General features: G+C 44.1%; 39 protein-coding genes (2 of these 39 running past the window's edge). 14 read left to right on the forward strand and 25 right to left on the reverse strand.

All coding sequences use genetic code 11. The annotated features are described in order from the left end of the window. From ACNURT_RS21450 to ACNURT_RS21465, 4 genes are all read right to left on the reverse strand, one after another. On the reverse strand, nucleotides 1-3,596 hold the 5' portion of the coding sequence (locus ACNURT_RS21450; RefSeq protein WP_419699457.1) for a hypothetical protein. 505 nt of this gene lie to the left of the window's left edge; 3,596 of the gene's 4,101 nt are visible here — the first part of the coding sequence; the start codon lies at nucleotides 3,594-3,596; its stop codon lies beyond the left edge, outside the window. 223 nt (nucleotides 3,597-3,819) lie between these two features. Next, complete coding sequence (locus ACNURT_RS21455) at nucleotides 3,820-5,505, reverse strand: hypothetical protein (protein WP_419699458.1); 1,686 nt, start codon at nucleotides 5,503-5,505, stop codon at nucleotides 3,820-3,822. A gap of 36 nt (nucleotides 5,506-5,541) precedes the next feature. Continuing rightward, nucleotides 5,542-6,534 carry a hypothetical protein gene (locus tag ACNURT_RS21460; protein WP_419699459.1) on the reverse strand — a complete coding sequence of 331 codons (993 nt, stop codon included), beginning with the start codon at nucleotides 6,532-6,534 and terminating at the stop codon, nucleotides 5,542-5,544. 1 nt (nucleotide 6,535) lies between these two features. Beyond that, a complete protein-coding gene (locus ACNURT_RS21465; protein WP_419699460.1) occupies nucleotides 6,536-7,456 on the reverse strand; it encodes a hypothetical protein in 921 nt (306 codons plus the stop codon). A gap of 421 nt (nucleotides 7,457-7,877) precedes the next feature. Between ACNURT_RS21465 and ACNURT_RS21470 the strand changes: the two genes are divergently transcribed. The 3 genes from ACNURT_RS21470 to istB all read left to right on the forward strand — a co-directional run bounded on the left by ACNURT_RS21470 (nucleotide 7,878) and on the right by istB (nucleotide 13,669). Then, nucleotides 7,878-10,772 (forward strand): TrlF family AAA-like ATPase, encoded by a 2,895-nt coding sequence (locus tag ACNURT_RS21470; RefSeq protein ID WP_419699461.1) that lies wholly within the window; start codon nucleotides 7,878-7,880, stop codon nucleotides 10,770-10,772. Between the two features lie 601 nt (nucleotides 10,773-11,373). Continuing rightward, a complete protein-coding gene (gene istA / locus ACNURT_RS21475) occupies nucleotides 11,374-12,903 on the forward strand; it encodes an IS21 family transposase (RefSeq protein ID WP_419699087.1) in 1,530 nt (509 codons plus the stop codon). Between the two features lie 19 nt (nucleotides 12,904-12,922). Beyond that, nucleotides 12,923-13,669: an IS21-like element helper ATPase IstB gene (gene istB, locus ACNURT_RS21480; protein WP_128533444.1), complete on the forward strand. Its 747-nt coding sequence runs from the start codon at nucleotides 12,923-12,925 to the stop codon at nucleotides 13,667-13,669. A gap of 890 nt (nucleotides 13,670-14,559) precedes the next feature. On the opposite strand, the gene ACNURT_RS21485 is transcribed toward istB, so the two are convergent. Further along, on the reverse strand, nucleotides 14,560-14,781 hold the full coding sequence (locus tag ACNURT_RS21485; protein ID WP_419699462.1) for a helix-turn-helix domain-containing protein: 222 nt from the start codon (nucleotides 14,779-14,781) through the stop codon (nucleotides 14,560-14,562). 341 nt (nucleotides 14,782-15,122) lie between these two features. Between ACNURT_RS21485 and ACNURT_RS21490 the strand changes: the two genes are divergently transcribed. From ACNURT_RS21490 to ACNURT_RS21505, 4 genes are all read left to right on the forward strand, one after another. After that, nucleotides 15,123-15,383 carry a hypothetical protein gene (locus ACNURT_RS21490; RefSeq protein WP_419699463.1) on the forward strand — a complete coding sequence of 87 codons (261 nt, stop codon included), beginning with the start codon at nucleotides 15,123-15,125 and terminating at the stop codon, nucleotides 15,381-15,383. 171 nt (nucleotides 15,384-15,554) lie between these two features. Continuing rightward, nucleotides 15,555-18,506 (forward strand): SusC/RagA family TonB-linked outer membrane protein, encoded by a 2,952-nt coding sequence (locus ACNURT_RS21495; protein ID WP_419699464.1) that lies wholly within the window; start codon nucleotides 15,555-15,557, stop codon nucleotides 18,504-18,506. Further along, complete coding sequence (locus ACNURT_RS21500; protein ID WP_419699465.1) at nucleotides 18,503-19,852, forward strand: RagB/SusD family nutrient uptake outer membrane protein; 1,350 nt, start codon at nucleotides 18,503-18,505, stop codon at nucleotides 19,850-19,852. The genes ACNURT_RS21495 and ACNURT_RS21500 overlap by 4 nt, the downstream gene beginning before the upstream one ends. Continuing rightward, the gene (locus tag ACNURT_RS21505) at nucleotides 19,852-21,201 is read left to right on the forward strand and encodes a TlpA family protein disulfide reductase (RefSeq protein ID WP_090463556.1); all 1,350 of its coding nucleotides are present in this window, start codon (nucleotides 19,852-19,854) and stop codon (nucleotides 21,199-21,201) included. The genes ACNURT_RS21500 and ACNURT_RS21505 overlap by 1 nt, the downstream gene beginning before the upstream one ends. A gap of 42 nt (nucleotides 21,202-21,243) precedes the next feature. On the opposite strand, the gene ACNURT_RS21510 is transcribed toward ACNURT_RS21505, so the two are convergent. The 19 genes from ACNURT_RS21510 to ACNURT_RS21600 form a co-directional block, all read right to left on the reverse strand. Then, nucleotides 21,244-21,540 (reverse strand): hypothetical protein, encoded by a 297-nt coding sequence (locus ACNURT_RS21510; RefSeq protein WP_090463554.1) that lies wholly within the window; start codon nucleotides 21,538-21,540, stop codon nucleotides 21,244-21,246. Between the two features lie 75 nt (nucleotides 21,541-21,615). Beyond that, complete coding sequence (locus ACNURT_RS21515; RefSeq protein WP_143013802.1) at nucleotides 21,616-22,065, reverse strand: MauE/DoxX family redox-associated membrane protein; 450 nt, start codon at nucleotides 22,063-22,065, stop codon at nucleotides 21,616-21,618. A 220-nt stretch (nucleotides 22,066-22,285) separates the two neighbouring features. Next, nucleotides 22,286-24,214: a conjugal transfer protein MobC gene (gene mobC / locus ACNURT_RS21520; protein WP_419699466.1), complete on the reverse strand. Its 1,929-nt coding sequence runs from the start codon at nucleotides 24,212-24,214 to the stop codon at nucleotides 22,286-22,288. Between the two features lie 10 nt (nucleotides 24,215-24,224). Then, on the reverse strand, nucleotides 24,225-25,475 hold the full coding sequence (locus ACNURT_RS21525; RefSeq protein WP_090463545.1) for a relaxase/mobilization nuclease domain-containing protein: 1,251 nt from the start codon (nucleotides 25,473-25,475) through the stop codon (nucleotides 24,225-24,227). Beyond that, the gene (locus ACNURT_RS21530) at nucleotides 25,442-25,852 is read right to left on the reverse strand and encodes a plasmid mobilization protein (protein WP_090463542.1); all 411 of its coding nucleotides are present in this window, start codon (nucleotides 25,850-25,852) and stop codon (nucleotides 25,442-25,444) included. Before ACNURT_RS21530 ends, ACNURT_RS21525 begins: the two co-directional genes overlap by 34 nt. A 169-nt stretch (nucleotides 25,853-26,021) precedes the next feature. Then, nucleotides 26,022-26,282: a hypothetical protein gene (locus tag ACNURT_RS21535; RefSeq protein WP_143013801.1), complete on the reverse strand. Its 261-nt coding sequence runs from the start codon at nucleotides 26,280-26,282 to the stop codon at nucleotides 26,022-26,024. 166 nt (nucleotides 26,283-26,448) lie between these two features. Next, nucleotides 26,449-27,054 (reverse strand): ParA family protein, encoded by a 606-nt coding sequence (locus ACNURT_RS21540; protein ID WP_090463536.1) that lies wholly within the window; start codon nucleotides 27,052-27,054, stop codon nucleotides 26,449-26,451. Between the two features lie 431 nt (nucleotides 27,055-27,485). Then, a complete protein-coding gene (locus ACNURT_RS21545) occupies nucleotides 27,486-29,537 on the reverse strand; it encodes a RagB/SusD family nutrient uptake outer membrane protein (protein WP_419699467.1) in 2,052 nt (683 codons plus the stop codon). Nucleotides 29,538-29,554: 17 nt separating this feature from the next. Further along, the gene (locus ACNURT_RS21550; protein ID WP_370997013.1) at nucleotides 29,555-32,938 is read right to left on the reverse strand and encodes a SusC/RagA family TonB-linked outer membrane protein; all 3,384 of its coding nucleotides are present in this window, start codon (nucleotides 32,936-32,938) and stop codon (nucleotides 29,555-29,557) included. A 532-nt stretch (nucleotides 32,939-33,470) separates the two neighbouring features. Further along, the gene (locus ACNURT_RS21555) at nucleotides 33,471-37,769 is read right to left on the reverse strand and encodes a hybrid sensor histidine kinase/response regulator transcription factor (protein ID WP_419699468.1); all 4,299 of its coding nucleotides are present in this window, start codon (nucleotides 37,767-37,769) and stop codon (nucleotides 33,471-33,473) included. Between the two features lie 209 nt (nucleotides 37,770-37,978). Beyond that, the gene (locus tag ACNURT_RS21560) at nucleotides 37,979-39,625 is read right to left on the reverse strand and encodes a glycoside hydrolase 43 family protein (protein WP_419699469.1); all 1,647 of its coding nucleotides are present in this window, start codon (nucleotides 39,623-39,625) and stop codon (nucleotides 37,979-37,981) included. 2 nt (nucleotides 39,626-39,627) lie between these two features. Further along, nucleotides 39,628-40,635 (reverse strand): pectinesterase family protein, encoded by a 1,008-nt coding sequence (locus ACNURT_RS21565; protein WP_419699470.1) that lies wholly within the window; start codon nucleotides 40,633-40,635, stop codon nucleotides 39,628-39,630. 6 nt (nucleotides 40,636-40,641) lie between these two features. Beyond that, complete coding sequence (locus tag ACNURT_RS21570) at nucleotides 40,642-41,823, reverse strand: glycoside hydrolase family 88/105 protein (protein WP_419699471.1); 1,182 nt, start codon at nucleotides 41,821-41,823, stop codon at nucleotides 40,642-40,644. Between the two features lie 5 nt (nucleotides 41,824-41,828). Continuing rightward, nucleotides 41,829-42,815: an alpha/beta hydrolase fold domain-containing protein gene (locus tag ACNURT_RS21575; protein ID WP_419699472.1), complete on the reverse strand. Its 987-nt coding sequence runs from the start codon at nucleotides 42,813-42,815 to the stop codon at nucleotides 41,829-41,831. 4 nt (nucleotides 42,816-42,819) lie between these two features. Continuing rightward, on the reverse strand, nucleotides 42,820-43,605 hold the full coding sequence (locus tag ACNURT_RS21580; RefSeq protein ID WP_419699473.1) for a rhamnogalacturonan acetylesterase: 786 nt from the start codon (nucleotides 43,603-43,605) through the stop codon (nucleotides 42,820-42,822). A gap of 13 nt (nucleotides 43,606-43,618) precedes the next feature. Beyond that, nucleotides 43,619-44,560: an alpha/beta hydrolase gene (locus ACNURT_RS21585; RefSeq protein ID WP_419699474.1), complete on the reverse strand. Its 942-nt coding sequence runs from the start codon at nucleotides 44,558-44,560 to the stop codon at nucleotides 43,619-43,621. A 13-nt stretch (nucleotides 44,561-44,573) separates the two neighbouring features. Then, a complete protein-coding gene (locus ACNURT_RS21590) occupies nucleotides 44,574-46,235 on the reverse strand; it encodes a glycoside hydrolase family 28 protein (RefSeq protein ID WP_419699475.1) in 1,662 nt (553 codons plus the stop codon). Between the two features lie 279 nt (nucleotides 46,236-46,514). Beyond that, entirely contained in the window at nucleotides 46,515-46,709 is a 195-nt protein-coding gene (locus ACNURT_RS21595) for a hypothetical protein (RefSeq protein ID WP_370997018.1), read from the reverse strand. 80 nt (nucleotides 46,710-46,789) lie between these two features. Next, a complete protein-coding gene (locus ACNURT_RS21600) occupies nucleotides 46,790-46,930 on the reverse strand; it encodes a hypothetical protein (RefSeq protein ID WP_176851916.1) in 141 nt (46 codons plus the stop codon). 417 nt (nucleotides 46,931-47,347) lie between these two features. Here ACNURT_RS21600 and ACNURT_RS21605 point away from each other — a divergent pair, with 417 nt between their 5' ends. Genes ACNURT_RS21605 through ACNURT_RS21635 form a run of 7 tightly spaced genes read left to right on the forward strand, consistent with a single transcriptional unit; the run spans nucleotide 47,348 to nucleotide 56,974 of the window. Then, entirely contained in the window at nucleotides 47,348-48,514 is a 1,167-nt protein-coding gene (locus tag ACNURT_RS21605; RefSeq protein WP_370997019.1) for an iron-containing alcohol dehydrogenase, read from the forward strand. 9 nt (nucleotides 48,515-48,523) lie between these two features. Continuing rightward, nucleotides 48,524-49,456, forward strand: coding sequence for a dihydrodipicolinate synthase family protein (locus ACNURT_RS21610; protein ID WP_090463505.1), 933 nt, complete (start codon nucleotides 48,524-48,526; stop codon nucleotides 49,454-49,456). Further along, a complete protein-coding gene (pdxA, locus tag ACNURT_RS21615; RefSeq protein ID WP_090463502.1) occupies nucleotides 49,453-50,493 on the forward strand; it encodes a 4-hydroxythreonine-4-phosphate dehydrogenase PdxA in 1,041 nt (346 codons plus the stop codon). The genes ACNURT_RS21610 and pdxA overlap by 4 nt, the downstream gene beginning before the upstream one ends. 4 nt (nucleotides 50,494-50,497) lie before the next feature. Beyond that, on the forward strand, nucleotides 50,498-51,664 hold the full coding sequence (locus ACNURT_RS21620) for a four-carbon acid sugar kinase family protein (RefSeq protein ID WP_419699476.1): 1,167 nt from the start codon (nucleotides 50,498-50,500) through the stop codon (nucleotides 51,662-51,664). Further along, nucleotides 51,661-53,226, forward strand: coding sequence for a sodium:solute symporter (locus ACNURT_RS21625; RefSeq protein WP_419699477.1), 1,566 nt, complete (start codon nucleotides 51,661-51,663; stop codon nucleotides 53,224-53,226). Before ACNURT_RS21620 ends, ACNURT_RS21625 begins: the two co-directional genes overlap by 4 nt. 9 nt (nucleotides 53,227-53,235) lie before the next feature. Beyond that, the gene (locus ACNURT_RS21630) at nucleotides 53,236-54,657 is read left to right on the forward strand and encodes a sialate O-acetylesterase (RefSeq protein WP_419699478.1); all 1,422 of its coding nucleotides are present in this window, start codon (nucleotides 53,236-53,238) and stop codon (nucleotides 54,655-54,657) included. A gap of 1 nt (nucleotide 54,658) precedes the next feature. Continuing rightward, nucleotides 54,659-56,974, forward strand: a complete 2,316-nt coding sequence (locus tag ACNURT_RS21635; protein WP_419699479.1) for a DUF5703 domain-containing protein — start codon at nucleotides 54,659-54,661, stop codon at nucleotides 56,972-56,974. A gap of 165 nt (nucleotides 56,975-57,139) precedes the next feature. On the opposite strand, the gene ACNURT_RS21640 is transcribed toward ACNURT_RS21635, so the two are convergent. Next, nucleotides 57,140-57,671 carry the end of an aceric acid hydrolase gene (locus ACNURT_RS21640; protein ID WP_090463487.1) on the reverse strand. 1,511 nt of this gene lie beyond the right edge of the window, so 532 of the gene's 2,043 nt are visible here — the last part of the coding sequence; its start codon lies off the right edge, out of view; its stop codon occupies nucleotides 57,140-57,142.

A 57,671-nucleotide genomic window follows, 5' to 3' on the forward strand; every position in this document is an offset into this window, starting at 1 on the left:
AACTCGATTGAATTATAAATTGGCAGGTATTTTCTTTCTTGAATTTCGTTGTAAATACGGATTGGCTCACTGATGGTCTTATATAACACGTGCGTATCAGACAAGTTCTTTTCCAGCTTAACCACATAGCCTTTGAAATTGCCTGCTGTATCGCTGTAGGTCGGTTCAGTCAATAGCGCATTTAATGCATTAATAATTTTCAAACTGTTGTTCTGCGTAAAATAATCATAGACAATATCCATTAAATATTTGCTATAACGATTATGTCCAGCGGTTTTCCGAATCATTAATGCGTACTTAAGCAAATCTATGATCTGAGACTGAATTTCCACTCCATTTAATCCATACAGACACCGCCCGAATTTTGGTTTATCTAGCTCGTATTCCCAGTCTGGATAAGGCCGAAGTCCTTTCTGCCGGTCACCGTCCTCCAATATAACGATCACTCTTGACTTGAGCTGCTCAAATCTCCAGCTTATAGCTTCATGATCTTTAAATCGTGTTATTAAGATTTCGTTAGCAAGTTCGCCAAGTAGTTTGCAGGACTTATCTTCTATATTAAAACCATCGAAAACTTCTTCAAGGTAAATGTAATCAGCCTCCTCAGAAAGCTCTCCTAGCGTTTTTAGTGCGATTTCTTTTTCATGCAAATCGGCAGCAGACGAACTAATAATTTGCTTGAGAACAGGTTTAAAACTTAACAACCGATGTATTTTAATCATTTCTGTGAAGACTGACACCGAGCCAAGAATATAATCATCATCTCTTCCAACACAATAGTTTAATAATATTTGTTCATCTTCTGCTGTAATAGGTCCAAGATGATCCGTCACATGTTCAACAATAAGTTGATTGTCTCCCTTGTAATCTTTCAACATGGGTAAATATTTGATTAATTTGGAGCGATTTTGTCTCAGTACATCTTCTTCGTTTAACAATAACGCCAAACGTATATACAGTCCAAAATGAAACCACCAAGTATTATTTACATGAGAAGTTATCTTACTTTCTTCCTTTGTTAATGTAATGCGAAATTCATCTGGATCAACCTTGTCAATGACCATTCTAAGAATATTCTTAATTTTCTCCTTTTCACTTGGTTTGATCGAACATTCTATTTTTTCAAAATTGATAAGATAGTAAGCAAAGACATCTTGATAGTATTCCTTTTTCTCTGGCAGTAGTTTTTTAAGAAATTCTCGGTACACCCGTTCGGCTTCCTGCTTTTGTTTCGCCTCAAGGCTGGCTTCATCGGTGGTCTTTTGATCTTCAAATAATTTCGGGAATTTGCTAGCCATCTCTTCGATCACTGGCTTTCGAATATAACTAGCATTTCTTTTTAGCTCTGTCACCAACTTATATAGATCATAGTAACTCATAGACGAATTTCTGGCCTGCGCTTCCATGATCTCGAATTGATCGACAGTAATCAAATTCGCCAAAGGTTCAGCTAGTTCTCTTAACAAATTCTCATAGGCCTCTAACTTTAAAAGACGTTCAAAAAATCCAGGCTGTTGTTTCAATAAATAAGTTACCGCTCTTTTCATGAATCCCTCTTTCGGTCCCCTAAAATGAGTGTATTCGTCACCTCCAGACATGACCTGAAAAAGATCTTCCGTCTTTGCATTTAAAACCCCGCTATTAATTGCTGCTATCCGGTCAAATAGGGAGTAAAAACCAATATGGCTCCAATTATCGTTAAATAAACTATCAATTAATTGGGGTTCCTTGAGTAGCAAATCAAACACCTTGGAGATCGCAGCCTCAGATGTCAAGTTATCCAGAAATCGCTCTTTGGAATCCATTTTAGGCCGTTGTTGAATAATATCAACAAAGATATCTACCGCCTCGTCGGGCGCAATATTACCCAAGCTGTTTAAATAGGTAGAAACCACGCCATCTGGCTCCGTTCTAATTTGAGTATACATAACTAAAACCTCCGCTTTAGCATCCAGTGATTCTAGCACGTAAAATAAATCGTCTGGTTTGATCCCTAAGGCAGGTCTATGGAGTAAAAATAATAAATACTCCCGCCAAGCTGCCTTATTTTCAGCTGTTAACAACCCTTTATTTGCTAGTTGTTTAATGATCAGCATTCGATTAACAAACCTGGTAATCTCCAATTGGCTATCACCATCCAAGTGTACGAGACTTATAAGGTATTGATTTTCAGGCATCTTGTATAAATTAGCCAACAAAGTATCTTTCTGATAAAGGTTTTGACCGCAATGCTGATAATAGATAAAAACGATTTGGAAAATATTCCCTTTAACGGATGGCTCAGCCTGATCCATTCCAGGGCCGAGCAGTAGATCGATCAATCTTTCTTCCACCTGATGCCCAGGATTTATAGCCAGCAAATTGGAAAGACTGCCGGCAACTTTTTGCGGATCTAATTCAATCGCATATTGGATAACGTCATACCAACTTGAATATACAATATCCAATTTCTTGTCCATGATTAGGTCATATAGAACCTGTTCACTATTACTCATCCGGATCAGCTCTTTGGCGGCCAAATATTCCTGATGCTCCGTATTTTCAAATTTCAGATAATTAAAATCTATTCTTTTTAAAACACGTTCAATAAAGACATCAATGCTACTATTCTGCAAAAATATCTGGTTAATATTGGAACGCGTTTCGTCTAAATAGGTGATTAGTTCCTCGTGTGAGATCTGATTGCGTTGATAAATTTCCATAATCAGCGCTAGTTTTTCGAGCACGCGCTGGGTGATATGCACTTCGTTATCCTGTGATCCAGGTCGCTGTTGTTGCCGGATATAACTCAAGATTGTTGCTATCGCTGGATTTTCCGTACATTCCTTATTTTCGGGCAGATGATCAAAAAGCTGATGCTGTTTTTTTATCTCTGATATGAGTTTATAATAAACTACTTTATCAAAGATCTGAATACGGGTAATATGACGTAATTCCTCCGCCGTCCACTGTCCATCTAGTATAGACCTAACCAAGGCGTCAAGATATCGCGGCGTTTTGAGCACTGGATCTCTACTTGAGCCGGAAGACCTGCGCATAATAAGCTCGATAATTTCTTCATCTGTAATAAAATGTTCCAGGTATTTACGGATATGTGTATCTGCAAATTGTTGTATGACCACATACTTAAACCCGATAAAATCTTTTAATTTTGTCTTCCATCTTTTGAGGTAATGGGTCCTGCAGGCCACATAGATGTTCAAGTCGGGACGCGCAATAGTTAGGTTTCCTATTTGCTGCAATGCTTCCAGAAATTGTAATGGCGGAACCTCGTCAAGCCCGTCAAAATACAGATGGTTAATCCTCTCACTTACCAGACTTTCCGCGCTAATGTGCCTATCTAGCATGACTTTACAATCAATGCTCAGTACCTTTGCTCTATCGTCAATTTGCGCTGCCAATTTTTTCATTAACAGACTTTTTCCATAACCTGGTTCACTGATGATAAATGCTTTACCTATTGCATTAAGCTTATCAAAATCCAGCACCTCCATATTTTTATGATTAAAAACAAAGCGATTATCTGGGTCCTTTTCTTCTAAATCGTCGAGTGACCTGAACGTAGCGATATAAGGAGCAATATAAAAATCTTCCATTTGGATAGTAGTTAGATATTTTAAGGGTTAATATGCAAATGACGAGCTGCATTCGTTCTGTACCGCTCAGCTTTCGCCTATGGACACCAGGTATCTTGATGGAGCTGCCTCGACTTGAAATGTTTCATAGACATATAAGCCTCTCTTTAGTCAAATCATCCCTGTGCACATTTTCCAGCCTCATTCCATGTGGTAGAAATGAGCCTTTAATTTCTTAACGCTTTTATTGCAAATGTTTTCGAAAAGCTGCTATTGTTTGATAGATTCCATAAGCAATGGCAATCTTACCTAAGATAAACGATAATGCGCCGCACGCTCCTCCAGTGATATGGCTAGGATTTAAGATGGTAACTAGTTCGCCAAAGCCTGTTGGTAGCCAAAAAAAATTGATAAAGCCTGCCGCAAACTTTTCCGAAATTAAAAAGTTCAAGCTATAATTCGTTTTTGCCAAAGAGAAGAATGCATAAAAGACGAAGCCGGAAATCATCGTAAAACCAACTCCTCGTGTCCAGCTTAATCCATAATTATTGGAAGCTTGGTTCAGAAAAAGCAAAAACCGGTCTCCACTATACCATTTCAATGACCGAGAGTAAATAGCCATTTCCATGCGATAATAATGCTGCGCGGCCACATGGTTATTTATTTTCCGGGCTTCGTGTTTTAAAAGCCTTGCTGAATTACTGTCTTTGATAGCAGGAAGCAATGACGTATTGACCTGAATATTACCAGACACTATCGTGCGCTCGAAGCTTACTTTGTTTAAATATACTTCCTCTATATCAATCAACCCTTTAACCAGTGCGTTGGTAAACTGAATTTCGCCCAATGGAGTCTCTTTGGTGTTCAGCCTAAAAATCCTGACGATACTGTTTATGCTAAATAGAGCTCCTTGGAAACACAATAGGCCTTGAAAATGATCAATTTTATGACCCGACAGATTTCCGCCGATTGATAGGTCACTATTAAAAATTGATTCGTTAAAATAAACTTCAGCCTTTCGGTAATCAGATCGGTTCAAACGTACTGCTTGTTCGAACTTAGAGTCAGATAAACTCAGGTGTTGCACAAAAATAGTCCTATTTATAGAAAGCGTTTTTTCGAAAACACAACTTATCCAATAATTTTTACCGCAAAAATGGCTTCTATTGACAAAAACGGCACCCTTGAATTTGGTAAAGTGGGCACCGAATGTAAGATCAATTTTCACCCGCTCAATTTGTAATTGACCCGTAATGGTAGTATCATTTAACAACAGCTCCTTCACCTGCATTAGTTCCTGTGTTCTATCATTCCCTATTAACTGCAAATTCTCAAGTTCACAGGAACTTAGATTAAGTTTACCTGGAATATCACATTCTCGGATAAGCAAGGTCCCTATACAAACTGTATTGCCAAGATCAAGTTCTCCTTTAATTTTGGTATTGTAAAGCATCAATCCCTCATCGAAATGCCCTGTGCGAAACCCTATAGCGGGCATATCGATATGGCAATTCAAGATGCTAAAAGCTTTATTCGCTTTGATTGACCGAAACTGGGTGATGCCTAGAAATTGTACTGACGATAGTGAGACATCTTCATGGAAATGATTGTCAAAAAAAGTAAACTCTTTCTCGAAAATGACGTTATGGAATGAAACCCGACCTGCAAATTCACAATTAAAAAAATCAATCTTTTTTTTAAACCTGATATTAGATATGAAAAGGCTGGGTTCGGCCAATGTTGAAAAAGCCTCAGGAACACCAGCTGGTTCTATACGTTCAATCCCTTCTATTTCTGCATGTTCCAGTAAATGATAAAAATCAACCGCTATTTTAAAACTACAGTTAAAAAACTGGATACGATCTGTCGACTCTTTCAGAATGGGAAATACTTTTTTCTCGGTTATAACTTTCGTTGTATCAATATGCATATTTTCACGCGTATATAAGTCAGATTTTAGTTTTTGTTAATTAACTCCCCTTAATAATCGTTGTATAATCAATTCAAAAACCGTGTAATCGTCGTTAAAACTCAAAACAGGATCTTTGCCTTTATCCTTATGTATCATTACGCCGTTTCCACTTTTAGAAATCCTTAATATTTTATCGTAAGTGATCACTGAATTTTTACTATTACCTTCAAATACCAGCCTTTTATTGGTCAAGTATAATGAACCATAATTAACCTGCTCATATCTTTTATTGCTTCCGGAGCCTCGGACTTCAATCCATTGAACATTCCTCATTTTAAAATAACATAACTCACTCTTCTGAATCGCTCCATCCCCATCAAAAGTCTTCAACGGCAAATTGTCCAATTCCCAATAATATTTCAACGTTTTCAACTGTTGCAATCCCGCATTGACGGTGGAATCGTTGATTCCGAAGTTATTAGCCATGGTAATCAGGGTCTGTTCTTCGGTCGGTGTACAACGCCCCCTTTTAACTACTTTATCCAGCGATCGTTGAAATATTTTATGTTTTACATCGCTCAGAACTTCATTTGCCTGGGCCTGAGGTAATTTGAGCTTCTTTCTGAAAAGATCGAGTTTTCGCTCATCCTCTACCAGGAATTGCCCTAAAGAGAGATAATCACTCGCAGCATGCTCATACCAAACCTTCCCTATCTTTATTTGTAACATTTCCACTATAGTAGCGGGGAGCCCCAATAATGTAGCAAGTTTATCTGTCTTTTCTATAGATGCCGCTGTATTGTCTTTAAGATACTGATTCCAGTATACCGCATAAAATTCCTGTAGGTTGAGCTCAAAGTCGGTTAAAGGGAAATTATATTTTTGCTCGATTTGTTGCAGGATATTCTGATTTAGCGCGAGCAGGTCATTTGAAGCCAGCAGGTTATTGAGCTCGATCACCGCATTCTCTGGCGGGTGTTGTTTGAATAGCCTTTGCAAAAAGCTTGGCTTTTTAACCGGTACGATTTGAAATATTGATCTTTCCATATTAATATTTCCGATACTCCTCATAAACTGGATGATTCCATTCTGCTACTCCACCATGCCAGGAACAGGCTCCTCTACCAGTAGCACTTGAGGAAGAGCCATCAGCGCATAAGGTCTCATAGTAGGCAATTCGCCTACGAATGGGATTCACTTTATTGTATAATCGTTCCGCAGGTTTGTAGCCTGCATTTTTAGCTGCATCCAGATCACCAATCGCAAGGCCGGTATGGCCCGATTTGAGGTTACAAATTGCACGTTGGTAAAGTAGCTCCGTTCCACCCATACCATGTTCGAGCTCATTATCAATAATAGGCACGGCCTGTTCGTATTTCCCGGCTGTTATTAGCCGGTTGACCAATTTTAAGGTTAATTGGTTGATCGTCTTCCTTAGGTTTTCCTTTTCGTCTCCGCTGTAAGTAAATCGGCTTACGCTTTTTAATCTATTTAAAGATTGCATTGAGATCTGTTGGTATGGATCGCGCAGATATACAGCCAGGCTATCTCGACGAATATTTTCTTTATTTAGAGAATCGGCAGAAAAAGCCCTTGCTCGCTGCTTTACTGCGGCCAAAGCCATGGCCTCATTCTTGTCTTTTTGACTATAATAGGCACTTAAAGGCAGGCATAAAATGATCAGAGTGGAACAAAACAAAAACCTGATTTTTGGCGTTAGGGTAAACCTTCCGCTACGCTCCATCCAGCGCTTACCACCACTAGTGAAACTTAAGCCGCAAAAAAGCAGAAGTGCAGCAATCATCAAATAATGATAAGTAAGTAATCCAGATCCAATGAAAATGATACTTAAAAAAATAGCTAGGGGGCTAGCTTTTTGTTTCGCGGATTGACTTTTGGCCTTTTTTACATTGAAATAATCCGGTAGAATACTATTCTCCTTTGGAATGAGGTCAGGTTGATAAGGCATTTAAAAATCAGTTCTAGGTTGTAAATATAAAGCTATACATTCTAAATATGATCCGCAAGCCATATCTTGCAATTCCTATTAGGCGTAAAGTTTCTTGCAAATTCATGTGTTGATTTAAGATTAATTCCTCCTGCTTTGTAAAGCATTCTTGAACACTATTTGTGTTTCATTCAGAGCCCTGCTTATTCTGCTTCAGTTAAATACCGGATACTGAGGTAAATTTTAAGAATCAACTCAAATATATCCTGGTGATAATTATTTTTCGAGTGCCTCCATTATCCTTGCGCTTACATCATTTGTAGCAGGCGTCATTCTACACAAATAAGTAAATAAAAAGACCCTTAAGATATATGTAAGGGCACCGTTGTTTTAGAATATTTATTAAGCTATGTTTATGTAATAAAACCCTAAAACCTAAAATATGGCTTACACTAAGTATCCAAGAGGTTCGGAATGGAGAAAGTGGGATTTGCATATGCATACACCAGAAACCAGGAAAAACGACAACTTTATTGGATCGTCGCCGGCAGAAAAGTGGAAAAAATATATCGACACTATCAATGCCTCCACTGAAGAAATTACTGTCATTGGTATAACTGATTATCTGAGTACAGATAATTATTTCAAATTTAAGAGATACTGGCAAGACGGGTCCATCACAAAAAAGGTCGAATTTATTTTACCGAATGTCGAACTTAGGGTGCTTCCTGTAACCGGCTCATCTACTCCGGTTAATCTTCATTGTATTTTTAACCCGACCATTGATAAGGAACTTGAAGCTCGCTTTTTCTCCAAACTAAAATTCACTTATGACAGAGATTATTCTGCTTTGCCTGAAGAATTGAGGCAACTAGGAAGATCTATGCCTGGAAAAGCATCATTAGATGATGCTTCCGCCTTGAAAGAAGGTATAAGCCAATACGTGATCGAGGTGAGTGTGCTAAGAAACCTATTTAAAAATGATAAAGTATTACGAGATAACACCATTATAGTGGTTTCAAATAAAAGCAATGACGGACTGTCGGGAACAACTCAACATGCCGATTTTTTTGAAGATAAAGGTTCACAACTGGATGCAACACGTTGGAGTATTTATCAGTTATCAGATGCTATTTTTTCATCTAGTGAAAAAGACGTACTCTATTTTGCAGGAACTGGTGTAGACACAAAAGAAGTAGTAATTGAAAAATGCAAAACATTAATGCCATGTTTCCATGGATGTGATGCACATACCAATGATAAAATTTTCAAACCAGATAAGAACAGATTCTGTTGGGTCAAGGCAGACCCCACTTTTGAGGGGCTTAAACAAACTCTTTATGAGCCGGAAGACCGCGTAAAAATACAAGCATATCAACCGGACATAAAGAATGAAAGGTTTATTATTTCTGAAGTTGAATTTATTGATTCTGGAAACTTATTTGGCAATCAGAAAATTCTGCTCAATGAAAACCTAAATGCGATTATTGGCGGTAAGTCATCGGGTAAATCGCTATTGTTATATTCTGCCGCTCGAAGTATTGATCCGGAACAGGTGGATAAAACTTCCAACCGACTAAAATTTGAAGGATACAAGCTTCCCGGAAACTTTGACTTTAAAGTCACCTGGAAAAACAAAGAAACGGACTTCCTTAAGGAAACAACTGGAAAAAACCATAAAATCATCTACATTCCACAACTATACATTAATCATCTTGTAGAGAAAAACAACAAGGACGACCTAAATATTTTAATTGAAAACATCCTTTTGCAGGACATGGAATTCAAATCATTTTATGATGAAACTATAGAAAATATTGAGAAAACGACGTCCGATATTGATCTCCTTTTATCGCAATATCTGCAAACACGTTTAAAAATCTTAGACGTGCAACAAAAGTCTAAGGACCTTGGAAAAGCGGAAAGCATTAAAAAGGGAATGGATGGGTTAAAGCTTGCAATAGACGCGGGTCGAAAGTCTTCCAATTTAACTGAAGAGGAATTCAAAAAGTATAATCTTTTAATCGAACAAAAAGCATTATCTGAAAAACGTTCCAACGACGTTCGCCTAAAAGAAACTTCTTTCGACACTATCATTGATGAAACGATCAAATCACGGCATGAACTTCTTGGTAATACAGCAGAGGCAGATGGAATTCCCTTGAAGGGAAAGATTGATCGAATTCTCGATCAATTTACGACAATACCTCCCGACGTACAGGGTATCGTTGACGGGATCCAAGCCGATTTTAGCTTGCTGATTAACCATCTTAAAGAAAATGTAAATGGTTTAAATCTTGAAAAACAAAAAGAGATTGAGTTAAAAGAGAAAGAAAAGATTACCGGGCTATTGAAACCGTATATGGAAAAAATAGCAGGCCAGCAGGAACTACAGAAATTAACAGTCCAACTACAAAATGAATTACTAAAAGTTGAACAGGCAGAAAGTTTGGAGAAACAATTAAGCACGTTAGTAGTCGATTATACTAACATCAGGAGTAAGATAGTAGTACTTTTAAATAACAGATTCAAATATTACCTCCTATTACAAAAGAAAATAAACGATACCCGCAGCGATATTGGCACTGGCATCACACTAAATTGCTCCGTGCTCTTTAAACAGGAAGACCTGCCGCTATATGAACAGGCAAATAAAGCGGCTATTTCCACCGATAGCGTATTCAATGATCTGTTTAAAAACGGGATGCTGATTTATGAAGAATTGTTGAAGTTATCGGCAAAGTTGCTTAGAGTAATTGATAACAAACTCGTATTAGACAATGAGGGCAAAATTACCATACCGTTAAAACAAAAAACCACGCTTGAAGAAATATTAAGAGGCTTATTAGTCGATTCTTTTAAATTAGACTACACAGTTACTTATAAGGGAGACGATTTACTTAGTATGTCACCAGGCAAGAAGGGAACAGTTTTACTAATTCTGTTTCTCCAAATTAGTTCATCTGAGTTTCCTATTTTTATTGACCAGCCGGAAGATAATTTGGACAACAGAACTATTTACGATCTTCTATGTAAAATGATAAAATTGAAAAAAAAGGACAGACAGATCGTTATCGTATCCCATAACGCCAACCTCGTTATAGCCACAGATTCTGAAAACATCATCGTTGCAAACCAAGAGGGTCAGGATTCAGCATCAACGACAACAAGAAATCGTTTTGAGTATGTGAATGGGTCTCTTGAGCATACATTTCCAAAGAATGAGAAAATTAAAGAAATATTAAAACAACAAGGGATTAAAGAACATGCCTGTGATATTTTAGAGGGTGGTGATGAAGCCTTTAAGCAAAGGGAACGAAAATATGCTATCAAATAACTCATGAAAATCCTAACATTCTAAATAGCACATCATTTTAATATGAAGGTTAAATCTGAGAAATATCAACAGCATCCAGTATTTGAGGAACTCGAAAAATTTCAAATATTTTATGACAACTGGTCATTTTCGATCATGCGGTTTATAACCATGGGAACAACTGCCGTAATGAATATTGACTCTAATGTTTTTACATCCATAAGTGGAACCCTCGACTCCATCATTCTTGTGCTAAAGAACGGAAGAATAAGTGACGGATATGCCCTACTCCGGAAGTTACATGACTTGATCATAATGAACGTCTATACAAATTTATACTTGGAGGATCACCATAGCATTGAGAACTTCATAGTCAAAAAAATACAGGATTGGCTTCGTGGAACGGATCAGTTACCGAATTTTCGAGGTATGACCAATTATATGGAGATTCTGATGAACCAGACCACCTGATTCCGGGGCAAGCTGACCACCAATTCCGGGGCAAACTGACCAGGGGATTCCGGGACAAACTGACCACCCTCAACGTGTAGCAAATGCTGTAGAAGCAACCATCTTTTGGAGGCAACATATACCTCCAAACATGGCCAATTCGACGATCAGCATGAGTAAGATTAGAAAGATTTTAAGGATGTACAGCCAGCAGCGGCCCATAATGACCATCGCTGCCCAGACTGATGCATCCCGGAATACCGTAAAGAAGTACCTGGCCGCCTTTAAAGCCAGCAGCTTTACCTTTGAAGAGATCGATGCCCTTAACGATAAGGAACTCGAAGATCTCTTCGGTAAAAGCAAAGAACACCCGCCCACCAGCCGTATGCAGTCCATGCAGCGCTGTTTTCCCCAAGTAGATAAAGAACTCAAACGCACCGGTGTCAACCGGTATATGTTATGGGAATCCTACCGCAAAGAGTTCCCTGACGGCTACCAGTACAGCCAATTCTGCTTTTATTACAACCAATGGAAGGCCAGGGTCAACCCGACCATGCACATGGATCACAAAGCCGGTGATAAGCTTTATGTGGACTTTGCAGGCGAAAAGCTAAGCTATACCGATAAGGATACCGGTGAAGTTATTGCAGTAGAGGTCTTTGTGGCTATCCTCGGAGCCAGTCAGCTTACCTATGTAGAGGCGGTTCCGAGCCAGCAAAAGGAAGACTTTATTGCAGCTTGCGAGAATACGCTGCACTTTATCGGCGGCGTTCCTGCCGCCATTGTACCCGATAACCTGAAGGCAGCCGTGACCAAAAGCAGTCGCTATGAACCCACTTTGAACGAAACGTTTGAGGACTTTGCAGACCATTACGGTACCACCATACTACCGGCGCGGGCGTACCGCCCGCGTGATAAAGCACTGGTAGAAGGTGCTGTTAAGATCATTTATACCAAGATCTACGCGCCTATCAACCGGGTTACCTATCACTCTTTAAAAGAGCTGAATACAGGTATATGGGAAGCGTTGGAAACCCATAACAGCCAGTTGCTCAAAGGACGTAACTATAGCCGCAGGCTACAGTTTGAAGAGATCGAACGGCATACCCTGATGCCGCTGCCTGTCCTGCTTTACCAGTTCAAAAAGCACTTCTACGCTAAGGTGATCAAGAACGGCCATGTCAATCTTGGCCCTGATAAACACTATTACAGTGTGCCTTACCGCTTCATCGGCAAGCGGGTAAAGCTATTGTATTCCCGCACTATCGTGGAGATCTACTCCAACTATGAACGTATCGCTTTGCATAAGCGGGCAAAGAACCCTTACGGCTATACAACCGATAAAGACCACATGGCCACTACACACCGCTTTGTAACTGACTGGACACCTGATAAGTTCCTGGATTGGGCCGCATCCATCCATGAGGATGTGAGGCTGTATATCCTGAAGATCCTTGACCGGAAGCAACACCCGGAGCAGGCCTACAAGTCCTGCCTGGGTGTACTTGGCTTCGCCAAGAAAGCAGGTAACGAACGGTTAACGATGGCCTGCCAGCGTGCGCTCAGCTATGGTATTCATAACTATAAAACGATACAAACCATCCTGGAGAACAAGATGGATGGCTACGAGGAAAGCCTGTTTGCAGATGAGTTGCCTATGCCTAACCATGATAATATCCGGGGAAAAGACTATTACAAATAACCATTAAACAACAAATAACATGAACACAAGTACACTAGACAAACTGCGGAAGATGAAGTTCTTCGGCATGTTCCATGCCTTCAAAAGCAGCATGGAAACGGGTAAAACGAATGATTATACAGCGGATGAACTGCTGGCCCACCTGGTAGATGCAGAATGGGACGACCGGCAAAACAGGCGTATCGAACGGCAGATACAGTATGCCAAGTTCCGCTATAAAGCCTCTGTGGAGGACGTTCATTACCATGCCGACCGAAGTATCGACCGCAACCAGATCATGCGCCTGGCAGACTGTACCTTCATTGACCGCAATGAAAACATACTGGTTACCGGCAGCACCGGTATCGGTAAAAGCTATGTGGCTTCTGCTATCGGCTATCAGGCCTGTATGCTGGGCTACAGGGTATTTTATGCCAGCACCCCTAAGCTATTCGCTAAACTGAAAATGGCTAAGGCAGACGGCTCTTATATCAAGGAACTCGCTAAACTGGAAAGGACACAGCTGCTCATACTGGATGACTTCGGTATCCAGCCTTTTGATGCACAAAGCAGGGCTGCGCTAATGGAACTGATCGAGGACCGGCACGGCAAGACCTCGCTGATCATAACCTCACAGCTACCGGTAAGCAAATGGTTTGAAGTGATCGGTGAAAAAACGGTTGCTGATGCGATCCTGGACCGGATCGTTCATGATGCGCACCGCATCGAACTAAAGGGAGAATCTATGAGAAGAAAACGTAACGTTGAACCGGAAACCAGCTACTAATGAAAATACCTTTTAAATAACTATTTTTGTACACGCTTTTATAGCGTTTGCTGCACGCCCCACGTCAGCTAATTGCCTGGTCAGTTTGGCCCGGAATCAGGTGGTCAACATCTCCATAACATACAAATTATATAAAGGATAATGATAAAACCCGGGATTTGTATCGTTTGCTAGAAATAGAAGATCGCTATGACCGAATCAGAGACAGGTGTAATAACAATACACATCACAATTTTTACTACAACGTAACGCTGAATGACAATGAAACTTACAATGAAAGTCGAGGGAAATATTTAGATACCTTAAGCCATGACTTGAACCATTTGGTACTTTTACATCTTAGTTATTTATTTACTATTTGTCAACACTATATGGTATCATCAGATTTTATGGATTATGCAGATTGCGGTGAGACTCCACCAGAGGATTCTCAATATTTGGTAGCACCTAACATGCAGCATATGTTCGACCGGATCATCGTAAAGTTACGTCCAGACATCGCTGATTTCATCAAAAAACAGTCAGTAATGAATATAGATTAAATTGTCGATATAGGAATATATTGATTATCTTATAACAAGAAAGGGATTTATAGCTATAGGAAGCTTTGGCTTATAAAGACCAAGCAGCTGATAAATGATGATACATATATTAGAAAAGCAGGTAATTTATCCAGCTTTTACTCTGCTTTCAACATCGAGACAATGGAATTCAAAAACCCATTAAGTGTTTTATTTACAACAGCTTACAAACTAAATCATTTAACCTCTGGGAATCGATCTTTTTATGGTCCATTAATTCCAAAATAACCGCGTTAAGGATTGCAGTGAAAAGCCCACAGCGTAGCGAGGACTTGCAACGAAAAGCCTGGGCCGGAGGCAACGCCCAATTTAAAAATCTAATAAGTCCTTTGGTAAAATATCTAATCCTTTTGCCAATTCCACTAAAGTTGTCACATTACAGTTAGCAACACCATTTTCAATCTTACTAATCTTAGCTCTATCCACATCGCATCTAAATGACACATCTTCTTGACTTAAGCCTTTAGAAAGTCTTATGCCTAAGATTTTCTGGCCTAATTTCTTCAAGACGCTTGCATCCTTTTCTTTCATTAAAAGAAAAGTCCAACAATATTTCGTTTTTTATTGTGTCACTTCTACCACAATTAATAAATTATTGTTACTTTAGTATTAATAAGTTTTATGATGATCAATATATCATACTAAATTTGCGATTCTTCATTAATATTTAGAAGCATTCGCACTTAGAATCTCGTTTTAGAAAACTGGTAATTTTTTATGGGAACGAGAGGATAGGTGAAAATGCTCACGCTATAGGCGTGGGCTCACTTATTCGTTCCCGGTATACCAGTACCTCTAAGACGGTAAGTCGGGTTCCACGCCTTCTTTTGCTCCGGCAAATCAGCAGCAACCCTTCTTTAACGAATACAGGGATGGACGCAAAACTCAAATCAATCAACCGGATCCAGTTACTCAGCGCTGAAGAAGCGTTAGAGCGGATCTTTGCCGGCATTGATTCTCCCGCAGTTAAATGTGAGCTGTTCAAATGGTTTGCCTTCGGTACCACCGGCAGAGGCAAAGAACTGCACACCTTAACGCCGGAAGAGTTGGGCGACTTCATGGACAAGCTCCCCGACCTGGCCCTTGCCCTGTATAACTACCACAAAGAAATGCAGAAAGGAGCCGACAAATGACCACCATTCACATGAACCAATGGTTACTTGTCATTTGCCCGCCGGAATGACAAGTACGATAACGGCAGCCCCATCAGTTAATAGTTAAGCTTCCGGCTGCCGTTATTGACATATCCACCCATGCCTGAACAGGCATCTCTTTCCTGATTTTTCAAATACACCCAATCACACATGAAAAAAACGATATTTTTTATGGTGCTGGCCACGCTTTGTCTTTTTTTTAAGCTGCCGGCACAGGAAATCAGCCCCCAGTTTTCCCAGACCCTGTCCGGTAAAGTAACCGATGAACAGGGTAAACCGCTGCCCGGCGCCACCGTGCTGCTGCAGGGTACCCGGGTACCGGCCATTACCAGCGCCGACGGCACTTTTAAGCTCTTTGTAACCGTCAGAAGCGGAACACTTACTGTCAGTTTTATCGGCTTCCCAAAAGCCAGTATTCCCTTTGAGCATACCAGAGCGGCTCCCCTGTCCATACAGCTGACACCAGACCTCAGCGCGCTCAATGAAGTGCAGGTCATCGGGTACGGAACAACCACGAAAAGATTCAATACGGGGAGCGTGGCGTCCATATCCGCCAAAGAGATCGAAAACCAGCCCGTCAGTAACCCGCTGGCAGCATTGCAGGGCCGTGCTTCCGGCGTCCTGGTACAAACGACGAATGGCTTGCCGGGAGGAGGTATCAAGGTCCAGATACGGGGCCAGGGTTCGCTGGCCTCCGGTACAGATCCGCTGTTTATCGTAGATGGTGTTCCATTCCTGTCAACCTCACCCTATGGCAGCGGAGCGCTGAACGGCGCCAACGGCATCATCAGTCCATTGAGTATCATTAACCCGGACGACATCGAAAGCATCGATATTTTAAAAGACGCGGACGCTACGGCGATCTACGGATCAAGGGCCGCTAACGGCGTGGTGCTGATCACCACCAAAAAAGGTAAAAAAGGCGGGGACCGGGTCACGATAGACCTCAGCCATGGCATCAGCAAGATCAGCCGGATCAGCCCTGTATTAGGATTGTCCGATTACCTGAAACTCCGGCGGGAGGCCTTTTCCAATGACGGGATCACACCCGACATCAATACAGCCCCAGACCTGCTCAAATGGGATACCGCGAAGTCAACCGACTGGCAGCGTTATTTTTATGGCAAAACCGCACAGGTTACCACGCTGCAGACCAGCATCGCGGGCGGTAACGATAATAACCAATACCTGTTCAGCCTGAATTACCGGAATGAGGGGACTATCCTGCCCGGTGATGAAAACTATAAAAAGGGCGGTGGTTATTTCAATTTCAACCACAGCAGTACCGATCAGCGGTTCAACTTCGCCCTGTCCGTCAACTATAACAAAGACAACAACCATACGCTATACTCCGCCATCAACAGCGGAGCTTTTTCCATTCCACCCAATTTCCCGGTCCGTAACTCGGACGGGAGTTATAACTGGGATATCAGCAACCCCGTAGCGGCGCTGGAGCAAAAGCAGCGCAGCAATACAGATTATATCAATGTCAGCACCTCGTTAGGCTACAAGCTGTTCCCGGGAATGGACGCCAAGATCAGCCTGGGTTATAACCGTTACGCATTAGACCAGGTGGCCACCCTGCCTCAGGATTCCCAGGACCCATCCTTTGATCCCCTGCCAACCGCTTATTTCTCCAATAGTGTTTCCCAGCGTTATATCCTGGAACCACAGCTCAACTACCGGAAAGAGATTTCCGGGGATGTGCTGACCGCCCTGATCGGCGGCACCTTTCAGCATGTGGAGAATACCGGATACACCTTAGAAGGCGACGGGGTCAGTAACCCCGCCCTGCTGGGCAACCTCGGTGCCGCCAACACGATCGTCAACCAGATTAACACCTATTCCCTGTATAAATATGTTTCCATTTTTGGGCGGGTAAACTATAACCGGGATAAAAAATACCTGATCAATATCAATTTCCGGCGTGACGGCTCCAGCCGTTTCGGGCCAGGCAAACAATTCGGCAATTTTTACGCGATCGGTGGAGCCTGGATATTCACGGAAGAAAATGGGATCAAAAGAAGCCTCCCCTTTTTGAGCCACGGAAAACTCCGGGGAAGTTACGGTACGACCGGGAATGACCAGATCAGTGACTACCAGTATATATCCAGTTATAATGCCGGAACCGTTTACGGGGGCACGTCGACCCTGTCACCGGCCCGGGTGGCCAACCCGGATTACAGCTGGGAAACCACCCGCAAGCTCGAAGCAGCGCTGGAGCTGGGATTTATCCATGACCGGATCCTGTTCACTACGGCCTGGTACCGGCATAACAGCAGTAAACAGCTGATCGCCTATAAGATCCCCTATCTCGCCGGATTCGCATCCTACCAGGCGAACTTCCCGGCAGTGATCCAAAATACCGGGTTGGAGCTCGACCTGAAAGTACAAGCCCTAAGCGGCAAGGGATTGAACTGGACCAGCACGATCAACCTGACCCTGCCCAAAAATAAGCTTAAAAGCTTTCCAAATATCGAAGGGTCCAGCTATGCCAACACCTATATCGTCGGCCAGGACCTGAGTGTCAAAAAAGGACTGAAGCTGTTAGGGGTCGATCCGCAAACCGGTATCGCGCAATTCGCCGACATTAATAACGACGGTAAGATCACCACGCCCGCGGACCTCGTGGTATTAGGCAAGACCAGTCCGGATCTATTCGGTGGCTGGACCAATTCCTTTTCCTATAAAGGATTCGCGCTTGACGTAACCATGGAGTTCGTGAAAAGGCGTTACCTGGGTTATCAGCCACTGTTAGGGGCCTATCCCTATAACGACCCCTTGTTCGTGCTGAACAGGTGGCAAAAGCCCGGTGATGTCACCGATATCCCCCGCGCTTCCGTGAATATCGTTTCCTCCCAATACAACTCCACCCAGTTACCGGACGCCTCCTACGGCAGGCTAAAGAACCTGGCCATTTCCTATACACCCAAGGCCGCCCTGCTAAAACGCCTGGGCCTGAAAGGCCTCCAATTATATATTAACGGCCAAAACCTCTGGGTGATCGCCAACAAACAGCGCTTTGATCCCGAGATCAGCGGGGGAAGCGGAGGCGTGGCTCCATTGAAAAGCATCATTTTCGGTCTAAAAACAACACTATGAAAAATATCCTGAAATACGGGCTGCTATTGCCCGCGCTGCTTATCTTCACCTGCACCGGGTGCAGGAAGATGGCCGGTACCGATCTTCCCCCTAACCAGCTGACGCCTGACAAAGTATTCGGCGACAGCAGTTCCGCGGTCGCGGCTACCGCCAACCTCTATACCCTGTTCGGTACGGTGGATGCCAACTTTATCCGGTATATCGGCACTTATACAGACGAATTGAAAACGACGACCGTCAGTTCCGTGTCCACCGAGTTTACCAATGGATCGCTAACCACCGGCAATACCGCGGTGCTGAGCATCTGGCAAAACCTGTATGCTACGATCTATAAAGCCAACGCTTTGCTTGAAGGCATTCAGCCGGTGAAAAGCCTGCCACCGACGCTGAAAAACACGTGCATGGGTGAGGCGAGATTTGTCCGGGCCTACTGTTATTACCAGCTGGTCAATATCTACGGGGATGTCCCGCTGGTACTGACCACCGCCGTCACCCAAAACGCCAAAGCCGCCCGGTCGCCCGCAAAAGCGGTGATGACCCGGGTCATCCTCGACCTGACCGAAGGTCAGCGATTATTACCAACCGCCTATCCTTTTGGCGGGGAAAAGATCCAGGCCAACCGATGGGCGGCCGCTGCCCTGCTGGCCAAGGCCTACCTGTTCAATAACGATTACGTCCATGCCGGAGCACAGGCGGACCAGGTCATTAGCTCGGGGCAATACAACCTGCTGAGCAACCTGAATCAGGTCTTCACCGCGAATAACGCCGAAGCTATTCTCCAATTATGGAATTCCACGGGAGCATCCACCTTAAACTCGGTCCCGTCATCGGGGATTCCCGTCTATCAGGTGTCGCCGCAGTTGCTGGCTTCCTTCGAAACAGGAGACAAACGCAGAACAAGCTGGGTCAATTCCGTAACCGTTTCCGGCCTACAGTATTATTATCCCTATACGTATAAACAACGTAACCCAACTACAGGCCCGCTGGCGGAATACAGCACCTATATCCGGCTGGCGGAGCTGTATTTGATCAGAGGAGAATCCAGGCTGCGACAACAGGACCTCTCCGGCGCCAGAGCAGACCTGAATACCATCCGGCAAAGAGCGGGTTTGCCCGCAACAACGGCGACTACCGCTGATGAGTTGCTGACCGCCATCCGGCAGGAACGGCAGGCCGAGCTTTTCAACGAAGGCGGCAACCGCTTCATTGACCTGAAAAGGTATCAAACCATCGATCAGGTCTTGTCACCAATTAAGCCCTTGTGGAAGCCATCATCGGCGCTCTTCCCTATACCGCAAGCCGAAATACTGAATGATCCAAATCTTACTCAAAATCCAGGATACTAATGAAAACCTTCTATTATTTAAAGATCACCCTGCTCTTGTTGTTAGCGGCAGGATCGTGCTCCGAAGTCCGGAGCCAGGAAAAAGGAACCCAGGAAATTCATATAGGGGAGCATGTACCCGACATTACCCTTCGCGGCTTTTACGGGGACACCCTGAAAAAAGTCAAGCTGAGCGAACTCTACCGGAACAAACTGTTGCTATTGGATTTCTGGGGCACCTGGTGTGCCGGCTGCCTGGAGGAAATGCCCCGGTTAATTGAGCTCAAAAAAGAGTTCGGGGACCAATTGCAGATCGTGGCCGTAGGTTATGAAAGTTACCAGAAGATCGACAGGCTATTCAAAAGACGACCCGACTTAAATTCCAAAGCTTACCTGACCCTGACCAGCGATTCGATCCTGACCCGGCGGCTGTTCCCGCACAAGCTTTTACCACATATCGTCTGGATCGACCAAACCGGGAAAGTGACCATGATCTCCGAGGGCACGGATGTCACCAGTTCCAATATCAGGAATGCGCTGAGTAACCGACCGATAGCGGCAAGTATCAAGCAGGACAAAATGAACCTGGGCACGTCCAGTATTACTGAACCATTCCATATCATGGACACCAGCTTCCAGAGCCGCTCCATATTTACCCGTGCAGTTAAAGGAATGCTATCTTTTGACGCTTTCCTGGGCAACGACGCGAAGGAACCCCGGAAATTTAACCGGATCTTTATGGGTAACCTGACGATCCGGGACCTTTACTGGAACGCTGTTATCGGTCACTGGTACAGCGCGCAAAATTACAGCCGGCTGATCTTCGAGGTTAAAGACTCTCTGAAATATATGCTCCCCCAGTTAGCTCCGATCAGTTTCCGAAACTCTTCCTATACGAGCTTCAGCGCCTGGGCTGATGCCAATTCTTATTGTTACGACCTGAAATTACCCTACCGGGTGGCAGACACCATTTTGCAAAAATACATGATAGCCGACCTCAACCGGTACCTGAATATAAACGGACGGTACGAGCGGCGAAACATGGACTGTTATGTACTTAAGCTGGCCAGGCAGCCAGCAAACCAAAGTTCACAAGGCCAGGCAAATACCTTACCTGACAACGCAAATAAATCAAGCAATTACCAGCCAATAAATATCCAGCAATTGACGGAGCTCTTAAATCACCGCATCGGCTACGGAACAATCATCAATGAGTCCGGGATATCTTTGAGCAAAATCTTCAACGTGAACGTCCAGATCAAAAAGGGACTTACACCAGAGCAGATCAACGCTGTGATTAATCCCCTTGGCTTTTCCCTGGAGGCAGGAAAACGGATTATTCCCGTTTTCGTGATATCAGAAAACGAATAACAAAAATTAAGGAAGCTGCGTCAGGCAGCTTCCTTTAGCACATTAATTATGCCTGATGTAAAGAGCCGATGGCGTAGGATCTACATCCTGAGCCGGAACCGTAGAGGCGCAGGTGGCAGCCAAACCGGCACACCCGTAATCAGCCTTGGCTTCGGCCAGTGAGCGGTTAGGGTCGTAAATACCTCCATCGGCTACCTTTACCTGGTTACCGCTGGCATCTACGGTCTGCCAGTTGAAGTTTACCAGTTTTCCTGCTTTCGCGTCCGAACTGTTCGCAAAAGCCGCAGCAACCCCAATGGTCAATGCGAGGGCGATTAAGCCCGATCTTACTTTTTTCATGGTTATTGTATTAAATCATTGATTACACCGTTAGTCACAGGCAACGGTACCACCTGCTTACGCGCGTGAAAGTTCTTATGACGTGGCCGTTCGTTTATTGTCTAAACGACCGGAGGATCTTCGAAGACAGGAAATAGCCATGAAACCGATCCCGATAAATACCGCGTTAAATACCAGGTGCTGGCCCCAGCTCATGCGGGATATGATGCCACCGCAGGTACAGGGCAATTCCAACCCGGACAATAACATCCCGGTAATATAGATCTCAAAACTGCACAACAGGATAACCGACGCATAAAGCGCCTTCAGCCGGTATACCGGGATCAGCAGTCCGAGCACGGTCAGGCTTTCCATGGCCGGCATTAGCCAGCCCAATACCGGGGCAAGGGATTTCATGAGCGGCAAGGGAGCCAGGCGCATCTGGAATACAAAACGATAATGATCTAAAAACTTACTGACCGCGGTATAGGTAAATAATAAGATCAGCAGGGCGACACCAATTTCTGACAAGACATCCTTTTTCATGGCTATGATTTGGTTATCCAAATTAACAACATAATCAAAGGGTAAAACAGGGAGAAAAGGGTTGTAACAAATCGGAAGTTAATTTTGGCTTAATACGGCTATTTCCTGTTCAACCAGATCTCGTTTAAACTGCGAAACACCCAAAAAGATGTAAAAAAACCTTATTTATATTACAACCCCTTATCCCCCCATGTTTTAAATTATTTACGCAAAACTACTTTCAGGACAGTTCCCGGCTGATGATCTGCTCAATATCTTTTTTGATCGCAAGGTAATTCGCGAAAATCATCTCGTTATCGATCCGTCTCACCCTGGGTAATGGTTTATAAGCTTTTTCCTCTTCCCTGATGACCTCATGGTCGTTGATGATCTCGTTGTGAAAAACCTTCAAATTAATTTTATTGTCCGGGTCATCCGCTACCAACCCGACAAATTCCCCGGAAGACAGGGTCGCTATTTTCGATGCCGGCACCGCGAAATCCAATTGTGTTGATTTGCTGACGGAGGTATCCTGGCTATTAATCGTGACACTCTGACGTTCCTGCATGATTTTGCCAAAACGCTCACTGAGCTGCTTTGCCGTATCTCCTGTAACCTGTCCGGATATGATATTCCCTACAATGTTCATGATCACTTCCGCCTGTTCCCGGCCGTAGTCTTTTTTTAACTGGCTGTAATCCTGCAGGGCCAATGTGGTTGCCACTTTATTCGAACGGGCCGTAGCGATCACGCTGTCCATGTTATTAAAGTAAATCGTCGGAAACTCGTCCACGACCAGGTTGCATTTCAATTTGTTTTTTTGATTGACGACCTTAATGGTACGTGACATATACAAACTCAAAACCGCTCCGTACACCTGCTGCTTTAAGGGATTGTTACCCAAGCAAATAATTTTCGGATCATCGGGGTTATTCAGGTCCAGGGTAAAATCATTACCTGACAACACATAATACAGGGCCGGTGAGACTAACCGGGCCATGCTGATCTTCGCGCTGGCCACCTGGCCCTCCAACTGATCATAGGCCTCATTCTGCCAGGCGGAAATAAAGGGGTTGATCAGCACCTCTATTTCAGGCTCCATCTTTAATAGGGCAAAGAGATATTTATAATCCACCTGCGCCAGTTCTATCGCATGGGGCAAGGTGCAATACTTGCCATCCTGGTACTTTTTTAAAAACCAGATCAGCGCGGTCACAAAGTTGATCGGTGATTCCACAAAGAAATCTCCCTGTTTCCTGATCCATTCCCGGTTTAGCCCCAGCATAAATGTCCGCGAGGACTCCATCGCGTCGGTGATATCGCCCATGCTTGCAGGTTCCAGGGGATTACAGCGATGTTTGATATTGTCGAAATCGATAAACCAGATACTGGGTTTTACTTTATAATTACCCGCGTATTTTAACAGCGCATTATAAGCGATAACCGACAGGTCGTCGAACTTAAAATCATAGATCAGCATGCTGAATCCTTTTTTGATATGCTGCGTGATAATGTGACGGATAACAAAATAGGACTTGCCCGCGCCGGGGCTACCCATCACCAGGGTGCCCCGGAACGGATTGATGATATTGATCCAGCTGTTCCTGATTTTACCTTTAAAATTATACCGGGCCGGAAGATTGACAGCATATTCATTTTCGAGTTTTCGTTCCTCCTGCGGAAAAGTTTCATTTTCCCGATTGAAAATGTCCTCGTTCAAATTCACATGGAGTATCCGGAACAATATGCTTATGCCGGTTAAAAAAAGCAAAAATCCGGTTAGCGTCACCGAAATATAGAGCGCAGTTATCACTAAGTACGACACCCGGAGTTTAAATAAAATGCCGCTGGCATAGTACAAGGCCAAACCTAAGCCGGACCAGGTTAAGGCATTCAAAAGTTTAAAATTTTCCGCCTTCTTTCCTTTGGTGCCGATCAATGAAATGATCACAAAGCCGATGGCAACCGATTTAGCGAGCAGAGCGCTTTTAAAAACCGGCAAACGATAGAAGTGTGCCAATATCTGGTCGACAATAGGAAGCGATAGGTGTAATTCGTAAAACACGCCATAACAACTGAAATAGAAATGCAGGATCAATATCAGAATTCCGGTAAACCTGATCAGATCAATGATTTTTCTGAGCGCCTGTTCATTTTCTCCTGTTTGCATATGCGTAAGCTTAGAGATTTAATTTCCTGCGTTTTTTCTTCCTTTTTGTCAGCTCCAATTGATTCGGCTCCGATTGATTGGTTTCGTAGGGCATTAATAACTCATCCAGCAAACCCCGCCCGGCAGACCCGGTCCATATCGATGGATCGCCCGGCGATTCCATGTCAACCTTTTCGAAAACCCTGGCGGTAGCTACAAATCTGCTTTCAGCCGTTTTATAGGATAAAGCATTCATTACCCCCGCAGCGCTATAGGCCTTTCCAAGATCGCTCCCGTTAAATACCACTTTGTTCAACTGGTCGACATAGCTTAAGCCATATATCCTGCCCTCGCTGTTTTCCCTGATGACCAGGCTTATACCGGCCCTTTGGAGCTCACTTTCAAACTGCTTCAATGAGCTTGCGTGTGCTATCGCCTGATCAATCTTCGCCTTTAGTTTTTCTTTCAATGGCTTTCGTAAATATTCATTCAGCTTAAACCTGCCCTCCAATAATTTCAACGTGGGCTTTTGATAGATACTACTCGCTTTAATAGGTACGCCAACCTTTTTCCCCCTTGTATCGGTGATCCAGTAATTCAGTCCTCCATTTTTAAACATCACTGATTCTTTGGAACCCCTACCTGCAGTCACCTTATACAAATGCAGAATGGCGTTTAACTCGGACAAGCTGGTAAACCTATAAGACCTGACCACCTCATTCACGACGTTCGTGATCGATCGCTTCGTATCAGATTTACCATACTCCGCCGGCCTGACCGTTACATCACCCACGTGGTCAAGCACCCTTTTTTGATCACTTGCCTTAACTAAGCCAAACTCCATTTCAACCGCTTTCCTGGCCGGTTCAGATTTTAACAGCCCGATATTATTCAGATTGATGCGCTTGCCATCTGCCTGTATGTTGGTTGTCACCACATGTATGTGCGGGTGTCCCGCATCGTTATGTTTGTAGACCAGGTAAGGCTGGTATTCGAACCCGATCCGGGTCATATACGCATGAGCAATAGCCGCCAGCCTATCGTTTTCTATGCATTCGCCGGGATGGAAATTCAGGGACAGGTGCACCGTATTGGTTTTGGTCCGCAGGTTCCTGCCGGCCAGGTCGGTCAGCCTAAAGAGCTTGTCATGAAAGGATAGCGCATTGTCGATTTTGGTATAGCCGTTAGTCCCTATCAATTCCGCCTTACCCGCTCTGACTTTGTGCTCATTATAGTTTAAAGCGCCCGTCAGGCTTTTTCCGCTTTTAATTTTTGCGACCATAGATCGGTGTATTTATTCATTCCTTCTTTGATCTCCGTGATCGATGGCTCCAGCTTTCCCTTGATAAGTGTTAAGAGATCCATCCATAACCTGGTATCCGGAAACCCATGCACACTGTTGATATTCCTGACCGCCTGGTTTAAATTATTACCTACAAAATTCAGTTCCCGCCGGAGCAAAGCCAGCTCCTCCAGTACATCATCCATCGATCTGTCCCGGTGGATAACCGTCACCGGATCACCCAGCAGCAAAGCCCGGTGATATTCGCTCATGGTTTGAAATGATGTCTTGCTGAACTTTTTTTCTAAGCCTTTATATTCATCCAATTTTAAGCGGATGTTCAGCCACCTGACCCGATTTTCTTCCTGCTTATTCATGATTCTAATTTCTAATCAAACCGACTTTGAAGCGTTTGATCATGTCCCCGGACTGACTCCGGAAGGGAGGGCAAGATTAGTTTGTGACACAAACTTACATCTTGCTAACCGCAAAAAGACAGCGGTTTGATCCCATCATCCATTACCACAAGCACCATCTATCATATTATTAATTTTGTCCATTATTTTTAAGGAAATCCTGCAAAGCTCGTATCGTAATACCCTTTTGCGTTATATCGTGTTGAACTCCGTATGCTTTTATTTTCCTTTTAAGATCTCTCGGGATCCAATTATTGAAACGGACCTCTGCCAAATCCGTAGTAGATGCTAGCATAGGCTTTACAGGCAGTACTTGCTGAATAGGTGTTTGAGGTGTTTCTTTTTTTATCTTTTCCGCAAGAGACCCTAATTTTCTTTTATAATCATCCATGGGAGTTACAATTAATGAACATTTGTAAAATGCTATAAATGCAGAAATGAACATTTGAACACTTCTCCATTTGGAGACACCGACAAATGAACATTTAAACAAATCAACATCGCGACAATTGAAGGTTTATTCAAATGAACAATTGAACAAATATTAGAAATTAGATTTATACACTGATCAAATCGACGATTTCTTCTGCAAGGGCGGTGATTTCTTGGATGGCCTTTTCATCGGTACTTTTTAGAATGCCGGACGTCATTGATGACCGTGCCAAACTCACCCTATCAAAAACGCGTGCTTTTAATAGCGGAGTACCCAGCGTACTCAATAACCCGACCACTTCTGTAGTTATCCCGGATCGCGGCTTGATCATATTCAGGACGATGCCAGCTTTTAGCTTTTGATTCTGTGCCTGGGAAAATCTAACCAATGCCAAAGTAGATTTAATAGCCATGACATCAAAAAAACCAGCTTTGGTCGGAACCAGAACATAATCAGAATGGGTAAATAATTCGTTTAAACGATTGGATAAATAAGGCGGCGTGTCTACTACGATCAGATCATAGTCCAGCTTCGAAAGCTCGCTTATTTTTTCCGGAGCCAGAATATCCAGTTCCGGAAAATCTTCTTTGAGATGATAAATGCTTCCCTGCAAATCCGAATCAATCAGGGCCACACTTAATTGATCTTTGAAGCATAATGCTAGGTTCAGTGCCAGCGTACTTTTGCCGACTCCTCCTTTTTGATGTGCCAATGTGATGATCTTTGCCATAATCTTTCATTTTGCTGCAAATGCACATTTGTTCAAATGCAGTTGTGAATATTTGTTCGACAAAGATGAGAAACGACAATGGGCAATCGCTCCGAGATTATCCGAGTCGGATACGTATTTTTGTGCAAGCAACAATTACCAGATCCGTCGTACTGAGCGTCAAAGAACCCGAAGATCTGCAATGTTTCATCGTTGCTTTTAGCCTAAAAACCAAAAGCGCTACACGGACTTTTAACCTCATATACTTCCTGGTCCATCGGGCGTTCTAAAAGGAATGAGCCCGGTAAAATACCGAGCTCACCTTATGAATAATTAAATTAAGTTCGTCTAACTTTTGGAGTGCACTTCATTTTTACACAGCCCGCTTTCTTTTACAGATACAGCTCAATGATTACATTATACAAAGACGTATCAATCGCCGAAACCGATAACTATTGCTGTGCTAATCCATAGCCATTGGTTACCTTACCTTTGGATTTGCTGATCGTTTCAGATGGAATGGGCCAATAAACTCGTGGTGGGTCACCGGCTGATGTTATGCCCGAAAGAATGTTTCTTTGGTACACGGTAACAGCCTTGGCCAAATCAACTCCCCAGTTAGTTTTGGCATAACCATCAGCCTGTAAAGCAGCCGCTTCTGTACCGGCAGGATCAATATAGCGGAACAAGCCCTGTATGGCTACGTTGTGGGTTGTACCAACTACCTTACTGGCAACAGTGGCATTTGCACTATAATTGTACTGCCCTCTCCACGCCGGATAGGCAGCCGGGTTAGTCAGGGTATCTGTTGCCGCGCAATCATAAGTTAGCGGATTAGTTAATGCAACCCTCTTGATCCATATATAAGCCGGAAAATCATTGCCATTGGCAAAGTGATGGTATCCAAGGGTTTTTATATCGTTAATGGTAGCTGCCATTTCCTGTTGAACTGCAATGGCCCTTTCGGCATAAGTACCCGAACGGATCAGGTCCCAGCGGCGCGTCCCTTCGCCAAGCAGCTCAAGTTTACGCTCCTCCAATATGGCATCTTTTAATGCCTGACCAGCAAGATTAATGTTGTGCTGCGCATTGCCAAAAGCCCGCTGCCTTATCTGGTTAACCAAGGTAACAGCATCATTTTCCCCCAATTCAGCTTTAACTTCGGCCAGCATTAATATAACGTCGGCCATTCTTAAAATAGGCCAGTTTATACCCGATGCCCGCTGAGAGGCTACATTTGGAGTAGCCATACGGTTATCGTCCCATTTATTGGTGGCTATACCTCCCAGGCTTTTACTGCCCGGCGTGAAGGCTATCATCTTTTCATTTCCGTCACCATTGCTTGCAGTAACCGTGGCGCTGGCATCCCTGCGGTGATCTGCATTTTCATACTCACCATAATAAACAGTAGGAATAATACGCAGTGCACCGAAAGTTTTTGTGGGTGCACCTACAGATGATCCCCCATCAGACGGACGGCCAAAAGCATATGGGTATTCGCTGGTGGTTGTCAGCGTACCGCCTTGTATGTTGCCTATTTCAAATATTGATTCGGGGCTCACCGTTAAATCATTAAAATATTGGAAGTGGCGCTGGAACGGGTTGTTGACGTTAGCGCCCCTGCTGTCGGTAGTGATCAAACCAGCTGTGCCTTTGTTGTCAATAGCTTTCTGCAGGTAGGTTTTTGCTGTTTGATAATAGGTGAGGTAATCAGTACGGCGGGCGTATACGCATTTGTTGGCCTCGGTGCCTTTTTTGGTAAAGGTAACGCTTCCGTACAGTCCGCTTACATCAGTACGTATGGTTTGATATCCACCGGCAAAAAGCGCTATCTGACCAATCAAAGCATCGCAAAATGTGCGCGACATACGCTCCTGGTTGATATTGCCCTGACCTATGCTGTACATCAGCGGCTCTGCCTTTTTGAGGCCATCAATCAAGCTATCGTAAATATCAAAGCGTGAGGTTAATGAATAATCACTGACACTTGTATTTTCATAACCGTACGGCACATCGCCAAAATGCAGTGTTAATTGAAAATAACAGAACGCTCTCATGGTTATCGTTTCACCATATAGTTGTGTCCAATCGGTGGTTTTACCGGCGGCAACATCAGCTTTGTAAGCGTCTTTGCCGGCTATAACGTTGGCTAACCTGCTGGCCAGGGCAAGCGTTTGATAAAGTGAGTTAAACCCGGTTGCAACCGCGTCAACCCCTAACTGATCGGAACGGCCAATGGCATTCAGATTATTTGTTGATCCGTCTTCAGGGTAATATTCCGCGTCCGATCCAACGGGATCATTCCAGCGGTAAACGCCCATAATACAATTTTGACGGTAGTTGGAATAGCACCAGGAAAGTGATTTGAATGTTTCAGAAGTTGTTGTGGTAACGAAATTATCATCCACAGTGGATGGCGATGTTACATCCAGATAACTTTTTTTACACTGGGTAAAAGATAGACACAAGGAAACTGCGGCTATATATTTTATATATGTTTTCATGTTTTGCGTTTAAGTTGTTAGAAATTAAGGTTTACTCCTACAACAAATGACCGTGCACGGGGATAGGACCCAAAATCGTAGCCAGTGGTTGGATAAGGCGAACTATTGGCATTGTCATTAACGCCTACTTCCGGGTCGAGCCCGCTGTACCCGGTAATGGTAAGCAGGTTATAAACGCTGCCGTATACACGCAGGCTTCCAATGCCAACTTTTTTCAGCGCTGATTTAGGGACAGTATACCCTAAAGTAAGCGTGTTAAGGCGAAGGAAGGAACCTTTTTCAATGCCCAGTGTTGAGGTAACTCCCGTTTCGCTGTTAGCCAAAGGCAAATCGGCATTTGCGTTTGCCGCATTAAACTCCTCAGGCGTTTGTAACCGAACAAGCTGTCCGTTTACAACATTGTAAATTTTGTAAGCGTTAGCCATGATAGCCAGTTTGTTTTCGTAAACGCCTCCTTCTTTAGGGCCATATAACGACGCCAGTTTATTGGCATTATAAATATCGTTACCGACGCTGTAATTGAAGTTTAGCCCCAGGTCGATATTTTTATACGCGACACTAATATTGAAGCCGCCTGTAAACTTCGGAGTGGTATTGCCAATAACAGAAAGGTCTTTATCGTCTATTTTGCCGTCGTTATTCAAGTCTTTATACTTAGGCAGGCCTGGATAAGCGATTTGGCCGGTCGGACGATCTGTTCCGGTGGCAAGTCCGTGAACTACGCCGCCCGAAACGCTTGTAAGATCGGGCACACCGGTTTTTAGCGTATACAAGCCATTGTTGTAGGTGAAATCATTTGGGGTGTAAAAGCCATCATAAGTTAAGCCGCGTACCAGACCAACAGGCCGGCCCACTACAAGCTGGTAATCAGATGCCGGGTAAGTTGCGCTGCCTGCCCAACTTGAACCGTAGAGCCCGGTCACGTTATCGGCAAGCTTGTCTACCTTGTTTTTATTGAAAGTAATGTTACCGCCTGCAGTAACCCTCCAATTTTGGTTTTTGAATACGGTACCTAAAAGCGACAGTTCTACGCCCCGGTTACTTATTTGCCCGATATTGGCATATGTGTAAGTAAAGCCCGTAACACCGGGTATGGTAGTTTGGGTAAGTACGTCTTTAGTGGTATTCCAATATACATCAACGGTACCCGATAACTTATCACCAAACAAACTAAAATCCGTTCCAATATCGCGGGTAATGGTAGTTTCCCATTTCAAATTTGGATTAGATAAAACGTTAGGGTTGCTTAATGAATACGCGGCAAGGGTAGTGTGGTTAATGTCGTACTGGTTTCTTGGATCAGTCACAGAACCCCATGATTGTGTGTTAAGTCCCGTAGGGATATTATTATTACCAACGGCACCGAAAGAAGCGCGAAGTTTCCAGTTATCCACCCAGTTAACATTTTTCATGAAGGGTTCCTGCGATATCCTCCATGCAAACGCGCCGCCCGGGAAATATCCCCAGCGGTTATTTCCCGCAAACCTGGAAGAACCGTCGGCACGGAATGTGAGTGTCAATAAATACTTGTCCATGAAGTTATACATGGCACGGGCAAAGTATGAATTAAGACGGTCGGGGGTATTTACGCTGGATGAAAATGCGAATGAGTTTTTTGTCCTGTCGTATTGGTTGATCTGGGCAAAAGCTGTTTGCTCGGTAAAGTTTGACGGAAAGTAATTTGCCTGTATAGAAATACCGGTACCTCCCGAATTGAAGAATTCCGTACCTGCCAATAAACTGATTTTATTATCCTTATTAATATTAAACTCATAGCCCAATGTGTTTGCCCAGCGCAGGCCCCAGCTGTCGTTTTTGCGATAGTCGGCATTACCGGCATACAATTTATTACCGGTTGCATCATCGATATAGCCATTATAAGTAGCGCCAGACCAGTATTTACGCTGTGTCCAGGTGCCGTTTCCGCTAAAATCGGTATGGTAGGTTAAGCCTTTAATGATCACCCAGTTCAATGACGCTATCCCCACAAAGTTTGAGGAAAGACTAAGTGGGTCGTAGTCACTGATACGTGCTACAGGACTATAGCTATCCCATAAAGCATTTTTACCGTATTGCGATATATTGTTGCTTGCTGTTAATGCAGACAAGCCGCCTAAAATATGGTTGGTGGCAATAGGGCGAAAGCGATAGGCAGAAGATAATATTGACCCACTGCCGCTGGTAACACCTTCATCGCCAAGTGTTGGCGTATTGGCATAGCGGGTGTTAATGTCAAACGTAACATTATCAAATATTTTTTGGGTAAGTTTAAACGCTGCTGTTGCCCGGCGCTGATATGATTGCAGTTTCATACCCTCATCATCACTGTAAGTGGCGGAGAACAGTACTTTTGTTTTATCAGTGCCGCCTGTTATGGTAAGGGCATGGTTCCATGATACCGATTGTTTGTAAGCTTGTTTTTGGATATCATCTGTTGCAAGGTTCCGGTAACTCTCTATTCCACCGGAATTGCTGCCGGCATTTGCGCCCAGGCCGTATAATTGTTCAAAAGGTGTTTGATAAGCGCTTCCGTTTGCGGCCGCGTTAGCCCACACATATTGCAGGTAATCATAAGGGTTTAACGCCTGTAAATATTTGTTTGGCCTGTTAATTTTAACATAGCCATTATAGCTTACGTTGGTTTTGCCCGCTTTTGCCGATTTGGTTGTAACAAGTACTACGCCGTTAGCACCGCGTGAACCATAGATGGCTGCGGATGAGGCGTCTTTTAACACGTCAATACTTTCTACCTGGTCACCGGGGATATCATTTAAATTGCCGGGTACACCATCAATAAGTACCAGTGCCTGGTTACTTTGCGATATGGAGGTCCCGCCGCGTACACGGATGTTAACACCTGCACCCGGGCGGCCATCCTGCGAGGTAATGTTTACCCCCGGCAACTTACCCTGCATGGCCTGCGCTATGTTAGGAACCGGTGTGGCCGCGATGTCTTTTCCGCTAACCGAAGCCACCGCACCGGTTAAATCGCGCCTTTTAACCGTACCGTAGCCGATAACCACAATTTCATTCAGCTCTTTTTGGCTTCCGGCCAGCGATATGTTAATGGTTGTGCGGTTGTTGATGCTTTCTTCGATGGAGGCATAGCCGATAAAAGAAAAAATCAGTATGCCCTGGCCGGTTTTAACTTTTAAGTTGTAATGGCCATTCGCATCGGTAGTTGTGCCCGTTGGTGTACCTTTAAGGGTTATGTTTACACCGGGCAATGTCCGGTCATGTTCATCTTTAACGGTACCGCTCACTGTTTTGTCTGTCTGGCCAAACAGCTGGCAAGTCATCGCCAGCAAAAAAAAGATGCTGAGCACTAAGCTTCGGTTAAGAAGCCTGATCTTTTGCCGCCCGTACCCGGCATTGGATAGTAATTGTTCAGGTAAATTCATTATTAATTGGTTTGATAATTTGGTTTATAAATTAGAAGGACTGAATTAAACAATGCAGGCAAAGCGAACAACAATCTGCCTGTTTTTTATCAGTAAAGAGGCGCCGGTTACCTTTGCAATATGTTTACGCTGCAACGGCTGTATTTCTCGGTCTGCATTTTTAGCGGAACCAGAGGTTAGGTGGGTGTTGTGATTGCACATGAATAAAACACCGCGCAATAATTGTTGGAAAAAAAAGTAAAATTTTTCTCATAGCAAAAAAGTTAAGGCGCCGGCTATTGGTTGTTGCCGGGAAGTTTAAAATTGGTTATAATTATTGATCAGCTTCGATGCCCTGATAAACCAGGTGATCGGTAGTGTTAAAAACAAACCTATATAAATACCTCCCGCAACAGGGTTGAAATTTGGCCAAAAAGGTTTAAAATTAGTTCAACAAGGGCGTGTTTGTGCTTAAAGGGCAATTGGGTGCGTTTTTAGCCCTTGGTTTTCGCGTGGGTTTCAGCATATCTGGAACTGACAGGATGCCGTGGGGCTATCGAATGATCTCTTGAGATGGCTTTGGCATTTTTTGATAATCGGAGGGAGAGATATTGAACTTTGCTTTAAAACAGGTAGCAAAGTATTTAGGGCTGTTAAACCCTACGGCATACGCTATTTGGGAGATGTTATCGCTACCGGCATCCAGTAATTGCTGCGCCCGCAAAAGCCTGTGATCGCGAACAAATTCAACAGGGCTGAGCTGGGTAAGACTTTTCAGTTTGCGATAAAAGGTTTGTCTTGACATGTTGATCACTTCGGCAACCGACTCGATATTAAAATCAGGGTTATCCATCCCTGCGTCAATCAATTCTAACACCTTTTTTAAAAATATTTCATCTTTTGATGTTACTATAATATCCCCCGGATTTAAACTCACTACTGCCTTACCGGTCATCAGTTCATTAACCAGCCTGCTCCGCCGTTCTATAATATTTTTAAGGGTAGTTAACAAAAAGCTGGTATCAAAAGGCTTTGTAATGTAGTAATCGGCACCGTAACTTAAACCCGCTATCTGGCTTTCAACAGCTGTTTTAGCGGTAAGTAATACTACCGGGATGTGGCTGGTAGCAGCGTCATTCCTTATTTTACTCAATAGCTCTAATCCATCCATCCGCGGCATCATTACATCACTTAAAATCACATCGGGCTGTAGTTTTAATATTTTTTCCCAACCTTCAACGCCATCGACAGCAGTTTCTATGCGGTATTTGCCGCTTAACTGCATCCTGATCAATTCGCGCATATCCTGGTTATCTTCTACCAAAATCAGTAAGGGTTCGTTATAAACAGGTTGTTCATTTTTAAGGTCTGCATGGGGTGGCTGTAACAATGCGGAGCTTGGTTTGCCTTCAGGCACTGAAGCATCAACCGGGGCTATGGTTTTAACCGCATTTACCGGCAAGGTTACCCGTACCCAACAGCCTCCCGGCTCACCGTTCTGCGCGCTGATGGTTCCCTGGTGAAGTTCAACCAATTCTTTCGATAAGGCCAGCCCAATGCCCGTGCCCTTTAAATGGCCGGTATTAGGGTGTGAGCCTTCGGTATAAAGATCAAATAAGCTATCGATTTCAGATGGCAGTACTCCGCACCCTTCATCGGTAATATCAATTATCATATCGCCGGTGTCCTTCATCTGCAAGTGCACTGTGATTTTTTTTCTTTCGGGGGTAAACTTATAGGCGTTGGCGATCAGGTTATATAATACGGTCTCTATTTTTTCGGGGTCAAGCCAAACCATGGCCGTATCTACATCTGTTTTAAAGGCAAATTCAATATTTTTCAGTTGCCGCATCTCTTCAAAATAACCGGCTACATCTGCAATAAGCTCTACCATATTGATAGCCGAAAGATTTAATTTTGCCTTGCCGCTTTGCACCTTCCTGAACTCCAGTAACTGGTTTACAAAACGGACCATACGGTTTGCGTTGCGCTGAATAATTGTCAGGTATTGACGATCGTCCCTGCTAAGGTAAGATCGTTGAACAAGCTCATTGATGGGATTGATAATAAGCGTAAGCGGAGTACGCAGCTCGTGCGAAATATTGGTAAAAAAACTCAGCTTTAACTCGGTCATTTTCTGCTCAACGGCCACCTTTTGCTTTAACTTCAGCACAGTTAAAGCGTTTTGTCTGATAGCAGCCAGGATTGCGCAAATGATGATGGCATAAATAATATATGCCCACCAGCTTGCCCAGGGCGCGGCAAGCACCGTAATGGCCAGGCTTTTATAAGGAACGTTTATAAACCTGTCGGGATCATTGCATTTTACCTCGAAAGTATAATTACCCGCGGGGAGGTTGGTATAAGTAACCCGTTGTTGGTCGCTGTCCTCATGCCATTCATTGTCGAACCCTTTTAAACGATAAGCGATGGTTAGGTGGTTACCCGAGCGATAATCCAAAACAGCATAGTCCAGGCTGAAAATATTTTGATCATGCTTTAATCTGACACCATCAGCGTAGTTGATATCGCGATCAAGGATCCGGGTGCTATCTTTGATGGCCACATCCCGGTTGTTCACCAGCAGGTTGGTTAGCACTAAATTTACTTTAATCGCATCGTTCTTGACCTGGCCCGGATCGAAAATCATATAGCCTCTTACCGCGCCGAATACCAGTTTGCCATCTTTTGTTGCCTGGCATGAACTTTCAGAAAACCCCTTTTTAGGAATGCCATCATACGAATTGAAATTCTTAAACTTACGGGTATTCAGATCAAACATGGATAAACCGGCCTTGGTAGCCAGCCATAAATGATGATATCCATCGCCGATACAGCTCATGACATAGTCATTGGCCAAACCTTGTTTTGAAGTGTATGCTTTAAACTTTTGCAGACCGGTTTGCGGATCGCTAACAGCCAGGTTTAACCCGCCGCCAGACGTTACAAGCCACATTTGGTTTTTGCTATCGCGATAAATATGCTGAATATCGTTGTTACCCAGGCTTTGAGGGTTGCCGGGTGTTTTTTTGTAAGTTTCGTATAAAAGTTTACCGTTTTTATAATTCAGGATCACCAGCCCGCCTGTGGCTGCTATCCATAAGCGCCCGTTTGCATCCATTGCCAAATGCCTTATTTTAAGACAGGTTTGCGGGTACCCGGTTCCGTTGTCAGAAAGCCTGGTAAATGAAACATTCCCATTGTTCCTGCTGAGCAAACATAGCCCATTATCAAACGTACCTATCCAGATGTGGCCTTCCTTGTCTTCTTTTATCGAATAAATTTCGTCGCTGTTAATGGATGCCGGGTTGGAGGGATCATAGCGGTAGTTTATCAGCCGGTAATGAAGCTCTGAAGGATCGGTAGGTATGGCCTGATATAAGCCTTTGGTTTTAGTACCCATCCAAATAACCCCGTTATGATCCTGGGTAATACAATACACTCCGCCAATATTCTGCCCTACAAAATTGGCGAAAGTAACCGGTAGCTGTTTCCCGTTTTTGTAAACTAAAACCTGCCCGTTTTTTAATCCAAACCATAGCCTGTTTTGCCGGTCGGCACAAATTCCTCTCACCTCATTATCCGATTGGAAATCGGCATGCTCATTTAGTAAACTGGTTTGAAAAACGTTTGGCGGGAAAATTATTTTTTCAATGCCATGTTCATCTGTATGCAGCCAGAAGATACCGGCAGGGTCATAATATACGGTAGTTACAAGGTTTGAAAAACGACGGTTATTTGAACCTGGTTCATTATAAAAGTAGTTAAACTGTTTTGAAACGTTATCATAATAGCCAAACCCACCATCTCTGAGCACACACCAAACAACCCCGTTTTTATCTTCTATCACCTTAAAATGATTCGCAAAATTGGTTTTTTTGGCATCGTTCTTTTGAACAAATGTTGTGAATTTTTGAGTCAGGAGATCAAAGCGAATAACTCCTTTTGTGCGCGGTTCAATCCAAAGCGCGCCCGAATTGTCTTCGAAAATCGCATGTAATGATTCGCCCGCATGATAAACCGTTCGCGATAACAGGCCAATCCCTATGGTAAATGATAGCAGTTCGCCGTTCCCCGTTGTTAAATAAGCTTTTTTATGGCTGCGGTTAACCAATATCGCATTTATATCAGCAGTACTTATTCGCTGTTTTGAGAACTGTTTTTCCTGTTTATCATATAGGTATAAGGTGCCGTTTTTTGTGCCAAAAAATAACTGCGATTTGCTTTCGGCCACACAGGTAAATGCTTCTTCAGCATGTTTATCTAAATCGGCTATTTCATAGCTACCGTTTTTTTGCCGCTTTTCAAGGCATAGAAGACCGTGTTCTGTGCCTATCCATTTCTTTCCTTCACTATCCCCGTAAAAAAATTTATATTTTTTTGAAGGCTGCTCCGGGGCTGTTGTGGCGCTTTGACCATAACTCCTGTAGCTTATCCCCGCGGTATTGATCCCGCTAACGCAAAAAATTCCGTTGTTTATTGTGCTAACCCACAGGGCGTCCTGATCCAGTGATAAGATCTTATCAAAAATGATCTTCTCTTTGAGGTTGAGGATAACAGCGAGTGAAAGAAAACGGCCGGTTTTTTTATCGAAACGATAGATCTGGGAATCATAAGCTTTGATCCAAAGATGATCGTAATTGTCTTCAGTAATCTGATCGATGCGGTTATTATTGATTTGCGACGAATCGCCGGCTAATGATTTGAAGACGGTAAATTTATGTCCATCAAAGCGGTTAAGGCCATCCCAGGTCCCAAACCACATATATCCCTGCCGGTCTTTGAATATTGATGTAATAACATCATGCGATAAGCCGTCTTCGGTTGAGTAATGTTCTGTTATGCAATGCATTTGGCAAAACGCGGCTCCGGTTATTAACCAAAGCAAAAACATGCATAAAAAACACCTGAGCTTCATATAATTTCTACCTCAAAAAAACAATCACTTACAATTAGGCTATACCGGCGGATTGCCGCAATACCGTTAAATCTATAAATTTTATTTTGCTTATTATATTTCCGGTTGTTCACTGAAACATCAAATAATTTATTACCAGATTATTACCTGTCAATAGGTGTAACCCTAAACCAGTCAAAGTCAGCATACCCCGAATCATTGATCTGTGTATCGCGCGTACAAAAGATGCCAACCTTAGCGCCTATCCATCGCCCAACTTCAGCCTGGAATGTTTCGCCAACATTGATGAACGTTTGCCCATCTGTACTGTAGCTAAAATCGCACTTAGCCCCAACGCTTACTTTTACGCGCAGCCATATCGTGGGCTTATCCAGTTTAGCAATAGTTTTCTCTTCTTCGGCGTTACCTTTATCGGCATCTTTGCAATGATCAAACACCAGGTATACGCCATCTTTTTTATTTTTAACCGCTATGCCGGCATAGCTGAAACCCATGATGGCTAAGCCGGCTTTTTCTTCCAATTTAACATTGGGAGTAAAGGTCATTTTGGTTGTAGCCGCAAATTCGTCGGCCATAAACTTCTGTAGCAGCACATTTCCGGCGCCCCAAAGGTTTTTAGCGCCCTCTGGCATCTTACCCGAATAAAGCCTTAGCGCGCCTTTGCCCGGGTTCATATAATACCAGCTGGCCTGCGCGTTAGCCATCCACTGCCATTGCAAGCCGAGGGTGGTTCCGTTAAACTCATCGCTTTCAACCGGTGTTTCGATAGGGTAGGTTTTACCAACATTTGGCTTTTTGTAAACCATTACGGGCTCGCCTTTACCATCGCCGTCTTTATCTGTACCTATTACCGGCCAGTTATTTTTCCAAACCATAGGCTGCAGGTGTACTACGCGGCCGTATTGTTCTTTATCCTGAAAGTGCAGGAACCAGTCTTCGCCGGTTTGGGTAGTTACCCAGGCACCCTGATGCGGGCCATTAACAGTTGTTTTACCCTGATCCATCACTACTTTACGCTCATAGGGGCCATAAATATTTTTTGACCTTAATACCAGCTGCCACCCGGTAGGCACCCCGCCAGCCGGTGCAAAAATGTAGTAATACCCATTCCGCTTGTAAAATTTAGGCCCCTCAATGGTTGGGTCGGTTTCGTGGCCATCATAAACTATTACGCCTGCATCGGTTACTTTGGTGCCATCGGCATTCAGCTTATTTACAGCGATAACACTCTTAATACCTGCACGGCTGCCGGCAAAGCCATGCACCAGGTACATCTGGCCGTCATCATCCATCAGCGGGCAGGGGTCAATCAAACCTTTGCCTGCGTAAACCATTACGGGGTTGCTCCAGGACCCGGCCGCGTTTTTGGCTTTTATAAGGTAAATGCCATAATCTGGATCTGGATAATACAGGTAAAACTCACCTTTGTAATAACGTAATGCGGGCGCCCAAACGCCATCCCCGTGACGCGGAATATCGAAATGATCAAACGGCGGCTGGCGTAACAGGGCGTGGCCAATGATACGCCAGTTTACCAGATCTTTTGAATACAATACGGGCAACCCCGGTATATCCTCAAAACTGGAAGAAACAAGATAAAAGTCATCGCCTACGCGTATCGCGTCCGGATCGGAATAATCGGCATTCAGCACCGGGTTTTTATAGGTGCCATTGCCCTGGTCGGCAACCCACACTTTAGATCTATAGTTACTTTTTGCAACAGGTTTTACCTGCGCGTTTGCAAAAGGTATAGCGGCGGCAAAAGCCAGTATGCAGATGGTGTTTTTCATAATTATTTAGCTTGCGGGTCCCAGTTATCACTGCCGCCAAGGATGTTTTTAATGGTATATTGTTTTGCCTCCCGGTCTGTTAGCTGGTGCGACCACTGCACCCGGGCTTTAGGGTTAGCACCCGGTCCGGCATTTTTATATTCGGCATAATAGGCAGTCTTTTCCTTGTCAGGGAACATGCTGTCGCCTTTCCACGGGTCCCAGCCCTGGGGAACGATGTGTGCGCCCATTTCGGTATTCAGAAATACCGTTTTAGCGTATGATCTCCAGGGCCTGCCCAGGTATGCCTTATTTACCGATTCATCAGCGATCAGCTTACAGTTCATCAGCACATAACCATATTTTTGCAAAGAAGTGGTGGCCGCTGCCGTAATATAGGAGTTGACCAGGCTTTTAATAATGCAGCGCTGGAAAACAACGGTAGCTTCGCCAAACAGAAAATCTGTAGTGCCTTCAATATAACAATCCTGAAATAGCTCACGCGATGTAGCCGTAGCGGTATACAGCGTATCCTGGTTGCCCAGCAGCTTACAGTTATGCACAATGCAGCGGTCGCCTTCAATATGCAGCGCCACGGCTTGTCCTACCCGGCCGGCCGAATTGATGATGGTCAGGTTTTCTGCCATGAAATTATTGCCGGCAACCAGTACTGTGTAGGAGGTGTAAGTTGAAAATTTATCCCTGCCAAAGGCATCTTTACCGCCAGGTACGGGTTTGCCCGAATAGTCATCATTGGTGATAATGGTATTTTCCTTATTCTCACCAATAAGTGAGATATGTGTTTTCCACGATGGTATTACCAGCTTTTCGTGATAGATACCTTTTTTGATGTGGATAGGTACCTGTATAGCACCCAGATCACGAACAGCGTTTACCGCTTCCTGTATGGATTTAAAATCGCCGCTGCCATCCTGCGCCACAGTTATTTCTTTATAAACCTTAGTAACAGGCTGAGCATGGCAAACAGCAACTGCTGCCAGCAACAACAAGCCAAGTATGACCTTTTTCATATGATGTTATTTTGTCCCTTTCAACCATTCAATTTCTGTAGCGGCGAGTATAAAAGCGCCCACACCTTTGGCGTCATTGGTAATTACCTTTTCACTCAGGTAATAAGCGTAGCTGCCATCACGGTAAGGCTTTCCGCCCAGGCCACCCACCTGAACCGTGCCATCCAACGCCAAAAGGCCCTTGTCATCGGTACGGATAAATTTTTTAATAATACCTGCATACCCTTTTTGTGCTACAGGTATATAGTTTGCCGGCAGATATTTTTGACGCAGAGCCTTAGCCAGCGTATACACAAACATACATGATACAGACGCTTCCTGGTAATTACCTTTTTCAGTGCCTTTGTCCAGTACTTCGTACCAGAGCCCGGTAGGCTGATCCTGCCAGCGCTGCACTGCCGCGGCATAACGCTGCAAGATGGCCAGCAGTTCCTTACGCCTTGGATGATCAGCCGGAAATTGATCCAAAGCATCAACCAGCGCCATACCGTACCAGCCCATGGCCCGCCCCCAAAAGTTTGGCGAACGGCCGGTTTGCGGATCGGCCCAGCGCTCTTTCTTTGATGCGTCCCAGGCGTGGTACAGCAATCCTGTTTTTTCGTCCCGCGAATGTTTTTCCATTAATATAAACTGCCGGGCAATATCATTGAAAGCAGTATCCTCATGAAAAGTGGCCGCATATTCGGCGTAAAACGGCTCGGCCATATACAGCCCATCCAGCCACATTTGGTTCGGGTAACGTTTTTTATGCCAGAAACCACCATCAAATGTACGGGGCTGTGTACGCAATTGTTCGCGCAATATTTGTACCGCTTTCAGGTATTTATCCTCATGTGTTTGCCGGTAAAGCATCAGCACATTGCGGCCGCAAAGGATAAAATCGAGGTTATGATCGGCCAGGTTATAGGTACGGATACTGCCATCGGGCTGTACGAATTTATCCATACAGTGCTTTATAAAATCGAAATATTGCTTGTCGCCGGTTTGATGCCAGATATTTTCAAATCCCTTCAATATAACACCCTGGTCATAAGTCCACCTATTGCCTGTGGGCAGGCTGTCTTTCCAGATAGTCATCACCGTGTGGGCCATTTGCTGAGAATAGGGCCTGGCGGATTGTGCGCTGACCGCTTGAGCTGTTAACAATATAAAACCAAGTATTTGCAGGCGTAAAAAGCTTTTCATCATGGTGTTTATTTAAATATTTTAGTTAGAAACTGATCAATGTCGTTTACCATAGGGTTAAACCAGGGCTGATATAAACAGAAAGTATGCGGCGTATCTTTAAAATTATCAATCCGCACATATACGCCTTTTTTATCCATCATCTCTTTAAATACATCACGACCGGCATGCATTCTGTCAACCGCGCTATTCAGGAACAAAAAAGGCAGCTTATTACGTTCGGCATAAGTAAGCGGACTGGCCGCTGTCCAGATCTCAATGTTTTCGGTCCGTTTGTAGCCTATCCACATGGTTGAGGCTGCAACCGTTTGTTGATTTTGAGTTTCCCATGCATCAGGCGCCACAAATGTGAGCGTACCATCAATATCTATCACAGCCTGTACAGAACTTGAATAACCTTTATTTGAGTCCAGCACATCGAATTTATCTAAACCTGAAGTCATTCCTACCAATGCGGCCAATTGCCCGCCAGCCGAAAAGCCCAAAACGGCGATCTTATTTGTATTGATATTAAATCTTTTAGCATTAGCATGCAGCCATTGGATTGCCGATTTGATATCATTCACCGCTGCCGGATAAAGCGCTTCGGTAGACAGGCGATATTCTACCGTAAAGCTGGCATAACCCAGGGCTGCCAAATGCTGTGCCAGCGGAACATGCTGCGCACGGTTACCCGAACGCCAGCCACCGCCGTGTACGATAATTACCGCTGGCGTAGGCTTTTTCTTAGCTGCTGATGGCGTAAAGGCATCAATATGCAGCTCGCGGCTGCCTACTTTGCCATAAACCAGGTTTCGGGCTTCAGTTACTGCCACTGAAGGGTTATTTGGGACGATCTTAATAAAGGGATATTTCTTTAAATTGTTTTTAAAGTCGCGGGTGATGTTAAAGGAGGTATCCGGGGTAGCGGTTAGCCATTGTTGAGATTGCGCCGAAACTTTTGTAAATGCAAGCAGACCTAAAGCTAAGCCCAATACGAGGGTTTTGTTTTTCATGATGCTACCTGGTTAGTCCCCGATCAGATCCTACTACACGGCTGTTAATTTCGGGCGACAGCCTGCGCAGGTCTGCCAGTACAATTTGGGCCATTTTGCGGGCACCCAGCTCATTGAAATGCGTGTCGTCTTTTTTCCCGTCGGGGTAATTGGGGTTTTCGCCGGGCTGCAGGTGATTGTACAGCCATTTAGACCCTTCAGGGCCAAAGCCTTGTACCAGCGCCATACTTTCCTGATCAAGATCTATCAATTGTACACGCTTTTCTATAGCTACGTCACGCACGATCCGGGCGTAACGGGCATGGGTATCCGTTATTGTGCCTGTGCTGTCAAAACTGCGGCGTGTTACCGGGGTGATCAGTATTGGTATTGCTTTTTTACTCCGGCTTTGATCAATATAGAGGATCAAGTTATTTTTAAACTCTGTTTCGGTAGTGGCCGATTTTTTGGTAGGCACCTCATCATTATGACCAAATTGTATCAGCACATAATCTTCCGCATTCAAATTATCGGTGATCTGTTTCCAAAGGCCGTCAGTGATGAAAGTACGGGTGCTGCGGCCATTTTGGGCTTTATTAACCACGACTACGGTTGAGTCGAAAAAAAATTTGAAACTCATGCCCCATCCGGTTTCGGGATATGCACTTACCTTTTTATCAGCCATTGTTGAATCACCTGCTAAAAAAATGGTTAACTTTTTTTTAGGCGGTATAAAGCTTAATGCTATGCCGCCCAACATCATAATTGCCAGGCTAAACCGATAGATTTTACTTAGACGAGTTTTTTTCATGATGATGTTATAGTTATTTGGTTGGCAGTTTTTCGGGGATAATGTTCATTTCAATCAGCCACATTTCGCATAATTTGGTCCACAACTCGGTGGACCCGGGATTATTGCGCAGCGCTATGGCATGTGCGCCCTGCGGAAATGCGTGAAAACTTACCGGTACGTTGTTTTGTAATAGCGCCTGGTAAAACATCAGGCTGTTCATTGGGTTTACTGCTTTATCATTAACGGCATCGGCAATAAAGCAGGGGGGCGTGGTGCTGCTTACGTTAAGCTGGGCCGAAAAATGCTTCTTCAGCTCTTCAGTAGGTTTAGGCCCCAATAAATTTTTAACACTACCCGCATGTGCATAAGACGTACTGAGGTCGATCACCGGCGAAACCAGAATAGCAAAATTCGGACTGAATGAAACATGGTCGAGGCTATCCTTAATTGCACTAACGTCGGTGGTTTGGGTAGCTGTGGTAGCAGCAAGATGCCCACCTGACGATGTCCCCATGATGCCTATCTTATCTGGGTCGATGCCCCATTTTGCTGCATTGGCTCTGATGTGGCGAATGGCTCGCTGTGCATCCATCAATGGGCCGATTTCACGTTGCTTCAAGTCAGGAGAGTTAGGGAGGCGGTAATTAAGCACAAATGCCGAAACCCCCATGGTGTTGAACCATTTAGCCAGTTGCAACCCACTGATCACGTAGGCAAGCCGCTCATAGCCGCCGCCCGGACAAATAACCACTGCGGCGCCCTTGTTTTCCTGTTTCCCGGGAAAGAACGCGTACATTCCCGGCAGCATTACCCTATAGATGCGTTCATTTGCTACGCTGTCAGTAAGCCGCAGGTTTTTAGAGTTTGGGATATGACCATGCGGCCATATCTCCATAAAGTTTTGTGCCTGTGTATGGGTTGAAAAGATCACTAATGCCAGTACCGTCAATTTGAAAAACAAATGGTTCATCATTTATCCTGTTGGTCTATTTTGTTGTTGTTAATGCAGATTTATCTGCACCATATTTAAATTCTGCCACCTGGCTGGCCGAACTGGTGTCTGTATGCAATAAATCAACCTGCCCCATATGCTTGCCATTAATGCTCAACAACAGATCGGGCTTTGCCACCGATCCCAGGTTATCGATCTTGACTTTGTTACTGTTTTCTATATGAACCAACGGTCGGGTGGTTTTGCACTGCAGCGTTACTTTGGTCAGGCTAACGTCGCTGGCATCAATAATTTCGGCCCCCTGATCGGCCTTGATCGAAATATTTTCCAGGTGGATGCCCCTGATGCTCATTTCAGGCAGGCCACGAATGAGCATGGCCCGGTTGGCACCATCGCAAACTACATTATTAATATAAAAATTACGGAATTGAGGAGTTCCGGCGTCAACAGGCGGCTTTTCTTCGTCACCGCCGGTTTGGGCCAATGAAGGCGCCTTAGTAAAATAATACATATCAAACAGGATCGCATCGTGCACAATATCGCGCATGGAAATATTACGGATATAAATATTTTCAACCACGCCGCCACGTCCTCTTACAGTTTTAAAACGCAAGCCGTTGTCGGTGCCAAAAAAACTGCAGTCTGAAACAAAAATATCATGTGCGCCCCCAGACATTTCACTGCCGATCACGAAACCACCGTGCGCGCTGTATACCACATTGTTTTGGATCAAAATGTTTTGACAGGGTTTGCCAACTTTTCGGCCTTCTTCATCTTTTCCCGATTTAATACAGATCCCGTCATCTCCGGCGTCAATAGTGCAATTAACCACCCGCACATTTGAACAGGATTCAATATCCATACCGTCCCCGTTCTGCGCATTTGACGCATTGCGGACATGCACGCCATCAAATGTCAGGTCTTCACATTGCAGCGTATGAAGGCACCATGCTGCGGAGTTTTGAAAGGTTGTACCCTGCAGCAGCACCTTTTTACAATTACTGAATACGATGAGGTTAGGGCGGAAAAAGTCTTTTATCTCCTGGTAATCGTCCAGTTTTTTACCGGTTTGTATATAGCCTGCATTACGGGTGCGGGCACCTTTAGCATAGCTGGCCGATGGGTACCAGGTACGGCCGTCATCGCTAAGCTCACCGCCCGAAGCAATGAGTATTTTCCAATCGCGGTCGATAATATTGTCTTTACCCATCGCGCGCCAAACCTCGCCGTGCCCGTCAATAATACCCTCGCCAGTAATGGCGATGTTTTGCAGGTCCTTACCTGAGATCGGAGACTGATTGCGGATGGACTTGTGCCCTTCAAAGTTTCCTTCAATGAGCGCGAAACTGCTTTTATCAGATGTAAACTGTAGTACTGCCGCCCGGCTGATATGAAGATTAACATTATTTTTCATTACAACAGGGCCGGTTAACCAAAATCCGGAAGGGATGAGTACAACGCCGCCACCATGCTCGCTGCACGCGTTGATAGCAGCGTTGATGCGTTGCGTATTTAGTGTGAACCCGCCCGCTTTGGCACCAAATTTTTCAATGTTGAAGGTGTCGGTTTTAAAGGATGGCAATTCGGCGGTGGGCAGATGTTGCCAGGAATAAACGGATGTTTTTTTTTGCCCGTTTGCTTCTACGCATAAGCAAAATAGCAAAATTGCTAATAAGTTCAGTTTTTTAAGATGCATGTTATATTAGGTATAAGTTCATCCGCAAATAGCCGGTCCATAAAATATCGGATAGAAAAAATCCTTTTCAGAGAAACAGGTCTATAGTTGGTTGAAACAAACATATTAACAGAACTCTATACAGAGGTTTAAAAATTGGTCTAAAATGTTCAATAATTGAACCCTCTTTGCAGCAAATCCAGTTTATTTTGTATTTGTTTGATCTATCCTGGATGGTTCACACTAAATGGCCAGCACAATCGGCTTTTCTAAAGCTGGATGAGTTGCTTGGAGCCGATATTAAAAACAGTGTCTTTTAGCGCATTTATTATTTAACCTGGTAGATTCAGCGACGCCTGCCTGTTCAACAATAAAGGCCATCGGGTTACATTCGTATACCAATCTTAGTTTTCCGTTTGGATACTGTTGGGGTAGTTGGATAGGTTCATCATTTTCTTCAGATGCTACAACACAGCACTCGCTGCCGATGCGCAAGGCCGAAATGAATTGCTCATTAGTATATGCCGTTCACCATGGGAGTTCCCGAGTCGGTTTCGCCGATGATATCAAATAAGTCAAGCCTTGCTGATTTCGCGATTTACAATTTTAGCGGCAATGCCTATTTCACGTAAAAACCGTGACAGCTCGCCTTTGACAAAAGGAAAACCTGCCGGTTTCTCTATAATAAATTGTCCTACTGTTTTTACTACTTTCATGGGCGTGTGTATTTATTGAGTTAACAGAAAATATTAAAAGTACCGTATCTGACCGGGTGAGTTATAATTATGCTATGGTGATTTGATTGATTTCGAATAAGAGCGACAGTAGCTATTCAGACAGCTAAAAATTTACCCTATTATCTCAAAATCACCTTTTTGCTAAGTTACCGGGCCTTTGTTATCGAACTGTCATGAGCCGTCTCCCTGCATTTCAGAGATCATTTATCACCATTGCTATCCATAAAAGCCAATTACAGGCATATCATATCATAATGACTTACGGGCAGATATACCTTTTGATAATATCGTACAATAATTGGATAACGGTTGGATAAAAATGGGGGGTGGCATTATCCATCTTTGTTTTATATCAAAACCAATTAAAAAGGCCCGCCATTATAATATAATAAGTATATGCCGCAAACTGAACATCCTTATCGCGACATCACTATCCGGTTTCCGGGCCAGATAATTGTTGGCAAAAAATCGCTTTTAAAATTAACTGATGAGATTATTAACAGCGGGTATAAATCGGCTTTGATCATTACCATCAGCCCGTTGTCAGGAAAACTTGAACCTGTTTTAGTTCAGCTTAAAGAAGCCAGGATTGCTGTTCACGTTGATACCTCAATAGTGAAAGAGCCTTCATTTAAAGACTTTGAAGATCTGCTTGCATCAGTAAAGCACACCGCGGCTGATGTAATCATAGGTATTGGCGGCGGCAGCGTCCTTGACATAGCCAAGCTCATAGCAGCGCAAATTAACAACGACCAAACGCTGGCAGGGATAACAGGCAATGGTCTGCTTAAAACCCGTACTAAAAAACTGATCTGCGTACCTACGACAGCAGGTACCGGCAGCGAAGCATCGCCAAATGCGATATTGATAGATAATGTAGATGATCAGAAAAAAGGCATTATCAGCCCTTACCTGGTTCCGGATGTTGTGATCATTGATCCGGATTTGATGGTCAGTCTCCCGGCAGAGGTTACCGCCGCGACAGGTCTTGATGCGCTAACGCATTGCCTTGAGGCTTATACAAATTTGTATGCACATCCTTTTATTGACATGTATGCGATTGAAGGGATCCGGCTTATAGCCGGCAATTTGGTTAAAGCAGTAAATGATGGTACCGATGAAGATGCCCGCACACAATTGGCTATCGGCAGCTTGATGGGCGGCTTTTGTTTAGGTCCTGTTAATACGGCCGGTGTCCATGCCCTCTCTTATCCGCTGGGCAGTATGTACCATATTGCCCATGGCTTATCAAATGCTTTATTGCTTCCTTTTGTAATGGAGTATAACATTCCGGCAACCACGGAACGATATGCCGCTGTTGCCCGTGCATTGGGTTGCAATAGCGGTGTCAATGATTTTGAAACAGCTAAGGCCGGAGTAGAAAAGATCCGTCAGTTGATTAAAGACTGCGGCATCCCTGCAAGCTTAAAAGAAATAGACATAGATAAAAACACCATACCGCAAATGGCGGCCGACGCCATGAAAATTACGCGCTTGCTTAAAAACAACCCGCGACCGATAAACATAGATGACGCTGTTAACATTTACGAGGCTGCTTATTAAAACATACTAATGAAACTAAAAAAGAAATATAATGGCTTGGTAGTGCCATCAATTACACCACTTACTGACAATTATAAACTTGACCATGAAGCGGTTGAAAAGATATTCGATAATATTTTCAATTACGGCGGTGTACCTTTCATACTGGGTACCACCGGTGAATCTGCCTCATTGCCAAACGATGTTAAGCTCGATTTTATTAAACTGGCAACATCAGTAAGGCAGCCGGGGCGGTTGATTTATGCAGGTATTTCATCAAATTGCCTGGCCGATTCCATTGAACTGGCCAAGCGTTGTGCTGGTGAAGGGATTGATGTTGCGGTAGCGCACCTGCCTGCCTATTTCACACTAACTGAATATGAAATTAAAACATACTTTGAAACCCTGGCCAATGAAGTACCTATCCCCTTGATAGTTTACAACATCCCCGCCACCACCAATGTATCTATCAACTTAAACCTGCTCGATGAATTAAGCTATCATGATAATATCGTAGGCACCAAGGATTCGGAACGGAACTATGACCGCTTAAGAGATTCGCTCAAACTATGGATCGGCCGCGCCGATTTCAGTCATTTTTTGGGCTGGGGCGCACAATCTGCCCATGCATTATTTACCGGCAGCGATGGCCTGGTGCCAAGTACCGGAAACCTGTTCCCCGATATCTATTATAAAATGATTGTCGCGGCCGATAATGATGATGAGCCTGCTGCCCTGCAATTACAAAGGCATTCTAACTTAGTGGGTGATATCTACCAGGGCAAACGCCTGCTGGGCGAATCGCTGGCAGCACTGAAGTCCTTAATGCAAAGCGCCGGATTGTGTCGTCCGTACATGATGCCACCGCTATTGAAAGTTAGTGATGCCGAAGCTGCCGACCTGCAAAAGAAACTACAGAGCATGCTTAATATTGAAAATCTTAGCTTACCAATATACCAATGACAGCCGAGAAACCAATCATAGCGATAACCATGGGCGATCCGGCCAGTATTGGTCCCGAGATAGCGATTAAGGCCTTACTTACCGAAAGGCTGTTTGAGATTTGCCGCCCGGTAATTATTGGCGACACTGGCGTATTTTTTGACATCGTAAAAAGATTGAACTTAGATGCACATATCAACTCCATAAAAGATATCCGCAAAGCAAACTTTGAATTTGGAAAGCCTGATGTATTCGATCTCCATAATGTAGATCTGGAACAACTCAAGTTTGGGGAAATCTCGGCGATGGCTGGCAACGCCTCATTTGAAGCAGTAAAAAAAGCAATTGAACTGGCGCTTGACGGCGAAGTTGACGCTACTGTAACCGGGCCTATCAACAAAAAATCGATTAATGAGGCCGGGCACCATTTCGCAGGGCACACTGAGATATATGCCCATTACACCGGCACAAAAAAATATGCGATGCTTCTGGTAGAACATAATATGAAGGTGATCCATGTATCAACCCACGTGTCGTTAAGGCAGGCTTGCGATTTGGTAAAAAAAAACCGGATTGTTGAAGTTGTTGAACTTTTACAGGATGGCCTCATCTCTCTTGGAGAAAAAAACCTAAAGATCGGCATAGCCGGGCTTAACCCGCATGCCGGCGATTCGGGCTTGTTTGGTACCGAAGATGATTTGGAGATTCTGCCAGCTGTACAAGAGGCGCTAAAATTAGGTTATGATGTAGAAGGCCCGGTGCCTGCCGATACCTTGTTTTCCAAAGCATCAACCGGGTATTATGGTGGCGTAGTGGCCATGTACCACGACCAGGGACATATCCCCTTTAAACTCACCGGCTTTAAATGGAACGCCGAAAAACAGCAGATGGATAGTGTAAAAGGCGTTAACATTACTATGGGCTTGCCTATCATCCGTACTTCGGTTGATCACGGTACGGCTTTTGAAATTGCAGGTAAAGGCGTTGCCAGCAGTGATGCTATGATCCTGGCTATTGAGTCTGCCGTACAGTTGAGCAAAAACAGGATAAAAGTATAAGGATATGATCGCTGTAATTGCAGATGATTTAACAGGTGCGGCAGAGCTTGCCGGAATTGGCCTCAACCACGGGTTAAGAACTGAGGTTAGTACCATTGTTGATGAACGCTGCGATGCCGATCTGTTGATTATAGCTACTGACACCCGATCACTTCCTTTAGATAAGGCTAAGGCGATCATGCATGACCTTACGGTTCAACTGCTACAACTAAAGCCCCGGTTTATTTTCAAAAAAATAGACTCAGTTTTACGGGGGCACATTGTTGAGGAACTACAAAGCCAGCTGATAGCATCAGGATTAAAAAGGGCACTCATTGTGCCTGGCAATCCTTATCACTCAAAAAAACTCATTGGCGATACATTTTATTACAACGGTGTGCCTATCCATCTCAGTGATTTTGCCAACGATCCAACTTTCCCTGCCTTAAGCTCAAATATCATTGAATTATTGAGGGCTGATGAAAAGATTCGCCTTGTAAAAAAAGAAGAAAAACTGCCCCCAATGGGAATCCTTATGGGTGCAGCTAATGATGAGCAAGACCTTGGATATTGGATAAATAAAACAGATAGCGACACCCTGCTGGCAGGTTCGGCAAACTTGTTTACCTGCCTACTTCAACACTTGCGTTCAGCTCAAAAGATTGAAACGCCTGATCCTGAAACCACCGGCAGGCGATTGTTTGTATTTGGCAGTACCTTTTACCAGGGCAAGCTAAACTTAAACAATGGCAAGCATAATAATATCCCGGTACATTACGTACCTGCGGCAACCATCTGTGCCGAAACCAGCGGCGATAATGTGCATGCCCTTTTTGCCAGCCACGTAGCTTCCAGTATCATCGCTGGTAATAATGCCATCATTGCTATAAACCCCGATTTTATTAAGAACATTAAAGTCGACCCGGTATTGCTGAGCCACAAAATGGCAGCTATTGTAAGACAGGTTATCGAGCACACCTCGCTTCATGAATTACTGATTGAGGGTGGCGCAACTGCCTGGGCTATACTTGAACGTTTAGACATCGAAAAATTATATCCCTCAAAACTAATAGCTCCCGGAGTTATTCATATGCGCGTAGCCGGCAATAACCAATTATGTTTAACTTTAAAACCAGGCAGCTACCCCTGGCCGGCTCCCGTTTGGGGAACCAATAACTATACCTGCATATGAAACATGAAACCCTGCACCTGGCAGACTATATCATCATAGCCCTGGCACTGGCCATTTCATTAACCATCGGTCTCAGATTTTCAAAAGGACAAAACTCCACTAAAAAATATTTCGTATCGCGCGGTTCAATCCCTGCATGGGCAATAGGTATGTCATTAATGGCTACGCTTATCAGCAGTGTAACCTTTCTGGCCTATCCCGGCGAAGGTTTTACATCCAACTGGATCTTGCTGGTGCAGGGCTTAATGGTACCCATAGTTTTGCTCCTGATGGTTTGGTTTATAGTGCCCCTTTATCGCGAGGTGATAGGCGTAAGTACTTATGAATACTTTGAAAAACGCTTTGGCTTATTTGCCCGGTTTTATAGTTCTGTAAGTTTCGTATTAACCCATTTTTCAAAAATGGGTACGGTATTTTTCCTGCTGGCGCTGGCGCTCGCTAACATGACCAACACCAATACATTTGTGATCATCTGGATAATTGGTGTTGTGATCATTGTAATTACGCTCATAGGGGGTATTGAGGCGGTGATCTGGGCTGATGTGGTACAGGGCTTTTTGCTGATAGCCGGCGGGATAGCATCATTCATTATCCTCATTTGCTCTATCAAAGGTGGCTTCCCCGAACTATGGCACATTGCCAGCGTGAACCATAAAAACAACTTCGGTCCTTATTCCTGGGATTTCAAAAAGCTCACCTTCATCGTAATGGCTATCAACGGTGTATTTTACGCCATTCAAAAATACGGCACCGATCAAACCATGGTTCAGCGTTATCTTACTGCCAAAACAGATAAAGCGGCCATCAGGGCATCCATATTAGGTATAGCGCTTACCGTACCGCTTTGGGCACTATTTATGTTTATCGGTACGGCTTTGTTTGCCTTCTACCAGCAAAACCCTTTACCTGCAGGTATTAAGGCTGATGCTGTTTTCCCTTATTTTATCATGAGCAAACTACCTACAGGTGTTGTGGGATTAATATTGGCCGCATTGATCTCAGCGGCTATCTCCAGCCTGGGAGCCGATCTTAATTGCCTGTCGGCTATCGGTGTGGAGGATTATTATAAAAAATTCAAACCCAATAAATCAGATAAAGAATATTTGAAAACCGGAAGATGGATAGTAATACTGGCAGGTTTAGGGGCAATGGGCATAGCTACCCTATACCTGCTTGCCGGTGATGAGGGCGCTTTAGGTATTGTGTTTACCCTGTACGCTATATTTTCGGGCGGCATAGCGGGCATTTTTTTACTGGGCTTATTCAACAACCGGGCTAACCGGCAGGGATTAAATATCGGGATCATAGCCTGTATCCTGTTTACGGCTTATGCCTTTTTAACCTCTACCAAAATAGGCTTGGATGCCGATAAACATATCCTGCTTGATCTGGGTAAATACAATTTTAATCAGCATAAGTACATGTTGGGCGTGTACAGCCATTTGGTGGTGATTATAATCGGATCCCTGGCCAGCCTGTTTTTCCCTAAACCCGACTTGAATAAAAACCTGCTTTTCAGCGGATGGCTTGAGACTAAGCGCGCCGGAAAGCTTACAAAATAATTTACTGCAATGAAAAAATTACTGGCATCAAGCCTGGGTTTATTCCTGTTTATATCCTCGCAGGCACAGGTAAAACTGGCATCCATTTTTACCGATAACATGGTGCTGCAACAGCAAAGCCAAGCCCCGATCTGGGGTTGGGACAAAGCCGCCTCAACCGTTACCATCAACACCTCATGGAATAAGAAAAGCTATAAAGTCAAAGTCAATGCAAACGGCAAATGGCTAGCCAAAGTGAGCACCCCGGTTTACAGCGGTCCTTATACCGTAACCATCAGCGATGGTAATACCATCAAACTAAACAACGTAATGATTGGCGAAGTTTGGCTTTGCACCGGGCAATCAAACATGGAGATCCCTATGAAGGGTTATAAAAGCCAGCCGATAAACGGGTCTCTTGATGCGATACTAAAATCTGCTAATAACAACATCCATATTTATACTGTTCCCCGTTCATCAGTAACTGAAGCACAGGAAAATAGCAAACCTTCCGAATGGCATGTTGCTTCACCCGAATTTGTTGCCAACTTTAGTGCAACCGGTTATTATTTTGGCAGGTTGCTGAACGAAATGCTGCATGTGCCTATCGGCCTCATTAGCGATTGTTACGGTGGTTCGAGTGCAGAAGCATGGATGGATCCTGATGGACTGAAAGATTTCCCGGAGATCAAAGTCCCGGCTAAAACAGATTCTATTAAAGCCGTATCACGCACACCTACTACTCTGTTCAATGGCATGCTGAACCCGGTGATTGGCTACGGTATCAAAGGCTGTATCTGGTACCAGGGCGAATCAAATTATGACCGGCCCGGCCAATATGAAAAGCTTTTCCCGGTAATGGTGAAACGCTGGCGCGAGTTATGGCAACAAGGCGATTTTCCGTTTTATTATACGCAGATAGCACCTTATGATTATACCCAGCTACCACCATACAATGCTGGCGGCAAATACAATTCAGCTTACCTGCGCGACGCTCAGCGTAAATCGTTAAAAGTTATACCTAACAGTGGTATGGCCGTATTGCTTGATATTGGTGAGCAGGTGACTATTCACCCGCCAAGGAAAGAACCCGTAGGTACACGGTTGGCCGATCTCGCCTTAGCGCAAACTTATGGTATTAAAGGGTTCGATTATGCGAGCCCGCTGTATAAAGAAATGACGGTGGATGGCAACCGGGCTACCATCAGGTTTGAACATGCTGAGAACGGATTGACCTCCTTCAATAAACCAATCCAAAACTTTGAAATAGCGGGTAAGGACAAAATATTTTGCCCGGCGCAAGCCATGATTTCGGGCAGTGTAATTATTGTATCTTCAGCTTTGGTAAAAGAGCCTGTGGCTGTGCGTTACGCCTTCAGGGATTTTGTGGTGGGCGATCTGTTCGGCACTAACGGGCTCCCCGTTTCCTCATTCAGAACCGACGATTGGTAATATGAAAAAACTCTTGTTGCTACTTTGCTTTCTGTACTGCAATATCGCGTTAGCTCAAAATAAAGGCATTGAACAATACAACGAAGTTTGGACAAGCCAGAGCCAAAACTCGGGCCAGTCCATGCCCTGCGGCGGCGGCGATATCGGGTTGAATGTATGGGTTGAAAAAGGCGAACTGCTCTTTTATATAGCCCGCAGCGGCACCTTTGATGAAAACAACGCCATGCTCAAACCCGGCCGCATAAGGATCAAACTATCGCCAAATCCTTTCGGTGGAAGTGATTTTAAACAGGAGCTAAAACTTCAAAATGGCTCTATACTCATCCACGGAAAAAACGGCGATTTAAAAGCCGAAATAAAACTTTGGGTTGATGTTTACCGCCCGGTGATCCATGTTAACATCAGCAGCAATAAAGCCGTTAAAACCGAAGCCATTTTTGAAAGCTGGCGCTACCGCGACAGGGCTGTTAAAGGTCTCGAAAAAAATGAGGGCTCCTGGAAATTTGCCCCGCGCAACGATGTAAAAACACTGAAGGATAATATCGCATTTAAGGGTGATGCCATCCAGTTCTACCATCACAACCTCGATTCTACCATATTTGACGTTACTGTAAAACAGCAGGGTATGGATGCGGTTAAAGATCAGATGTACAATCCGCTTAAGAACCTCATCTTCGGAGGGCTGATGCAAGGCAAAAATCTGAAACCTGCTGGTACTACAAAAGGGCAAAATCTTAATACTGACTTTGAAGGCTGGAGGCTGAAGAGTATCAAACCCACTGCCAAACAGGATCTTGAGATCTCCCTAAGCACTCAACAAACCACATCCATAAATGAATGGCAACAGGGATTACAAAAAGTAGTTAACGAAGCAGAATCCAACCACAAAACAGCATGGCAAAAAACAGCCGACTGGTGGAAGCAGTACTGGGGCCGGAGCTTTATCTATATCAATAACGATAAGCCTGCCAATGATACTTCAGCATGGCAAAACGGTAAAAATTACCAGTTATTCAGGTACATGCTGGGCTGTAATGCTTATGGACAAGCACCCACTAAATTTAACGGTGGCCTTTTTACTTACGATCCCGTTTTTGTAAATCCGCAATATGCCTTTACACCCGATTTCCGTAACTGGGGCGGCGGTTTGATGACGGCTCAAAACCAACGGCTGGTATATTTTCCGATGTTGAAAAGCGGCGATATTGACATGATGAAACCGGAATTTGATTTCTATCTCCATTCCCTAAAAAACGCCGAGTTGCGCAGTCAGGTTTATTGGGGGCATAACGGGGCCTGCTTTACCGAACAAGTAGAGAATTTCGGTTTGCCGAATAGTGCCGAATATACCTGGAAACGCCCCGCCGATTTTGATAAGGGCATAGAATACAACGCCTGGCTTGAATATACCTGGGATACCGTTTTTGAGTTTTGCCTCATGATGTTGGAAACTGAGCGGTACAAAGGCGATGATATCCACCAATACATTCCTTTCATTGAAAGTTGCCTTACTTTCTTTGACGAGCATTACCAATACCTTTCCCACAAACGAAGCGCTAAAGCACTTAATGGGAATGGCCATTTGGTTTTATACCCCGGTTCATCCGCCGAAACTTTTAAGATGGCTTATAATTCCAACTCTACCATAGCAGCCCTGCAAACCATCACCAAACGAATGCTGGCCCTGCCAGATACCTATTTAACGGGCGACGAGCGCTTGAAATTGACCAGCTTACTGAAACGCATCCCCCCATTAACATTTGCAGAAATTGATGGTCGCAAAACCCTCACTCCTGCCAAATCATGGGAACGGGTTAGTAACGAAGAGAACACCCAGTTTTACCCGGTATTTCCATGGGGAATCTTCGGCTTAGGCAAACCGGGCTTAGATACCGCTTTGAACACATGGAAACTGGATACCCTCGTAGCCAAATTCAGGAGCGGCATAGGCTGGAAACAAGATAACATTTTTGCTGCCCGCTTAGGACTTACCAGTGAAGCTGCCAAACTGACCACCTTTAAACTCAAAAATTCAGGCAGGCGTTTCCCCGCATTCTGGGGACCGGGTTTCGACTGGGCACCCGACCATAATTGGGGTGGCTCGGGCATGATCGGTCTGCAGGAAATGCTGATGCAGGTGGATGATAAAAAGATCCTGCTTTTTCCTGCCTGGCCAAAGGATTGGGATGTGCATTTTTTACTTCACGCGCCTTACAACACCACTGTTGAAGCGAAGCTAAAGGATGGAAAAATAGTTGATATGAAAGTTTTTCCGGAAGAGAGAAGGAAAGATATTACAGTGATGCTAAGCCGATAAAACCCTCTTCTCAATTGTAACAAATCGGGTGTCCCAATTTTTTGATTCCGGAAAAAAACAATCGAAAAAGTCCCGGTATTCTTTTTTGTAAAAAGAGGGCCATTCCATTTTTTGAGCGTGAAAACGCGGAACACCTTAAAAACCTTTCGCCTTTAACCTTCCCTCTTAAAAATCCAGCGGCAACCAGGTTTCCATATCCACATGCCCACGGTTTCCCCATGCATAATATGGTATCAGCCTGATATCAGTAGCGTTTTGTTTTGGTGCGGATACTTCTTTATAAAGCCTGTTACTCCAATTGTTTTCATCCCGAACGTCGGCTTTTCCAACAAGGCTCATAATCTCGCTGTTATCTATCCTGATCATTTCCGGTTTGAGTACATTGCCAATTGACAGCGCTATATTGAAGATCTTTTGTCCCTCCGCCAGATCGGCCGATTCAAGGCAATACACCACCGGGCCACGTTTAACCGCTACCTGGTTGCGGGTTTCTTCAACCAGCGGATTAGCTTCCATCAGCGTTACCGGCATAGGCAGGTCAAGATCAATTGTCATTCCTTTTCGCCAAACGGCGTTCAACTGGGTATAAGCTCCCGGAGTGGCACCTAACTGTGGCACCGGCTGATCGGCCATTTTGATACTTGCACCTTTACACCAGCCCGGGATCCTCAAAAACACCGAGAAAGCTTTATTTCCC

The sequence above is a fragment of the Mucilaginibacter sp. NFX135 genome, assembly GCF_048565145.1.
Taxonomy (GTDB): domain Bacteria; phylum Bacteroidota; class Bacteroidia; order Sphingobacteriales; family Sphingobacteriaceae; genus Mucilaginibacter.

What these genes read in the sequence shown, in the direction of transcription:
- ACNURT_RS21455 (WP_419699458.1), bottom strand. Translation starts at nt 5,505, where the DNA reads ATGCATATTGATACAACGAAAGTTATAACCGAGAAAAAAGTATTTCCC.
- ACNURT_RS21460 (WP_419699459.1), bottom strand. Translation starts at nt 6,534, where the DNA reads ATGGAAAGATCAATATTTCAAATCGTACCGGTTAAAAAGCCAAGCTTT.
- ACNURT_RS21465 (WP_419699460.1), bottom strand. Translation starts at nt 7,456, where the DNA reads ATGCCTTATCAACCTGACCTCATTCCAAAGGAGAATAGTATTCTACCG.
- ACNURT_RS21470 (WP_419699461.1), top strand. Translation starts at nt 7,878, where the DNA reads ATGGCTTACACTAAGTATCCAAGAGGTTCGGAATGGAGAAAGTGGGAT.
- istA (WP_419699087.1), top strand. Translation starts at nt 11,374, where the DNA reads ATGAGTAAGATTAGAAAGATTTTAAGGATGTACAGCCAGCAGCGGCCC.
- istB (WP_128533444.1), top strand. Translation starts at nt 12,923, where the DNA reads ATGAACACAAGTACACTAGACAAACTGCGGAAGATGAAGTTCTTCGGC.
- ACNURT_RS21485 (WP_419699462.1), bottom strand. Translation starts at nt 14,781, where the DNA reads ATGAAAGAAAAGGATGCAAGCGTCTTGAAGAAATTAGGCCAGAAAATC.
- ACNURT_RS21490 (WP_419699463.1), top strand. Translation starts at nt 15,123, where the DNA reads ATGGACGCAAAACTCAAATCAATCAACCGGATCCAGTTACTCAGCGCT.
- ACNURT_RS21495 (WP_419699464.1), top strand. Translation starts at nt 15,555, where the DNA reads ATGAAAAAAACGATATTTTTTATGGTGCTGGCCACGCTTTGTCTTTTT.
- ACNURT_RS21500 (WP_419699465.1), top strand. Translation starts at nt 18,503, where the DNA reads ATGAAAAATATCCTGAAATACGGGCTGCTATTGCCCGCGCTGCTTATC.
- ACNURT_RS21505 (WP_090463556.1), top strand. Translation starts at nt 19,852, where the DNA reads ATGAAAACCTTCTATTATTTAAAGATCACCCTGCTCTTGTTGTTAGCG.
- ACNURT_RS21510 (WP_090463554.1), bottom strand. Translation starts at nt 21,540, where the DNA reads ATGAAAAAAGTAAGATCGGGCTTAATCGCCCTCGCATTGACCATTGGG.
- ACNURT_RS21515 (WP_143013802.1), bottom strand. Translation starts at nt 22,065, where the DNA reads ATGAAAAAGGATGTCTTGTCAGAAATTGGTGTCGCCCTGCTGATCTTA.
- mobC (WP_419699466.1), bottom strand. Translation starts at nt 24,214, where the DNA reads ATGCAAACAGGAGAAAATGAACAGGCGCTCAGAAAAATCATTGATCTG.
- ACNURT_RS21525 (WP_090463545.1), bottom strand. Translation starts at nt 25,475, where the DNA reads ATGGTCGCAAAAATTAAAAGCGGAAAAAGCCTGACGGGCGCTTTAAAC.
- ACNURT_RS21530 (WP_090463542.1), bottom strand. Translation starts at nt 25,852, where the DNA reads ATGAATAAGCAGGAAGAAAATCGGGTCAGGTGGCTGAACATCCGCTTA.
- ACNURT_RS21535 (WP_143013801.1), bottom strand. Translation starts at nt 26,282, where the DNA reads ATGGATGATTATAAAAGAAAATTAGGGTCTCTTGCGGAAAAGATAAAA.
- ACNURT_RS21540 (WP_090463536.1), bottom strand. Translation starts at nt 27,054, where the DNA reads ATGGCAAAGATCATCACATTGGCACATCAAAAAGGAGGAGTCGGCAAA.
- ACNURT_RS21545 (WP_419699467.1), bottom strand. Translation starts at nt 29,537, where the DNA reads ATGAAAACATATATAAAATATATAGCCGCAGTTTCCTTGTGTCTATCT.
- ACNURT_RS21550 (WP_370997013.1), bottom strand. Translation starts at nt 32,938, where the DNA reads ATGAATTTACCTGAACAATTACTATCCAATGCCGGGTACGGGCGGCAA.
- ACNURT_RS21555 (WP_419699468.1), bottom strand. Translation starts at nt 37,769, where the DNA reads ATGCATTGCATAACAGAACATTACTCAACCGAAGACGGCTTATCGCAT.
- ACNURT_RS21560 (WP_419699469.1), bottom strand. Translation starts at nt 39,625, where the DNA reads ATGAAAAACACCATCTGCATACTGGCTTTTGCCGCCGCTATACCTTTT.
- ACNURT_RS21565 (WP_419699470.1), bottom strand. Translation starts at nt 40,635, where the DNA reads ATGAAAAAGGTCATACTTGGCTTGTTGTTGCTGGCAGCAGTTGCTGTT.
- ACNURT_RS21570 (WP_419699471.1), bottom strand. Translation starts at nt 41,823, where the DNA reads ATGATGAAAAGCTTTTTACGCCTGCAAATACTTGGTTTTATATTGTTA.
- ACNURT_RS21575 (WP_419699472.1), bottom strand. Translation starts at nt 42,815, where the DNA reads ATGAAAAACAAAACCCTCGTATTGGGCTTAGCTTTAGGTCTGCTTGCA.
- ACNURT_RS21580 (WP_419699473.1), bottom strand. Translation starts at nt 43,605, where the DNA reads ATGAAAAAAACTCGTCTAAGTAAAATCTATCGGTTTAGCCTGGCAATT.
- ACNURT_RS21585 (WP_419699474.1), bottom strand. Translation starts at nt 44,560, where the DNA reads ATGATGAACCATTTGTTTTTCAAATTGACGGTACTGGCATTAGTGATC.
- ACNURT_RS21590 (WP_419699475.1), bottom strand. Translation starts at nt 46,235, where the DNA reads ATGCATCTTAAAAAACTGAACTTATTAGCAATTTTGCTATTTTGCTTA.
- ACNURT_RS21600 (WP_176851916.1), bottom strand. Translation starts at nt 46,930, where the DNA reads ATGAAAGTAGTAAAAACAGTAGGACAATTTATTATAGAGAAACCGGCA.
- ACNURT_RS21605 (WP_370997019.1), top strand. Translation starts at nt 47,348, where the DNA reads ATGCCGCAAACTGAACATCCTTATCGCGACATCACTATCCGGTTTCCG.
- ACNURT_RS21610 (WP_090463505.1), top strand. Translation starts at nt 48,524, where the DNA reads ATGAAACTAAAAAAGAAATATAATGGCTTGGTAGTGCCATCAATTACA.
- pdxA (WP_090463502.1), top strand. Translation starts at nt 49,453, where the DNA reads ATGACAGCCGAGAAACCAATCATAGCGATAACCATGGGCGATCCGGCC.
- ACNURT_RS21620 (WP_419699476.1), top strand. Translation starts at nt 50,498, where the DNA reads ATGATCGCTGTAATTGCAGATGATTTAACAGGTGCGGCAGAGCTTGCC.
- ACNURT_RS21625 (WP_419699477.1), top strand. Translation starts at nt 51,661, where the DNA reads ATGAAACATGAAACCCTGCACCTGGCAGACTATATCATCATAGCCCTG.
- ACNURT_RS21630 (WP_419699478.1), top strand. Translation starts at nt 53,236, where the DNA reads ATGAAAAAATTACTGGCATCAAGCCTGGGTTTATTCCTGTTTATATCC.
- ACNURT_RS21635 (WP_419699479.1), top strand. Translation starts at nt 54,659, where the DNA reads ATGAAAAAACTCTTGTTGCTACTTTGCTTTCTGTACTGCAATATCGCG.